The sequence below is a fragment of the Kribbella jiaozuonensis genome (genome assembly GCF_005233875.1).
GTDB lineage: Bacteria > Actinomycetota > Actinomycetes > Propionibacteriales > Kribbellaceae > Kribbella > Kribbella jiaozuonensis.
In genome coordinates, this window is record NZ_SZPZ01000002.1 from 1020285 (window position 1) to 1074288 (window position 54004).

Annotated in this window: 60 protein-coding genes (2 of these 60 only partly in view); 34 read left to right on the plus strand and 26 right to left on the minus strand. The window is 68.2% G+C overall.

All coding sequences use genetic code 11. The features are described from left to right. From FDA38_RS16410 to FDA38_RS16430, 5 genes are all read left to right on the plus strand, one after another. Positions 1-367, plus strand: partial view of an SDR family oxidoreductase gene (locus FDA38_RS16410; protein WP_137254880.1) — the 3' portion only. 356 nt of this gene lie to the left of the window's left edge; the window shows 367 of its 723 coding nt (coding positions 357-723); its start codon lies beyond the left edge, outside the window; its stop codon occupies positions 365-367. After that, positions 364-753 (plus strand): hypothetical protein, encoded by a 390-nt coding sequence (locus tag FDA38_RS16415; RefSeq protein WP_137254881.1) that lies wholly within the window; start codon positions 364-366, stop codon positions 751-753. The genes FDA38_RS16410 and FDA38_RS16415 overlap by 4 nt, the downstream gene beginning before the upstream one ends. 34 nt (positions 754-787) lie before the next feature. After that, positions 788-1897, plus strand: coding sequence for a CaiB/BaiF CoA transferase family protein (locus FDA38_RS16420; protein WP_137254882.1), 1110 nt, complete (start codon positions 788-790; stop codon positions 1895-1897). A gap of 13 nt (positions 1898-1910) precedes the next feature. Beyond that, complete coding sequence (locus FDA38_RS16425; protein ID WP_137254883.1) at positions 1911-3053, plus strand: acyl-CoA dehydrogenase family protein; 1143 nt, start codon at positions 1911-1913, stop codon at positions 3051-3053. Between the two features lie 248 nt (positions 3054-3301). Beyond that, positions 3302-3847 (plus strand): hypothetical protein, encoded by a 546-nt coding sequence (locus FDA38_RS16430; protein WP_137254884.1) that lies wholly within the window; start codon positions 3302-3304, stop codon positions 3845-3847. A 183-nt stretch (positions 3848-4030) separates the two neighbouring features. Here the strand turns inward: FDA38_RS16430 and FDA38_RS16435 are convergent, their stop codons facing one another. Together FDA38_RS16435 and FDA38_RS16440 are read right to left on the minus strand one after the other, a co-directional pair. Then, the gene (locus tag FDA38_RS16435; RefSeq protein WP_137254885.1) at positions 4031-4771 is read right to left on the minus strand and encodes a GAF and ANTAR domain-containing protein; all 741 of its coding nucleotides are present in this window, start codon (positions 4769-4771) and stop codon (positions 4031-4033) included. Beyond that, positions 4771-5655, minus strand: coding sequence for a GAF and ANTAR domain-containing protein (locus FDA38_RS16440; RefSeq protein WP_137254886.1), 885 nt, complete (start codon positions 5653-5655; stop codon positions 4771-4773). Before FDA38_RS16440 ends, FDA38_RS16435 begins: the two co-directional genes overlap by 1 nt. Before the next feature lie 169 nt (positions 5656-5824). On the opposite strand from FDA38_RS16440, the gene FDA38_RS16445 reads away from it, so the two are divergent. The 3 genes from FDA38_RS16445 to FDA38_RS16455 are packed head-to-tail and all read left to right on the plus strand — an operon-like array spanning position 5825 to position 7412. After that, complete coding sequence (locus FDA38_RS16445) at positions 5825-6421, plus strand: sulfite oxidase-like oxidoreductase (protein ID WP_137254887.1); 597 nt, start codon at positions 5825-5827, stop codon at positions 6419-6421. Then, on the plus strand, positions 6391-7152 hold the full coding sequence (locus FDA38_RS16450) for a ferredoxin reductase (RefSeq protein WP_137254888.1): 762 nt from the start codon (positions 6391-6393) through the stop codon (positions 7150-7152). Before FDA38_RS16445 ends, FDA38_RS16450 begins: the two co-directional genes overlap by 31 nt. After that, positions 7149-7412 carry a DUF6510 family protein gene (locus tag FDA38_RS16455; protein WP_137254889.1) on the plus strand — a complete coding sequence of 88 codons (264 nt, stop codon included), beginning with the start codon at positions 7149-7151 and terminating at the stop codon, positions 7410-7412. The genes FDA38_RS16450 and FDA38_RS16455 overlap by 4 nt, the downstream gene beginning before the upstream one ends. On the opposite strand, the gene FDA38_RS16460 is transcribed toward FDA38_RS16455, so the two are convergent. Further along, a complete protein-coding gene (locus FDA38_RS16460) occupies positions 7409-8143 on the minus strand; it encodes a MerR family transcriptional regulator (RefSeq protein WP_233714757.1) in 735 nt (244 codons plus the stop codon). The genes FDA38_RS16455 and FDA38_RS16460 overlap by 4 nt on opposite strands. 62 nt (positions 8144-8205) lie before the next feature. On the opposite strand from FDA38_RS16460, the gene FDA38_RS16465 reads away from it, so the two are divergent. The 6 genes from FDA38_RS16465 (at position 8206) to FDA38_RS16490 (ending at position 16666) form a co-directional block, all read left to right on the plus strand. Next, complete coding sequence (locus FDA38_RS16465; protein ID WP_137254890.1) at positions 8206-9426, plus strand: acetyl-CoA C-acetyltransferase; 1221 nt, start codon at positions 8206-8208, stop codon at positions 9424-9426. A gap of 5 nt (positions 9427-9431) precedes the next feature. Further along, the gene (locus FDA38_RS16470; RefSeq protein WP_137255502.1) at positions 9432-11567 is read left to right on the plus strand and encodes a 3-hydroxyacyl-CoA dehydrogenase NAD-binding domain-containing protein; all 2136 of its coding nucleotides are present in this window, start codon (positions 9432-9434) and stop codon (positions 11565-11567) included. 219 nt (positions 11568-11786) lie between these two features. Then, entirely contained in the window at positions 11787-13070 is a 1284-nt protein-coding gene (locus FDA38_RS16475; RefSeq protein ID WP_137254891.1) for an ABC transporter substrate-binding protein, read from the plus strand. Then, on the plus strand, positions 13067-14026 hold the full coding sequence (locus FDA38_RS16480; protein WP_137254892.1) for a carbohydrate ABC transporter permease: 960 nt from the start codon (positions 13067-13069) through the stop codon (positions 14024-14026). Before FDA38_RS16475 ends, FDA38_RS16480 begins: the two co-directional genes overlap by 4 nt. Next, complete coding sequence (locus tag FDA38_RS16485) at positions 14026-14910, plus strand: carbohydrate ABC transporter permease (protein ID WP_137254893.1); 885 nt, start codon at positions 14026-14028, stop codon at positions 14908-14910. The genes FDA38_RS16480 and FDA38_RS16485 overlap by 1 nt, the downstream gene beginning before the upstream one ends. Positions 14911-15358: 448 nt before the next feature. After that, positions 15359-16666 carry an MGH1-like glycoside hydrolase domain-containing protein gene (locus tag FDA38_RS16490; protein WP_137254894.1) on the plus strand — a complete coding sequence of 436 codons (1308 nt, stop codon included), beginning with the start codon at positions 15359-15361 and terminating at the stop codon, positions 16664-16666. Between the two features lie 15 nt (positions 16667-16681). Here FDA38_RS16490 and FDA38_RS16495 read toward each other — a convergent pair whose 3' ends face one another. Together FDA38_RS16495 and FDA38_RS16500 are read right to left on the minus strand one after the other, a co-directional pair. After that, the gene (locus FDA38_RS16495) at positions 16682-17032 is read right to left on the minus strand and encodes a DMT family transporter (protein ID WP_137254895.1); all 351 of its coding nucleotides are present in this window, start codon (positions 17030-17032) and stop codon (positions 16682-16684) included. Between the two features lie 11 nt (positions 17033-17043). After that, positions 17044-17358, minus strand: a complete 315-nt coding sequence (locus tag FDA38_RS16500) for a DMT family transporter (RefSeq protein WP_137254896.1) — start codon at positions 17356-17358, stop codon at positions 17044-17046. Between the two features lie 69 nt (positions 17359-17427). Between FDA38_RS16500 and FDA38_RS16505 the strand changes: the two genes are divergently transcribed. Next, the gene (locus tag FDA38_RS16505; RefSeq protein ID WP_137254897.1) at positions 17428-17787 is read left to right on the plus strand and encodes a MerR family transcriptional regulator; all 360 of its coding nucleotides are present in this window, start codon (positions 17428-17430) and stop codon (positions 17785-17787) included. Here FDA38_RS16505 and def (FDA38_RS16510) read toward each other — a convergent pair. Next, positions 17780-18409 carry a peptide deformylase gene (gene def / locus FDA38_RS16510; RefSeq protein WP_137254898.1) on the minus strand — a complete coding sequence of 210 codons (630 nt, stop codon included), beginning with the start codon at positions 18407-18409 and terminating at the stop codon, positions 17780-17782. The two genes, FDA38_RS16505 and def (FDA38_RS16510), sit on opposite strands and share 8 nt — an antisense overlap. A 57-nt stretch (positions 18410-18466) precedes the next feature. Between def (FDA38_RS16510) and FDA38_RS16515 the strand changes: the two genes are divergently transcribed. After that, entirely contained in the window at positions 18467-18952 is a 486-nt protein-coding gene (locus tag FDA38_RS16515) for a winged helix-turn-helix domain-containing protein (RefSeq protein WP_137254899.1), read from the plus strand. Positions 18953-19022: 70 nt separating this feature from the next. Then, positions 19023-19406: a hypothetical protein gene (locus FDA38_RS16520; protein ID WP_137254900.1), complete on the plus strand. Its 384-nt coding sequence runs from the start codon at positions 19023-19025 to the stop codon at positions 19404-19406. Here the strand turns inward: FDA38_RS16520 and FDA38_RS16525 are convergent. Further along, a complete protein-coding gene (locus FDA38_RS16525; protein WP_137254901.1) occupies positions 19393-20265 on the minus strand; it encodes a GNAT family N-acetyltransferase in 873 nt (290 codons plus the stop codon). The two genes, FDA38_RS16520 and FDA38_RS16525, sit on opposite strands and share 14 nt — an antisense overlap. Positions 20266-20329: 64 nt before the next feature. On the opposite strand from FDA38_RS16525, the gene FDA38_RS16530 reads away from it, so the two are divergent. Then, positions 20330-21463: a DNA glycosylase AlkZ-like family protein gene (locus tag FDA38_RS16530; protein ID WP_137255503.1), complete on the plus strand. Its 1134-nt coding sequence runs from the start codon at positions 20330-20332 to the stop codon at positions 21461-21463. Here FDA38_RS16530 and FDA38_RS16535 read toward each other — a convergent pair. Next, a complete protein-coding gene (locus FDA38_RS16535; protein WP_137254902.1) occupies positions 21452-22249 on the minus strand; it encodes a hypothetical protein in 798 nt (265 codons plus the stop codon). The genes FDA38_RS16530 and FDA38_RS16535 overlap by 12 nt on opposite strands. A gap of 163 nt (positions 22250-22412) precedes the next feature. Here FDA38_RS16535 and FDA38_RS16540 point away from each other — a divergent pair, with 163 nt between their 5' ends. Both FDA38_RS16540 and FDA38_RS16545 read left to right on the plus strand, forming a co-directional pair. After that, complete coding sequence (locus FDA38_RS16540) at positions 22413-22793, plus strand: YchJ family protein (protein ID WP_137254903.1); 381 nt, start codon at positions 22413-22415, stop codon at positions 22791-22793. A 617-nt stretch (positions 22794-23410) separates the two neighbouring features. Beyond that, a complete protein-coding gene (locus tag FDA38_RS16545; protein WP_137254904.1) occupies positions 23411-23821 on the plus strand; it encodes a hypothetical protein in 411 nt (136 codons plus the stop codon). Positions 23822-23832: 11 nt separating this feature from the next. On the opposite strand, the gene FDA38_RS16550 is transcribed toward FDA38_RS16545, so the two are convergent. Next, positions 23833-24282 (minus strand): DUF6069 family protein, encoded by a 450-nt coding sequence (locus FDA38_RS16550; RefSeq protein WP_137254905.1) that lies wholly within the window; start codon positions 24280-24282, stop codon positions 23833-23835. 227 nt (positions 24283-24509) lie between these two features. On the opposite strand from FDA38_RS16550, the gene FDA38_RS16555 reads away from it, so the two are divergent. Beyond that, a complete protein-coding gene (locus FDA38_RS16555; protein ID WP_137254906.1) occupies positions 24510-24965 on the plus strand; it encodes a DUF7144 family membrane protein in 456 nt (151 codons plus the stop codon). 38 nt (positions 24966-25003) lie between these two features. Here FDA38_RS16555 and FDA38_RS16560 read toward each other — a convergent pair whose 3' ends face one another. Then, positions 25004-25534, minus strand: coding sequence for a YbhB/YbcL family Raf kinase inhibitor-like protein (locus tag FDA38_RS16560; protein ID WP_137254907.1), 531 nt, complete (start codon positions 25532-25534; stop codon positions 25004-25006). Positions 25535-25621: 87 nt separating this feature from the next. On the opposite strand from FDA38_RS16560, the gene cobT reads away from it, so the two are divergent. The 5 genes from cobT to FDA38_RS16585 are packed head-to-tail and all read left to right on the plus strand — an operon-like array spanning position 25622 to position 29797. Then, the gene (gene cobT, locus FDA38_RS16565) at positions 25622-26725 is read left to right on the plus strand and encodes a nicotinate-nucleotide--dimethylbenzimidazole phosphoribosyltransferase (protein ID WP_233714758.1); all 1104 of its coding nucleotides are present in this window, start codon (positions 25622-25624) and stop codon (positions 26723-26725) included. Then, positions 26722-27930, plus strand: a complete 1209-nt coding sequence (cobA, locus tag FDA38_RS16570) for a uroporphyrinogen-III C-methyltransferase (RefSeq protein WP_137254908.1) — start codon at positions 26722-26724, stop codon at positions 27928-27930. The genes cobT and cobA overlap by 4 nt, the downstream gene beginning before the upstream one ends. Beyond that, positions 27927-28733 carry a TrmH family RNA methyltransferase gene (locus tag FDA38_RS16575; protein WP_137254909.1) on the plus strand — a complete coding sequence of 269 codons (807 nt, stop codon included), beginning with the start codon at positions 27927-27929 and terminating at the stop codon, positions 28731-28733. The genes cobA and FDA38_RS16575 overlap by 4 nt, the downstream gene beginning before the upstream one ends. A 9-nt stretch (positions 28734-28742) precedes the next feature. Further along, the gene (locus tag FDA38_RS16580; RefSeq protein ID WP_137254910.1) at positions 28743-29270 is read left to right on the plus strand and encodes a GNAT family N-acetyltransferase; all 528 of its coding nucleotides are present in this window, start codon (positions 28743-28745) and stop codon (positions 29268-29270) included. Next, entirely contained in the window at positions 29249-29797 is a 549-nt protein-coding gene (locus FDA38_RS16585) for an AAA family ATPase (RefSeq protein ID WP_137254911.1), read from the plus strand. The genes FDA38_RS16580 and FDA38_RS16585 overlap by 22 nt, the downstream gene beginning before the upstream one ends. Before the next feature lies 1 nt (position 29798). On the opposite strand, the gene def (FDA38_RS16590) is transcribed toward FDA38_RS16585, so the two are convergent. Next, complete coding sequence (gene def, locus FDA38_RS16590; protein ID WP_137254912.1) at positions 29799-30404, minus strand: peptide deformylase; 606 nt, start codon at positions 30402-30404, stop codon at positions 29799-29801. 74 nt (positions 30405-30478) lie between these two features. Beyond that, positions 30479-31294 carry an LLM class F420-dependent oxidoreductase gene (locus tag FDA38_RS16595; protein ID WP_137254913.1) on the minus strand — a complete coding sequence of 272 codons (816 nt, stop codon included), beginning with the start codon at positions 31292-31294 and terminating at the stop codon, positions 30479-30481. Positions 31295-31360: 66 nt separating this feature from the next. Here FDA38_RS16595 and FDA38_RS16600 point away from each other — a divergent pair, with 66 nt between their 5' ends. Beyond that, positions 31361-32956: an AAA family ATPase gene (locus FDA38_RS16600; RefSeq protein WP_137254914.1), complete on the plus strand. Its 1596-nt coding sequence runs from the start codon at positions 31361-31363 to the stop codon at positions 32954-32956. Here FDA38_RS16600 and FDA38_RS16605 read toward each other — a convergent pair. Beyond that, the gene (locus FDA38_RS16605; protein WP_137254915.1) at positions 32946-33353 is read right to left on the minus strand and encodes an SRPBCC family protein; all 408 of its coding nucleotides are present in this window, start codon (positions 33351-33353) and stop codon (positions 32946-32948) included. The two genes, FDA38_RS16600 and FDA38_RS16605, sit on opposite strands and share 11 nt — an antisense overlap. 49 nt (positions 33354-33402) lie before the next feature. Then, positions 33403-33741 (minus strand): winged helix-turn-helix transcriptional regulator, encoded by a 339-nt coding sequence (locus FDA38_RS16610; RefSeq protein WP_233714759.1) that lies wholly within the window; start codon positions 33739-33741, stop codon positions 33403-33405. 471 nt (positions 33742-34212) lie between these two features. Between FDA38_RS16610 and FDA38_RS16615 the strand changes: the two genes are divergently transcribed. After that, entirely contained in the window at positions 34213-35871 is a 1659-nt protein-coding gene (locus FDA38_RS16615) for an HNH endonuclease signature motif containing protein (protein ID WP_137254916.1), read from the plus strand. On the opposite strand, the gene FDA38_RS16620 is transcribed toward FDA38_RS16615, so the two are convergent. Then, a complete protein-coding gene (locus FDA38_RS16620) occupies positions 35868-36302 on the minus strand; it encodes a VOC family protein (protein ID WP_137254917.1) in 435 nt (144 codons plus the stop codon). The genes FDA38_RS16615 and FDA38_RS16620 overlap by 4 nt on opposite strands. A gap of 53 nt (positions 36303-36355) precedes the next feature. On the opposite strand from FDA38_RS16620, the gene FDA38_RS16625 reads away from it, so the two are divergent. Further along, a complete protein-coding gene (locus FDA38_RS16625; protein WP_137254918.1) occupies positions 36356-36991 on the plus strand; it encodes an NADPH-dependent F420 reductase in 636 nt (211 codons plus the stop codon). On the opposite strand, the gene FDA38_RS16630 is transcribed toward FDA38_RS16625, so the two are convergent. Genes FDA38_RS16630 through tkt form a run of 8 tightly spaced genes read right to left on the minus strand, consistent with a single transcriptional unit; the run spans position 36950 to position 46669 of the window. Further along, on the minus strand, positions 36950-37477 hold the full coding sequence (locus tag FDA38_RS16630) for a hypothetical protein (protein ID WP_137254919.1): 528 nt from the start codon (positions 37475-37477) through the stop codon (positions 36950-36952). The two genes, FDA38_RS16625 and FDA38_RS16630, sit on opposite strands and share 42 nt — an antisense overlap. Beyond that, a complete protein-coding gene (locus FDA38_RS16635) occupies positions 37467-38282 on the minus strand; it encodes an isocitrate lyase/PEP mutase family protein (RefSeq protein WP_137254920.1) in 816 nt (271 codons plus the stop codon). The genes FDA38_RS16630 and FDA38_RS16635 overlap by 11 nt, the downstream gene beginning before the upstream one ends. Before the next feature lie 40 nt (positions 38283-38322). Next, positions 38323-39042, minus strand: a complete 720-nt coding sequence (gene pgl, locus FDA38_RS16640; protein ID WP_137254921.1) for a 6-phosphogluconolactonase — start codon at positions 39040-39042, stop codon at positions 38323-38325. Continuing rightward, complete coding sequence (locus FDA38_RS16645) at positions 39039-40166, minus strand: glucose-6-phosphate dehydrogenase assembly protein OpcA (protein WP_137254922.1); 1128 nt, start codon at positions 40164-40166, stop codon at positions 39039-39041. The genes pgl and FDA38_RS16645 overlap by 4 nt, the downstream gene beginning before the upstream one ends. Further along, a complete protein-coding gene (gene zwf, locus FDA38_RS16650) occupies positions 40163-41722 on the minus strand; it encodes a glucose-6-phosphate dehydrogenase (RefSeq protein ID WP_137254923.1) in 1560 nt (519 codons plus the stop codon). The genes FDA38_RS16645 and zwf overlap by 4 nt, the downstream gene beginning before the upstream one ends. 19 nt (positions 41723-41741) lie before the next feature. Further along, the gene (locus tag FDA38_RS16655; protein ID WP_137254924.1) at positions 41742-43325 is read right to left on the minus strand and encodes a glucose-6-phosphate isomerase; all 1584 of its coding nucleotides are present in this window, start codon (positions 43323-43325) and stop codon (positions 41742-41744) included. Next, a complete protein-coding gene (tal, locus tag FDA38_RS16660) occupies positions 43322-44431 on the minus strand; it encodes a transaldolase (RefSeq protein WP_137254925.1) in 1110 nt (369 codons plus the stop codon). Before tal ends, FDA38_RS16655 begins: the two co-directional genes overlap by 4 nt. 42 nt (positions 44432-44473) lie before the next feature. Further along, positions 44474-46669 (minus strand): transketolase, encoded by a 2196-nt coding sequence (gene tkt, locus FDA38_RS16665; RefSeq protein WP_137254926.1) that lies wholly within the window; start codon positions 46667-46669, stop codon positions 44474-44476. A gap of 260 nt (positions 46670-46929) precedes the next feature. On the opposite strand from tkt, the gene FDA38_RS16670 reads away from it, so the two are divergent. Together FDA38_RS16670 and FDA38_RS16675 are read left to right on the plus strand one after the other, a co-directional pair. Beyond that, entirely contained in the window at positions 46930-47844 is a 915-nt protein-coding gene (locus FDA38_RS16670; RefSeq protein ID WP_233714806.1) for a heme o synthase, read from the plus strand. Positions 47845-47963: 119 nt separating this feature from the next. Next, positions 47964-49058 carry a ScyD/ScyE family protein gene (locus tag FDA38_RS16675; protein WP_170989754.1) on the plus strand — a complete coding sequence of 365 codons (1095 nt, stop codon included), beginning with the start codon at positions 47964-47966 and terminating at the stop codon, positions 49056-49058. 29 nt (positions 49059-49087) lie between these two features. On the opposite strand, the gene FDA38_RS16680 is transcribed toward FDA38_RS16675, so the two are convergent. The 3 genes from FDA38_RS16680 to FDA38_RS16690 are packed head-to-tail and all read right to left on the minus strand — an operon-like array spanning position 49088 to position 51526. Further along, on the minus strand, positions 49088-50014 hold the full coding sequence (locus FDA38_RS16680; RefSeq protein WP_137254928.1) for a COX15/CtaA family protein: 927 nt from the start codon (positions 50012-50014) through the stop codon (positions 49088-49090). 19 nt (positions 50015-50033) lie between these two features. Further along, positions 50034-50810, minus strand: a complete 777-nt coding sequence (locus FDA38_RS16685; RefSeq protein WP_137254929.1) for an ABC transporter permease — start codon at positions 50808-50810, stop codon at positions 50034-50036. After that, a complete protein-coding gene (locus FDA38_RS16690; RefSeq protein ID WP_233714760.1) occupies positions 50807-51526 on the minus strand; it encodes an ABC transporter ATP-binding protein in 720 nt (239 codons plus the stop codon). Before FDA38_RS16690 ends, FDA38_RS16685 begins: the two co-directional genes overlap by 4 nt. A 128-nt stretch (positions 51527-51654) precedes the next feature. Between FDA38_RS16690 and FDA38_RS16695 the strand changes: the two genes are divergently transcribed. The 3 genes in view from FDA38_RS16695 to sufD are tightly spaced (each overlapping or abutting the next) and all read left to right on the plus strand, a layout consistent with a single transcriptional unit that may run on beyond the window. Further along, positions 51655-52386, plus strand: coding sequence for a helix-turn-helix transcriptional regulator (locus FDA38_RS16695; protein WP_137254931.1), 732 nt, complete (start codon positions 51655-51657; stop codon positions 52384-52386). After that, positions 52383-53795, plus strand: a complete 1413-nt coding sequence (gene sufB, locus FDA38_RS16700; RefSeq protein ID WP_137254932.1) for a Fe-S cluster assembly protein SufB — start codon at positions 52383-52385, stop codon at positions 53793-53795. The genes FDA38_RS16695 and sufB overlap by 4 nt, the downstream gene beginning before the upstream one ends. Then, positions 53795-54004 carry the beginning of a Fe-S cluster assembly protein SufD gene (gene sufD, locus FDA38_RS16705; protein ID WP_137254933.1) on the plus strand. 993 nt of this gene lie beyond the right edge of the window, so the window shows 210 of its 1203 coding nt (coding positions 1-210); the start codon lies at positions 53795-53797; its stop codon lies off the right edge, out of view. The genes sufB and sufD overlap by 1 nt, the downstream gene beginning before the upstream one ends.

Here is a 54004-nt window from a genome sequence, read left to right on the forward strand (position 1 = left end):
GTACACGATCCTGCGCGCGACCCAGTTCCACAACCTGATCGACCGCGTCCTGAGCGCTCAACGATTCCTACCTGCGGTGCTTGCCCCGGCGATCTCGTTGCAGCCGATTGCCGTCGAGGACGTCGCCGTACGCCTCGCGGAATTGGTTGCCGGGCCGCCGGTCAACGCACGGGCTGCAGATATCGGCGGGCCCGAACGGCTGCCGGTGGTCGAGCTGGCCCGGCGGTGGAAGCAGGCTCGTGCGGTGCATCGTCCGGTTGTGCCGTTGCGGCTGGCGGGCAAGGCGTTCCGTGCCTTCGCGGCCGGCGCGGCGATGGTCGACGGCCCGGCGTACGGTCACATCACGTTTGCGGAGTACCTGCGATGAGAACCTATGTGCGCACGGTCCTGTGGATTCTTGCCGTCATGGAACTGGTCCTCGGGCTCTGGCTGACGATCGTGCCGAAGACGTTCTACGACCACGTGCCGACGGTGAACTGGACGCCGCCGTACAGCGATCACCTCTTCCACGACTTCGGTGGCGCGAGTCTCGGACTCGGCATCGTGCTGACCGCGGCCGCGGTCCGGCTCGATCGGTTCTGGACCGTGATCGCCTTGGTCGCCTACCTCGCGTACGCCGGGCCGCACCTGGTCTTCCACCTCGGCCACCTGGAGGGTGACGAGCACGCATTGTCGATCGGGCTGGCGGTGATCCTCACGCTCATGGTCGTCCTGCCGATCACCGCTTTGGCGGGGACGCGCAAGTTGACTTGACGACTGTGACAGTAGGACTGTCACAATGGCGGGCATGGGTCCACTCGAGGGCGTGAAGGTGGTCGAGCTGGCCGGGATCGGGCCGGCGCCGTTCGCGTGCATGATGCTGGCGGAGCTCGGCGCCGACGTACTGCGCATCGATCGCCCGGGTGGCAGCCTGTCGCTCGGGCCGCCGGAGCTCGACCTGCTGAACCGCGGTCGGCGGAGCGCGGCGCTCGATCTGAAGCAGCCGGCCGCGGTGGACGTCGTACGGCGGCTGGTCGCGCGGGCCGACGTACTCGTCGAAGGCTTTCGGCCCGGTGTTGCCGAGCGGCTCGGGCTCGGGCCGGAGGCCTGCCACGCGATCAACCCGCGGCTGGTGTACGGGCGGATGACCGGCTGGGGTCAGGACGGTCCGCTCGCACAGACGGCCGGGCACGACATCGACTACCTCGGGTTATCGGGCGCCCTGCATCTGATCGGCCGGGCCGGCGGACCGCCGCAGGTGCCTGCCAACCTGCTCGGCGACTTCGCGGGCGGATCGCTGTACCTCGTGATCGGCGTACTCGCGGCCCTGCACAGCGGCCAAGGACAGGTCGTCGACGCCGCGATTGTCGACGGGTCGGCGCATCTGACCACGATGCTGCTCGGTGCGCTCGCGGCCGGGTCGTGGCGGCAGGAGCGCGGGTCGAACCTGCTCGACACCGGTGCGCCGTTCTACGACGTGTACGAGACGGCTGACGGGAAGCACGTCTCCGTCGGCGCGATCGAGCCGCAGTTCTATGCGGAGCTGATCGAGAAGCTGGGGATCGACGCGCCCGACCGCAACGATCCGTCGAACTGGCCGGCCCTTCGCAAACTCTTCGCCGAGACCTTCCGGCAACGGACGCAGGCGGATTGGACTGCGGTGTTCGTCGGCTCCGATGCCTGCGTCGCACCTGTCCTGCCGCTCGGCGCGGACCATCCGCATCTCGTTGCCCGAGGCACCTTTGTCGACCACCACGGCGTCCGGCAGCCTGCTCCTGCGCCGCGGTTCGACCGTACGCCGACCAGCCTGGGCCGACCGCCGGCGCGGCCGGGGGAGCACACCGGTGAAGCCCTGGCCGACTGGGGCATTACCGACATCGACGAGCTGCTCGGCTCCGGTGCCGCCGTTCAGAACTGAGAGGAAACCGCCCGTGGAACGTCAGCTCTTCGACGCCGATCACGATGCCTTCCGGGAGAGCGTTCGCGCGTTCTGCGAGAAGGAGATCGTCCCGCACCACGACAGCTGGGAGGACGCCGGGATCGTGCCGCGCGAGCTGTGGACCGCGGCTGGTGGCGCGGGGCTGCTCGGCTTCATGATGCCGGAGGAGTACGGCGGGGGTGGGGCGCGGGACTTCCGGTTCAACGCCGTGCTGATCGAGGAGCTGACCCGGGTCCGCGCGAGTGGGGTCGGATTCACGATCCACACCGACATCAATTCGGCGTACCTGCTGGACTATGCGACGCCGGAGCAGAAGGCGCGGTGGCTGCCCGCGTTCTGTGCGGGGGAGACGATCAGCGCGATCGCGATGACCGAGCCCGGCGCGGGGAGTGATCTGCAAGGAATTCAGACGACTGCGCGCCGCGACGGCGATCATTATGTGCTCAACGGGCAGAAGACGTTCATTTCGAACGGGATTCTCGCCGATCTGGTGATTGTGGTCGCGAAAACCGATCCGGCGGCGGGTGCGCAGGGGATCTCGCTGATCGTGGTCGAGCGCGGTATGCCGGGGTTCGAGCGCGGGCGGAATCTGGACAAGATCGGGCTCAAGGCGCAGGACACCGCGGAACTGTTCTTCGACGACGTACGGGTGCCGGTGGAGAATTTGCTCGGCGAGGAGGGCAAGGGCTTCATCTACCTGATGGAGAAGCTGCCGCAGGAGCGCCTGACGATCGCCGTGGTCGCGGCCGCCGCCTGCGAGAACATGCTCGAGGACACCCTGCGCTACGTGAAGGACCGCAAGGCATTCGGCCGCCCGATCGGCTCCTTCCAGAACAGCCGCTTCGTCCTCGCCGAACTCGCCACCGAGACCCAGATCGCGCGTGTCTTCGTAGATCGCTGCATCCAGGAACTCACCGCCGGCACCCTCACCGTCGCCGAAGCCGCCATGGCCAAATGGTGGACCACCGAACTCCAGAAGAAGGTAGTAGACCGCTGCCTCCAACTCCACGGCGGCTACGGCTTCATGACCGAGTACCCCATCGCCAAGGCCTACCTAGACACCCGAATCCAAACCATCTACGGCGGCACCACCGAAATAATGAAAGAAATAATCGGCCGCACACTGGGCATTTAAAGAAAAAGAAAAGAAGAAGAAAGAAGACAAATATAAAAGAAAGGAAAGAAAAAGAAAGAAGAGAAGATATATTTAGTTGGGTGCGTGGTTGAGCTCGCCTTGTTGCCGCCGGTCAGATAGCGGACGCGCACAGGGTCGTAGTCACGGCCGGCACGAGCTCGACACGTGTCGAGCGGGCCACCTACGATCCGGCCTATGTGGAACCGGAACCATCGAGCCGAGTTCGAGCGGCTGAAGGCCGTCCGACTATGACAGTGGTCCAGGTCATCGAAGAAACGGGACCGTACGTCGTTGCACTCGCAGGTATGGCGGCCGGCTATTTCGGAGGACGTAACACTGGCCGTGAGTCCCGGCATCACGCACGGGTGGAGGCGTTGTACCAAGACATGCTTGAGGACCTCGCCTGCCAGTCACGAAAGGCGCTCGACGCAGCCGGCATCGAGGTATTTGGTGCCGGTCCCCCCGGACCGGAGGTGCCATCGGTCAGTAGGTCAAGAGTCCAGCTCTATGCCAGTCCAGCGGTTTCGGCCGCCTGGGACGATGCATGGTTCTATCTGAGCGTCCTGGACCTTGAGCGGAAGGCTGGCGATCAGGATCGAGTGATCCAGGCGACGTTCAAATGGCATGCTGCGGAGCGTGCTGTGCTTTCGGCCATGCGGGACGATCTTGGTGTCCCGAAAGGGTCGCTTCTGGAGGGTGTGCGGCATCGTGTGCGCGCCTCCCGTAAGGCGTTTGCTCGGTGGCGCGTGAAGCGAAGGCGATCGCGTGCTGCGAGCGAGGTGCGTTCGAAGTGACCTGGGGGCGTCTCGCACGCTGGGGTGTAGCTGCCGGCGGCCTGCCGGTGAGGTGCCGGCAGGGCGTCGGGTGCGAGCTGCCGTACCAACCCCTCCCGAGCGGCGCGGCACGCCTGGCGTCGGGGTCTGGAACGCCTTGACAGGCTGACTCAGAGTAGCGATCAAACGGGCGGAGATCCAGACCTACCCGAGCTCGTCCGGTCCTGGTGCGGGCACAGTGATCCGGCTCTGGACGATGTCGTCGGCTACCTCGGTCAGGCGGCGGTTGTTGGCGCGGGCGTAGCGTCGTAGGACCGCGAACGCCTCGTCGACGTCGACGGAGAGGCTGTGGGTGAGGAATCCCTTGGCCTGCTCGATCAGGACGCGGCTGTTGAGGGCCATTTGCAACTGCTCGGTCACGAGCTCCTGGCGGGCCAGGGCGCGTTGGTGCACGATGCCGATCGTGGCTGCGTCGGCCAGCGCCTGCCCGAGCGTGATGGTGTCCGTGCTCAGCGTCCCGGTGCTCGTGCTGAGCAGGTTGACCGCACCCAGCACGTTGTCCCGCAACCGCATCGGAAGCGCCTGGACCGACCGATAACCGGCGTCGATGGTCGCCGCCGTGAACCGCGGCCAGCGGGAGCGAGCGGTGTCGTCCCACAGATCGGCGTACTGGACCGGGCGTCCGCTGGTGAACGCGTCCAGGCAGGGACCTTCGAGCGTCTGCAACTGGGTCAGCTCGACCAGCCGCGCCTCTTCGCTCGAGGCCGCGACGAGATTCAGTACGCCGTGGTGGTCGGCGAGCACGATGCCACAGGCCGAAACTCCCAGTAGCTCGCTGCAGCGCATCGCGAGCCGGTCCAGGAACTCGATGATGTCGAAGTCGTCGACGAGAGTGTCCGACAGCTCGATGAACACTTCCCGCACTCTGCGGTCAATTGCGGTCATCAGTCCTCCTCCTGTTCCTTCTCGACATGGTCGGGGCCAATCTCCTTCGGATCGTGCGGTCCTGTCGGTGGAGAGGCGTCGTGGTCGTTCTCGAGGTGGAGACGACCGGCCATGACCTCTATGGCGACCTCGCGGAGCGACAGACCACTGCTGTAGCTGTGTGCCCGCAGGAGCGCCAGGGCGTCGACGACGTTGATGCGTTGCTGCGCCGCGAGTCGCCCCGCAGCCTGGTGTACTTCGGCGCGCCGGGCCACGAAGGCGGCCTCGATCACGCTGTCCAGGTCTGTGCTGAGGCCGCGCCGATGATCCAGCGCGAGCACGAACACCGTATCGGCGTACACCAGTGCGTCCTGCAGCTGCTCGGGTCGCAGCGGTCCGGCCTGCCGCCGGTACACGCTCAGGACGCCCATCCTGGCGGCGCCTGCAGCGACCGGGAAGGCGAACGCGCCGTGAACGCCCCGGCCCGCGACGGCTGCCGTGAAGGCCGGCCACCGGCGGCCGGCTTCCGGCCCGCCCAGATCGGCCTCCAGCACCGGCATGCCGGTGGCCATCGCCTCCGCGCTCGGCCCTTCGCCCAACGCGAACTGCAACTCGTCCAGCTCACCGATCTCGGGATCCGTGGCCAATAACGGCTCCAACACGCCGCCGTTCCGTGTCAACGCGAGCCCTGCTCCGGAGGCCGACAACGCCCGGGCGCAAGCCGTCACCGCGTGCAACAACGAAGGGGCGGTGCCATCGCCGTCGGCAACGGCTTTGATCGCCCCCCACACCCTGGCACCGCGGTCGTGATCCACCCATTCCGTCCAGATTTCAACCGCCTCCGGGCGGATGCTCCACCCTAGCGGCCGGATCCCCGAAATGCTGTTCATCGCGACGCGTGCCACCAACGGCCGTCACCGCGAACCTCGCGGCCGACGGAGTCCGTCTGTTACCCAGTCCCGCGATTCCTACACCTCGGCTGCCGGCTGCTCGTTCGGCGGCAGGCCCGGTACCGTCCCTCGCGCGGGTCGTGCGGGCGTGATTGACTGCCCTCAGGCATCGAGGGAGGTCGCCATGGGCATCGTTTCTCCGGGGTTCACCGGTCGGCGGCGGGGCGGGACGGAGCTCCCGCCCGGGCAGTACCTGACCCGGGATTTCCCGGTCCTGTCAGCCGGGCCGACACCGCACGTGCTGACGGAGCACTGGGAGTTCACCGTCACCAGCGAGACGGGCGAGAAGTACAAGTGGGACTGGGCCGCGCTGATGGCGTTACCGGCCGAGGAGATCACCAAGGACATCCACTGCGTGACCCGGTGGTCGAAGCTGCAGACGACCTGGAAGGGCGTCTCGCTCGACACACTGCTCGCGGACGTCGAGACCGGCGCGGACTACGCGATGGCGCACAGCTACGGCGGCTACACGACGAACCTGCCGATGGACGACCTGCTCGACGGGCAGTCCTGGATCGCCTACGAGTTCGACGGCGAGCCGCTGGACCCCGAGCACGGCGGACCGGCGCGGCTGCTCGTCCCACACCTGTACTTCTGGAAGAGCGCCAAGTGGGTCCGCGGCCTGGTGCTGTCCGACACCGAGGACCTCGGCTTCTGGGAGACGGCCGGCTACCACGAGTACGGAGACCCATGGAAAGAACAGCGATACGCCGGCGACTGACCTGGCAGGTCGGCACCGTCACCGACGTACGGCGTGAGACCGAGACGGCGCGGACGATCGTGCTCGAGGTACCGGACTGGCCGGGGCATGTGGCCGGCCAGCATCTCGACGTACGGCTGACAGCGGACGACGGGTACCGGGCGTCGCGCTCGTACTCGATCGCGTCGGCCTGGTCCGAGTCGCAGCCCTCGACGATCGAGCTGACCGTCGAGCAGGTACCGGACGGCGAGGTGTCGCCGTACCTGGTCGACGTACTGAAGGTCGGCGATCCGCTGGAGATCCGCGGACCGGTCGGCGGCTGGTTCGTCTGGAAGCCGGAGCAGGACGGGCCGGTCCAGCTGATCGGCGGCGGATCGGGTGTCGTGCCGTTGCGGGCGATGCTGCGCGCGCATGCCGAGGCAGGGAGTACGACGCCGGTCCGGTTGCTGTACTCCGTACGGCGTCCGGAGTCCGTGATCTATGTGAGCGATCTGAAGGACCTGGCCGCGTCGGACGATGTCGACGTGCACCTGGTGTACACGCGGGACGCGCCGGCGGGGGAGCCCCGCGTCGGGCGGATCGATGCCGACGTGATCTCGAAGTACGCGCTCAAGCCGGAGGACGGCGGGACGACGTACGTGTGCGGGCCGACGCCGTTCGTGGAGACGGTGGCGAATCTGCTGGTCGCGGCCGGACATGACCCGGCTCGCGTGAGAACTGAACGTTTCGGACCGACTGGAGGCCCGCGATGAGTGAGACCTATTTGGACGGCAACGCGGCGGCCGGATCCCTGAGCGAACTGTTCGCCGTCGACCTGACCGCGGCCATCGCACAGTGCAACGGCTGCGGCCACACCAGCGTCTTCGCGGAGGCCCGCTTGTACGTCGACGCGCCCGGGATGATCGCCCGCTGCCCCGGCTGCGAGTCCGTGCTGCTCCGCGTCGTCACAACCCCGAACGACACCTACCTCGACCTCCGGGGCCTGACCTACCTGCGGGTCCCGAACTCCTAACGGGGCTTGTTCTGGGTACGCCGGATCGTGTCGCGCTGGGTCTCACCGACGGCTCGTTCGTAGGCGAGCACCAGGCCCTGGATGGTGACCGGCTTGAACCGCTCGACCAGGTGCTGGATGTGCTCGGGCGGGCCGCCGGAGTCGCGGTAGTGCGGCCAGACCTTGGTGCGGAAGACCTCGGTGAGTTCCTCGGCGAGTGCGCGGCCGTGCTCGGTGAAGATCCGGCCGGCGTCCAGGACCGCCTCGACCGGGAGGTCCAGGTCGAGCAGTTCGACGCCGAGGCTGAGGTGTGCGGTCGCGACCTGGAACACGTCCTCGTCCGGCGTCGGCTCGACCACACCGAGCGCGACCAGCATCTCGATGTCGTCGTCGGTGAGCTCCCGGCCGGTACGCCGTACCAGCGCGGCGCGATCGAGCGTTTCCGGGAGGTCGCGCATCCACGGCGTCAGCAGCGTGCGGTGCAGCGCGATGTCCTGCGGGGTCGCGTCGACCGGGATGCGATCCAGGTACCCCTCGATCGCCTGCAGCGTGAACCCGTGGGCCTGGAGCTCGCGGACCAGGTCGAGGCGCGCGATGTGTTCGGGACCGTAGTACCCGACGCGACCCCGTCTGATCGGTGGCGGGATCAGGCCTCGACCCGCATAGAAACGCAAAGTGCGCACAGTCATTCCGACGCGCGCCGACAGTTCATCCACTGTCAGGGTGGCGTCGTCCCCCGAGACATCCGACATGGCGGAGATCATAACGACCCGCACTTGACCATCATGACAGTTCAACTGTCACAATCGGGACCATGACCAGCGAAGCGTTTCTGTACGACGCGATCCGGACGCCGCGCGGCAAAGGCAAACCGACCGGCGCGCTGCACGAGGTCAAGCCGATCCAGTTGATCACCGGCTTGCTGCAGGAGTTGCGGACACGGCATCCCGACCTGGACGCGGCCGCGATCGACGACGTCGTACTCGGGGTCGTCACGCCGATCGGCGACCAGGGCATGGACATCGCGCGGACCGCCGTACTGATGGCCGGCTATCCGGAGACGACCGGCGGCGTGCAGCTCAACCGCTTCTGCGCGTCCGGGCTCGAGGCCGTGAACCAGGCGGCGCAGCGGGTGCGGTCCGGCTGGGAGGACTTCATCCTCGCCGGCGGCGTCGAGTCGATGTCGCGGGTGAAGATGGGCTCCGACGGCGGTGCCTGGGCGATGGACCCGGAGACCGCGCTCGAGACCGGCTTCATCCCGCAGGGCATCAGCGCGGACCTGATCGCGACCATCGACGGCTTCTCGCGCACCGACGTCGACACGTACGCCGCCGAGTCGCACGCCCGTGCCGCGAAGGCCTGGGCCAACGGGTACTTCGCACGCTCGGTCGTACCGGTGACGGATCGCAACGGTCTGCAGATCCTCGACCACGACCAGCTGGTCCGGCCGGGTACGTCGGTCGAGACACTCGCCGGGTTGCCGCTGTCGTTTGCCGCGATCGGGGAACACGGCGGGTTCGATTCGGTCGCGCTGGAGAAGTATCTGGCGGTCGAGCGGATCAACCACGTGCATCACGCGGGCAACTCGTCCGGGATCGTCGACGGTGCCGCGCTGGTTGCCATCGGCAACGAGAAGGCGGGCGAGGCGCTCGGTCAGGCGCCGCGCGGGCGGGTGGTATCGGTCGGTGTCAGCGGTGCAGATCCGACCATCATGCTGACCGGGCCGGCACCGGCCGCCCGGAAGGCACTTGCTCGCGCCGGTCTGGAGGCGAGCGACATCGACCTGTTCGAGATGAACGAGGCGTTCGCGGCGGCGGTCATGCATTTCATGAAGGATCTCGGCGCACCGCACGAGAAGGTGAACGTGAACGGCGGGGCGATCGCACTCGGGCACCCGCTGGGCGCCACCGGCGCGATGCTGATCGGAACCCTGCTGGACGAGCTGGAGCGGCGCGAGCTCCGCTACGGACTGGCCACCCTGTGCGTCGGCGGCGGTATGGGCGTCGCGACGATCGTCGAAAGGCTCTCCGCATGACCAGCATGATCGAGTGGAAGAACGACGCCGGTGTCGTCACGCTGACGCTGAACGACCCGGATGCGTCCGCCAACACGATGAACGACGCGTACGTCGAGGCGATGGGCCGGACCGTCGAGCGACTGGTCGCCGAGAAGGCCCTGCTCAAGGGCGTGATCGTGACCTCGGCGAAATCCACGTTCTTTGCCGGCGGCAACCTGCAGATGCTGTCGCAGATCCAGCCGTCCGACGCCGCCCAGGTCTTCGACACGATCGAGGAGGTCAAGCGGCAGTTCAGGACCCTTGAAACATTGGGCGTCCCGGTCGTTGCTGCGATCAACGGATCGGCGCTCGGCGGCGGGCTGGAGATCGCGCTCGCCTGCCATCACCGGATCGTTGCGGACGACAACCGGATCGAACTCGGCGTACCCGAGGTGACGCTCGGTCTGCTGCCGGGCGGCGGGGGAGTGACGCGCACGGTCCGGATGCTCGGTCTGCAGGATGCGCTGATGAAGGTGCTGCTCCAGGGCCAGCGGATGAAGCCCGCGCACGCGTTGAGCGTCGGGATCGTCGACGAGGTCGTCCCCGCTGAAGACCTGCTCGATGCCGCGCGCCGGTGGATCACGGCGTACGACGGGGACGCCAAGCAGCCGTGGGACCAGGACGGCTACAAGATCCCGGGCGGTACGCCGTCGTCGCCGAAGCTGGCCGCGTTCCTGCCGGCCTTCCCGGCGAACCTGCGCAAGCAGCTCAAGGGCGCGCCGTACCCGGCGCCGCGGGCGATCATGAGCGCCGCGGTCGAGGGCAGCCAGGTCGACTTCGAGACCGCCTCGCGGATCGAGTCGCGTTACTTCGTCTCGCTCGCCACCGGGCAGATCGCGAAGAACATGATCCAGGCGTTCTTCTTCGATCTGCAGTCGATCAACGCCGGCGGGTCGCGGCCGGCCGACGTACCTCGCTACTCCGCGCGAAAGGTCGGCGTCCTGGGCGCCGGGATGATGGGTGCCGGGATCGCCTATGTGTGCGCCAAGGTGGGCATCGAGGTGGTGCTCAAGGACGTCTCGCTCGATGCGGCCGCGCGCGGCAAGGAGTACTCCGAGAAGCTGCTCGCCAAGCAGGTGTCGAAGGGGCGTCTGTCGGCCTCGGACGTCGAGGAGTTTCTCAGCCGGATCACGCCGACCGGCGACCCGAACGATCTCGCCGGGTGCGACCTGGTGATCGAGGCCGTCTTCGAGGACGCGGGTCTCAAGCAGAAGGTGTTCGCCGAGATCGCGGGCGTGGTCGAGCCGGATGCGTTGCTCTGCTCGAACACCTCGACGCTGCCGATCACCTCGCTCGCCGACGGGATCGACCGGCCCGACGACTTCATCGGCATGCACTTCTTCTCGCCGGTCGACCGGATGCCGCTGGTCGAGCTGATCGTCGGCGAGAAGACCTCGGACCGGGCGATCGCGGCGGCGTACGACGTCGTACGGCAGATCAAGAAGACGCCGATCGTGGTCAACGACAGCCGCGGGTTCTTCACGTCGCGGGTGTTCGGGACGCTGGTGATGGAAGGCGCCGCGATGGTTGCCGAGGGTATCGACCCGGTGATGATCGAGCGGGCCGCGACCCTGGCCGGCTTCCCGGCGCCGCCGCTGGCGATGCTGGACGAGGTCACGCTAACGCTGCCGCAGAAGATCCGCGATGCCGCCCGCGCGGCCGGCGACAGCGCCGGTGCGTTCGACGAGCATCCCGGGATGGCGGTTGCGGATCGACTCGTCAACGAGTTCGACCGGCGCGGCAAGGCTGCGGGTGCGGGCTTCTACGACTATCCGTCGGAGGGTCCGAAGCATTTGTGGCCAGGACTGTGGGAACACTTCGCGCATGACAACGCCGTACCGCTGATCGATCTGCAGGAGCGGATGCTGTTCGCGATGGCGCTCGAAACGGTGAAGTGTCTCGACGAGGGTGTGCTCCGATCGGTGCCCGATGCCAACATCGGATCGATCTTCGGGATCGGGTTCCCGCCGCTGCACGGTGGTGCGCTGCAGTACGTCAACGCCTACGGGCTAAGCGCTTTCGCAGCCCGGGCCCGCGAATTGGCCGCTGTATACGGTGCACGCTTCGAGCCGCCGGCACTGCTCGTCCGTAAGGCGGCGACCGGCGAGATCTTCGGCTGATCACGAGCCGATACCAACTCAAGCAAACTCCACACATTCGAACAAAGAAGAGCGCGTCCGGTCTTGCGCCGGGCGCGCTTTTGAGACATTGTGCTGGCACTTCTACAACGATTGACCTGTAGTAGGTTGTGCGAAAACTCGGAGATGCTTAACGACGTTAAGTAACTCGGAACCGTGCGTCGTACCCCTGCGACGTTCCCTCTCGGGAAGGTGGAATTCATGCCTGCTCATGTTCCGAACGCCGGTCTGACCCGGCGGGATCTACTCAAGCGGACCGGTGGACTGGCCGCACTCGCCGCGTTCACCGCGGCCTGCGGCGGCAATACCGGCCGACCGTCCTCAGGGGGCGGAGACGGCGGGTCGAAGGTCAACCTGTCGCAGTGGTACCACCAGTACGGCGAAACCGGCACGCAGCAGGCGGCGACGAAGTACGCCAAGGCCTACACCGACGCGAACGTCACCGTGCAATGGACTCCGGGTGACTACGGCAGCAAGCTCTCCTCGGGTCTGTTGTCCAACAAGGGCCCGGACGTCTTCGAGAGCCAGCTCAACATCGGCATGGTGAAGAGCAACCAGGTCGTGGCGCTCGACGACATCATGGCCGATGTCAAGGACGACTTCCAGCCGGGCGACCTGGCCACGAACACCGTGGACGGCAAGATCTACGGCATCCGGATGATCGTCGACCCGCAGGTCATCTACTACCGCAAGTCCCTGCTGGACAAGGCCGGGATCAAACCGCCGGAGACGATCGACGACCTGATCTCCGCGGCCAAGGAGCTCACCACCAACAAGATGAAGGGGATCTTCGTCGGCAACGACGGCGGCAACGCGCTCGGCGGGCCGGCGATCCACGCCGGCGGCGGCACGTTGCTGACCGACGACAACAAGATCGGCTTCACCGGTGCGGACCAGGCCAAGGCGCTGGGCAAGCTGCACGAGCTGTACGCGAGCAAGGCGGTGCTGCTGGGTTCGCCGACGGACTGGACCGACCCGAGCGCGATCAACCAGGGCCTGGTGGCGATGCAGTGGATCGGCATGTGGGCCGTGCCCGGGATGCAGAAGGCGCTCGGTGACGACCTCGGCGTGATCGCGTTCCCGGCGCTCGACGCGCAGCACAAGGCGGCCGTGTACTCCGGCGGGTGGACGCAGTTCGTCTCGGCAAAGAGCCCGAACGTCGACGCGGCGAAGAAGTTCGTGAAGTGGCTGTGGATCGACCAGGAGGCCGACCAGGAGGACTGGTCGCTGAACTACGGCTTCCACATCCCGCCGCGCAAGAGCCTCGCCGCCAAGGCCGCCAAGCTGCAGAGCGGTGTCGCCGCGGAGACGGTGAAGCTGACGCAGGACCACGGGTTCACCGACAACCCGGCCTGGACGCCGAAGATGAACACGGCGCTCACCGATGTCCTGACCAACGTCATCAAGAAGGGAGCCGACCCAGCCGCCGAGATCGCGAAGGCCGAGAAGACCGTCAACGCCGAGCTTTCCCGGTTGTTCGGATGAGCGCTACCGTCAAGGCGCGCACGGACCCCGCTGCTTCTGGTGAGCAGCGGGGTGGACGACGCCGGCGGAAGGGCATCGCCGGCAACACCCTGTGGTTCTGGGTGTTCGTCGGGCCGTTCGTCCTCGGCCTGCTGATCTTCTCCTACCTGCCGATCATCTGGAGTCTCGTCCTCAGCTTCTTCGAGGCGTACAACACCGCGACGCCCTCGAAGTTCGTCGGTCTGCGCAACTACATCGACATGCTCACCGACCACAACTTCCTGTCGAGCCTGGGTACGTTCACGATCTTCGCGGTGTTCATCGTGCCGCTGACGTTCGTGCTCTCGCTCGTGCTGGCGTTGCTGGTCAACCAGGTCAAGATCGCGCGGGCGTTCTTCCGGTCGGTGTTCTTCCTGCCGACCGCGTGCTCGTACGTCGTCGCGTCGCTGATCTGGCGGTTGTCGATCTTCAACGGCGTCCGGTTCGGTCTCGCGAACACCGTGCTCGGCTGGTTCGGGGTCGAGAACATCGCGTGGCTGTCGACGGTCTCGCCGCCGTGGTACTGGCTCCCGCTGGTCACGGTGCGGTTGTGGCTGCAGCTCGGGTTCTACATGATCCTGTTCATCGCCGGCTTGCAGCGGATCTCGCCGACGCTCTACGAGGCGGCGTACGTCGACGGGGCGAAGCCCGGGTGGCAGGTGTTCCGCTACATCACGCTGCCGCAGCTGCGGGCGACGTCGGTCGCCGTACTGATCCTGAACCTGATCGCGGCGTACCAGGCGTTCGACGAGTTCTACAACCTGATCGGCAACGTGAACTACGCGCGGCCGCCGCTGGTGTACCTGTACGGCATCTCGCTCGGCTCGATCCAGGACCTCGGGCACGGCTCGGCCGGCGCGCTGATCCTCGCGGTCATCATCATGATCGTGACGCTGCTGCAGAGCCGGATCTTCGGCTTCGGAAAGGCGGGCGACTGATGGCAGTCTCGGAGCGTACGACGGGAACGCCGCAACCGATCGGCTTCAGCCGCAGCGCGTGGGGCCGGGTCGGGATGGTGCTGCGGTGGATCGCGCTGTTCATCGCGGTCGTGCTGTTCCTGCTGCCGTTCTACCTGATCCTGCGCAACGCGCTGTCGACCGAGGCGGACATCACCGCGCCGACGTGGACGTTGTTCCCGACGCATCTGCAGTGGAGCAATATCAAGGAGCTGTTCGACGACACCCAGGTGCCGATGGCGCGGGCGCTGTACAACTCCGCGGTCGTGGGCATCCTGGGCACGGCCGGGCAGTTGCTGCTGGCATCGATGGCCGGGTACGGGTTGGCGCGGATCCCTTATCGGCACGCGGACAAGATCTTCTACGCGATCGTGGCGACGTTGATGATCCCGGGTGCGGTGACGTTCATCCCGTCGTTCATCGTGGTGTCGTCGCTCGGGTGGGTGTCGTCGCTGCGGGGTCTGATCATCCCGACGTTGTTCAGCGGGTTTGCGGCGTTCCTGTTCCGGCAGTACTTCCTCGGGTTCCCACGGGAGCTGGAGGAGGCGGCGCGGGTCGACGGCGCCGGGTATTTCGGGGTGTTCTGGCGGATCGTCGTACCGAACTCCTTGCCGTTCTTCGCGGCGCTGGCGGCCATCACCTTCATCGGCAACTGGAACTCGTTCCTGTGGCCACTGGTGATCGGCCAGGACTCGTCCTCCTGGACCATCCAGGTCGCGATGTCGACCTTCATCACCGCCCAAACCATCAACATCCACGAACTCTTCATGGCGGTCGCAGTCTCGATCCTCCCACTGGTCCTCATCTTCGCCTTCCTCCAGCGCTACCTGATCCAAGGCGTAACCCAATCCGGCATCAAAGACTGAAAGGGACACCCGCGAAAGGACACCGCTGCGCGGCGACAGTTCTTTTGCCGCCTTCGGCGGGTGGGCGCGTGTGATCGCGTGGTGGGAGTTGTCGGCGTGGCAACTGTGTCGGTGGGGTGAAGGAACTCGGCGGCAGCTGCGGTGGCTGGGCGAACAACCCGGCCACCGCTCGCGCTATCCACCGCCACGCGCAGATCGGTCACCGCTGCGCGGCGGCTGTTTGTTGCCGCCCACGCCGCCTACGCCGGGCACGCTGGCCTGTGCTGCATGGGCTGGTCTGTGTGACTGATGGAATGGGGGTATGACGACGACAGACTGTCGGCCGGTGTTGCGGTTTGAGGATGCGGCCAGCGAGGGACTGTACAGGGCGACCTATGGGGCGGCGCTCGAGAACTTGCTGGGGATCAATACCGTTCCGTTCGGCGAGGTGCATGCCAGGAGTGGGCTGATGGATCCGGGGGTCGGGATGGTCCGGGCCGGAGGTGGCTACGCGCAGCCGTGGACGCGGGATGCGACGATCAACAGCTGGAACGCGACGAGCTTGCTGGCGCCTGCGCTCGCGGCGAACACGCTGTGGGCGGTGGTCGAGAAGGATGCCGCGGGCAAGCTCATGGTGCAGCAGGACAGCCAGCAGTGGGATCAGGTGATCTGGACTGTGGGTGCCTGGCACCACTATCTGGTGACCGGCGACCGGGACTTCCTGCAGCGTGCGTACGACGTTGTCACGCACACGCTCGCCCTCCGCGAGCAGGCCGCCGTCTTCGGCCGCGACGCCCGGTACGGCCTCTTCACCGGTCCGTCGTTCTTCAACGACGGCGTCTCCGGATTCCCGGCGCCGACGGCGGGCGGGGACGAGTCGCGGGGCAGCGAGAGTACGTCGTACCCGGATGTCGTCTCCGCCATGTACCTGAGCACCAACGCCCTGTACTACGCGGCCTACGTGCGTGCGGCCGAGATGGCGGAGGCGCTCGGCCGGCCGGCTGATGGCCATCGAGCCAAGGCGGCAGCGATCAGGCAGGCGATCAACCAACACTTCTGGAACCCGCGAACCGGAAGCTACAACTATGAGCTCACCGCTGACGGGAGGCCAGGCCCGTACCAGGAAGGCACAGGACTGGCGTTCAGCCTGCTCTTCGGGATCGCCGACGCCGCGCAGGCCAGTTCCCTGATCTCAAGTGCGCAGCGGATGACCTGGGGCATGCCCGACACCTATCCGCACTGGGCCAGGTACTCCAGCGTCGAACCCGGACGGCACAACGCGATCGTCTGGCCGCTCGTGCAAGGACTCTGGGCAAAGGGCCTGGCTGGGCACGGCGATGTGGAGGGGTTCGCAACCGAGACCAGGCTGCTCGCGGAGTTGGTCAGGGACAGTGGCGGTTTCTGGGAGATCTACGACGGGAACACAGGTGCCGTCGAGGGCGGCTACCAGGGCGCGACCGGCGTCCTGAAACGCCGCTGGGAGTCGCAGCCCGACCAGACCTGGTCGGCGACGGCATTCATCGACATGATGCACACCGGCCTGTTCGGAATGACGTTCGACGGCCGCGGCCTCACCTTCGCACCGTCACTTCCGTCCGGCTGGGGCAATGTCACGCTCAGCGGCGTACGCTACCGCGACGCAGTCCTGACAGTGACCCTTCGCGGTACGGGCAATGTCATCCGCTCTTTCCACCTCGATGGCATCGCGTCCACGAAGTACGGCGTACCGGCCTCCCTGCACGGACACCACACGATCGAGATCACCCTGGACTCGTAGCAGTGCAGAATCCGCTCAGCTTGCAGTACCTGGGGTTGGGCGGTCGGCGAGTTTCAGCCAGATGACGCCGGTGATGATGACGGCCAGCCACAGGGCTTTCGTTGCGGACAGGGTCTCGTCGAAGAAGACCGGGCCGAGGGCGGCGGCGCCGACGGCGCCGATGCCGGCCCAGACGGCGTACCCGATGCTGACTTCGATCGTGCGGAGGGCTCGGCTGAGCGCCCAGAGCGTGAGCAGGAAGAACACGACGGCGACGGCGGACCAGGTCCGGACCGTGAAGCCGTGGCTGCCGGCGACGGAGAGGGCGTATCCGATCTCGAAGACGCCGGCCATGAGCAAGGTGAGCCAGGCGGTGCGCGGAGACATGGGGAGGCTCCTCAGACGGTGAGTTGGAGGCCGACGACGCCGCCGATGACGAGGGTGATGCCGATTGCCTTGCGCCAGGTGAGTTGCTGGCCGAAGAGCAGGGCGCCGAGCAGTGTGATGCCGACGCCGGCTAGTGAGGTCCACAGGGCGTAGCCGACGCCTACGTCGAAGGTGAGGAGGGCTCGGCTGAGGAAGTAGGTGCCTAGGGCGCCGGTGATGAGAGTTGACGCGGTCCAGGCGCGGTGGGTGAAGCCTTGGGCCTTGCCGGCGGAGATCGCTACGGCGATCTCGAAGACCACGGCGATGGACAGGTAGAGCCAGTGCATGAGGTTCCTTTCAAGGGGTGCCTCATCAGGGTCAGACTTCACACCGGTGTGAAGTGCAAGACTGGGTCCATGCGCATCGGAGAACTCGCGGACGCCACCGGCGTCAGCACGCGCTCCCTGCGGTACTACGAGGAGCAGGGCCTGATCCGCTCGGACCGCACCGCCGGCGGCTGGCGCGAGTTCGACGAGCCGATGGTCGAGCGGGTCGTGATGATCCAGCACCTACTCGCAGCCGGTCTGGGCAGCGCGACCATCGGCGAGTTGCTCCCATGCCTGGAGGCACCCCCGGCCGAGCGCACCGGCGTACTCGAGGTCCTCCTCGCCGAAGGAGTCGAGCGCCTCGAAGCCAAACGCCGCGAAATAGACCGAGAACTAGAGGTCCTCCAAGCCCTCCGCCAGGACGTCAGCATCCCGACCGCGGCTAGCTGAGCAGGCTGAGCGCGCGCTCCCGGTTGGCGCGATGGGTGAGGATCTCGGCGCGGTTGTGCGCGGACTCGTTCACGGCTGTCGTGTGGGCGCGCGGGGTCAGGTGGTCGACGTACAGCGTGCCGGCTAGGTGTTGGGTTTCGTGGAGCAGGCAGCGGGCCAGGTAGCCGGTGGAGTCGAGGGTGAAGGGGTGGCCTTCCAGGTCTTGGGCGTGGAGGGTGGCTCGGGTGGGGCGGGGGAGGTGGGCGTTGGCGCCGGGGAGGGAGAGGCAGCCTTCGGTGCCGGGTTGGGTGCCGAAGAGGGCGGTCATGGTTTCGATGCGAGGGTTGAACGCGTGGCCGACGTGGCGGTCGCCGTGTTCGTCGGTGAGGTCGTAGACGAACAGCTGTGCGTCGACGTCGACCTGGTTCGCGGCGAGGCCGCAGCCCTCGGCGATCCACATCGTGGTGAACATGTCGTCGATCAGCGCACCCCAGCGCGCCGCGCCGAACTCGGTCACCGGCCGGCACGGTCGGTGCAGGATCTCCTCGCCGTACTCCGTGATCCGCCGGGGCGTGCCGCGCCGTACCTCGTCGGTCAGCTCGGGCAGGCGGCGGCTCAGGCGCCCCTGGATGTACGTCGGCATACAAAGATCGTAGTCTGCAAAGTCTGAGCTTTGCAAAGCTCCGAGTTAGGATGCGGCATGGCCGAGCAACGCAGTACGCCGAACCGCCGCGACGTCGTCCGCGCGCATCCGCTGCGGGAAGCGCTGCTGGACCTGATCGACCGGGACGGTACGACGACCTCCACGATCGCGGCGCGGGAACTGGGGGAGAGCACGGGGTCGTGCTCGTTCCACCTGCGACGGCTGGAGGCGCTCGGGGTGATCGAGGCGGTGCCGGGCGCGGCGGGGCGGGTGAAGCCGTGGCGGCGGATGCGGGTCGAGCAGGCGACGCTCAACCGCGAGCTCGAGGACACGGCGTACGCGAGCTGGCTGACCGCGAAGACGTCCGACGACGAGGACTTCGCGTTCAGCGAGGTGGTGACGCTGGCCGACGGGGAGCTCGCCGAACTGCGCGCCCGCCTGCATCGGGTACTCCGCGACTTCGTCGGCTCCGAGCCGAGATCGGACGCTGCGACACCGACCGCGGTGATCATCCGCGCCTTCCCGCTTCGTGAAGAGCAGTAGATCGAGGGAACCGCCCGGGAACTCACCGCGTCAGCGCAGGAGACGGCACCCAGTCGACTACGGAGTTCCCATGACCTACGGCCAGCCGGACCGCAACGCCAACCAGCAGCAAGGAGGCGCCGGGTATCCGCAGCACCTCTGGCCCGACTACTCGCAGGATCCGACCGACCCTGCTTGGCAGCCTCGGCCGATCCCGGCACAGCGGAAGAGTACGGCGTTGCTGGGCGTCCTCGCCTTCGTCCTCGGGCTCGCCGCCCTGGTGGCGCCGTTCCTGCCCATCGACATGACGGGATTCCGCCAGTACGCCGCTTTCCCGTTCGCGCTGCCGGGTGTCGGGCTCGCGATCGCGGGACTGATCGGCCCCCGGCGCGGGAAGCCGCTGGCCGTGGTCGGCGCGGTCCTGTGTGGGCTGGCGCTCGGCGTCGGCGCGATCATGCTGGTCAGCTACCTCTGACCGGGCCTGAGATCGTCAGCCGGTGTCCTTCCGGCAGCGCCAACGTGAACGTACGCCGGTACCACGACGTGTCCTCCGGCGCCGTCGACTCGACCAGGCCGGCGGCTAGCGCGGCGTCGTACAGAGGATCGACGAGTACGCCGACGTCGAACGTGATCGTCGCGGGCGAGATGGCACCGGCTGCGCGCCGTACCTCCAAGCCGCTCTGACCGTTCCACTCGGTGAAGCCGAGATGCACGAGGCCGTCGAGCTCGAACCGGATCTGGAGCCCGAGCAGCTCACACAGCAACCGCGCGGTGGCGGCGAGGTCGCGGACCTCGAGCACCGGCATGATCCCGAACGTGGTCGGATCGGTCGGCTTCGCGGCGCGGCCCATCACGACGGACTGTGCGATCTCGCCGGGCAAGGTCCGCGGCAGTCGGCCGACGAGGTCGAGGCCGGCGTACCGGGCGACGGCGAGCGACCGTACGTTGCGTGAGTCGATCCACGCCTCGACGCCGGTGATCGACGGTTGCTCGAGCAAGTGGTCGACGACGGTGCGAGCCGCCTCGCTCATCAGCCCGGCGCCCCATCGATCGCGCTGCAGGTACCAGCTCAGCCCGCGGATAGAGCTGCCTTGATCCGAGAACACCGCGATCACGCCGACTGCGGTCGTCTCGGGCCGAACCCGCAGTACCCACGTCCAGCCGCCGTTGTCGCCGAACTCGCGCTCCAACCGCTCCCGCGACTCGCTCTCGGTCGTCGTCGGAGTCATGTATCCACCCCGGGCCCACTCCGGATCCGAGAACATCGCGTGCAACGCCGGCAGATCGCGCTCCAGCTCGAACTTCACGAGATCGAGCCGAGATGTCTCGAGCATCTGGGTGGACCCTTCGCTTGGGGTAAGGATGGGAGGACACCTCCAGGCAACGAAGGGTACGACGATGTCCGACCGCACGCGGCAACCGACCAGCCACGAGCGGATGTCGGGCCGGCCGTGGGATGCGTCGTACCAGGACGGCCCGGCGCCGTGGGACGCTGGTCAGCGTCGAGCCGCGCAGGATCGGGACGCGGATGCACGAGAACGGGGCTCCGGGCTGGCCCGCGACAGTCAGGCGAAACTGAGCATGATCAGGCGGGAGCAGGCCGTCGCCTATCGGTTGCACGTCAACCACCTGGTCGATCGGTTGCCGACGGGATCGCACGAGCAGGCGGCGTACGTCGGTCTACAGGACACCGCGCCCCGGGACGCGCTGCTCGGGCTGCATGCGCGGATGGCGGGGTGCGTGCCGTCGGACTGGGAGCATCCGACGTTGATCCAGACGTACAGTCCGCGGGCGGCGGTGTATGTGCTGCCGGTGCGTGATTTCGGGGTGTTCACGCTGGGGCGGTTGCCGCTCGACGCGGACGCAGTACGGCGGATCGACCTACTCGCGGACCGGCTGTGCGCGAGGCTGGACGGGGGTGAGCGGCGCGGCGGAATGGGGCATGAGCTACGTGAGGCGTGTGCGAGCGGGCGGATCGCGGTGCGGTGGGACACGAGCTCGTTGTGGGCGCGAGAGGTGCCGCGGCCGGCGATCGACGTCGCCGCGGCTCGGGTGGAGCTGTGTCGGCGGCATGTTCGTTGCTTCGGGCCCACAACGCCGAAGGCGTTCTCGTGGTGGTCCGGGTTGTCGCCGGCCGACGCCCGCACCGTCTGGGACTTGCTGGCTGACGAGTTGGTCGAGGTCGACTTCGACGGCGTTGCCGGGTGGATTCTTCGGGCGGACGAGGAGTCGTTGCGATCGGCAACGTCGCCGCGTGGGGTTCGGTTGCTGGTGGCATCGGATCTACGGTTGTTCGGGCGGGATCACGGCGGCCGGTTCGTGGGCCCCGGTCTGCGGGAGCTGACGCCGGTCGCGGATTCCTTTCATCCGAACGGATTGCTGGTCGACGGACGGATCGTCGGCGCGTGGGGGCGGAAGGGCGGGCGGGTCAGCGTGGTGCTGGCCGAGAAGCTGGGGGCGGCGCAGTACGAGGCTGTGGAGGCGGAGGTCGCGAGTATGCCGGTGCGTGATCCGCAGCTGTCAATCAGCTGAGGGGAGCGCGTCGAGGGGCTTGCGGTTGCTGCGGAAGTTGGCGCGGAGGAGGCCGACGTTCACCTCGGGAAGGTGGAGTTCGATCAGGTCGTAGGTTTCTTCGACGAGGTCTTGCAGTAGTTGGGCGCCTTCGGGCGCGGGGCGGTTGAAGACGGCTCGGATACGGGCGGCCAATGATGGTGGCGCCAACGACAGGTCGAGGTTGTCGAGGCGTTTGAACGCGGACGGATGGCCGCAGTACATGCCGTTGAGGGCGTGCAGGACGGTCAGCAGCTGGCTCGCGATACGCATGAACTCGCGGGCGAGCAGAAGCGGGTTGTCGCGGTCGACGAGCATCTGCCAGCGCCAGAACTGCTCGATGTTCCCGTCCCGCCGTACGACGGCGATCGCGAGCTCCCGGGGATAGGTCCGCGCGCGCTCCTGCCAGCGGGCGACAACGTCGGCACGCCGGCCGCGGACGTCGCGACCGTCCACGACGCCCTTGATCGCGTCCAGGCTGGGTCCGTCGGGGCGGTGGTCGGTGAGTACGTCGTCCAGCATGTCTTCGGCGGCAGAGGTCAACGTGTGCACGACCTCGACCATCAGACCGTCGGGTCGCGCGGCGCCGAGGTAGATGTGGTCGTACCAAGGCGGCGAGCCCTCATTCACCGTCCGGATATCCGCTGCTCGCGCAGCATCAGCCACCGCCACCCGCTCAGCCAGCGTGGGTCGCCGCTCCCAGAACACCCCGACCTCGACGTCCGACCACCGATCCGCATCGCCGCGTGCGGTCGACCCACTCACCATCACTGCGTCAACTCCATCGGCTGCCGCAAACGCCTCCACCACGGGGCCCACAGCTTCACGCCGCCACCGAGCCGCCTCCGTCGCCCCAGAGCCACCGCCGCTTGGTCGGTTCATCACGGCAGTAGATCACGCAGTCGGCCGACCGATCGGCGACAATCACTCCATGCCAGCCCTCTCGACCTGCCCCTGCGGTCAAGACGCGCCGTACGCCGCCTGCTGCGGCCCGCTCCACCGCGGCGAGACAACCGCGTCCACCGCAGAGCAGCTGATGCGCTCCCGCTACACCGCCTTCGTGATGCACAACGCGCCGTACCTGCAGCAGACGTGGTCGCTGACCACCCGCCCGGCCCACATCGACTTCGACACCACCCGGGAGTGGACCGGCCTGCAGATCATCGGAACCACCGGCGGCAGCCCCTTCCACTCCGACGGCACCGTCGAGTTCCGCGCCCACTACACCGCCGCCGGCACCCCCGGCATACAACAAGAAAACAGCACCTTCACCCGCGAAGCCGGCCACTGGGTCTACGTCGCAGCTCTCTGAACTGACCGAGCCGCCAGACCCGCAGATGGGGTACCCATCGCCCGACGCTGACCGTCCTCCGCCTGACCGACGACGAACTGATCTACCTACATCTGATCGGAAGCACCCGAATACCTCGAGCGGACATCGCCTTCGCAAAGTTCGACTACAAACCACCGAAATGACCGCAACTGAGCTCTCTGGCGGCCCCCCAACCCCCGACAGCGCCGCATACCAAATCACCCACTGGGCCAAAGCCTCCCAGCCACCTACAGCCCCGCGGAGCTGACCCTCAAGGCAGGGTGACGGGTGTACGTCGGGGCATGACGGGTCGATAATTGCCCGGGTCGGCGCTGGGGGCGGTGCCGCGAGGGGGGAACATCATGGGGATCAGTCATCGCTGGTTGGGATCGAAGCTGTTGGTCGCAGCCGGATTGCTCGTTGGTTGCGCGGGGTGTGTCATCAACGCGCCATCGGCGTCACCGAGCAAGGTTGAGGCGCCACAGAGCACTTCTCAGGCGCCGACACCCAGAGTGCTGGTGACATCGCCGCCGCCGAGAGACAGTCCAACCAGCCCGGCACCGGCACGTCGTGCTCTGACGGGCCCTGGGACGTACACGTTCTCGTACCACGGTGCGGTGGGCACGATCCAGGTACCCGCGAACATCAAGGACCCCCGGCTGGAGCCGTACGGCGACTACCGGCGGGCCGCCAACGCGCGACCCATCACGTACCTGATCGCGCAGGTGGACAATCAGTCGGACGACACGATCAACATGTACGAGGTCGTGGTCGTCACCAACGACGGGAAACAGATCGAGGCAACGTCGATCAGCAACTACGTTGACACCTGGCGAGATTCGTTCGCAGGCGATGCCATGAAGTACAACCAAGGGATCGAGTTGTCGAACTCGAGCAACTTCTATTTGCTTCCAGGTGCGAAGGGAACTGCGTTTCTCGGTGCCGAGCAGCCGATCACGACTGTCAAACGAGTCTTCGTCTACCCGGCCGGTGCCTTTGATCGCGTCGAGGCCGAGAGGATCCGGTAGACCGGACTGAGCTACCGGATGGCTCGGGTTGCGGTGCGGCCGGCGCTGGTCAGTAGGGTGCCTATTGCTACTCCTACGGCGAGGTTGATGACGGCGGTGGCGATCTTTGAGGAGGTTTCGCCGCCGGCGACGAAGGGGGCGGCTGCGGCTGCGACGGTGGCCAGGGCGATGATCCAGCCGAAGAACTCGAACGGGCGTGGGGTGGACGCCAGGAGCAGGTGGAGCAGGCCTGTGGCGACGAGGGCTGCCAAGGCGCAGAACAGGGCGTACGTCATCGTGTCGGCGTCGCCCCAGGTGCCCTCGCCCTCGGGGGCGAGGACCGGGATGTCGAACACGCCGCGGGCGAGCAGGATGCCGACGACCGCTATCAGGGCCGTCACCACGGCGGTTGCGGCGCCGGCCGACCAGAGTCGGGCGGCCGCGATCGGTGGCGCACCGCCTTGCGGGGGTTGAGGCGTCATTCCCCGAGCCTGACCGGAGATCGCGGCGAATTCATCACCCCATCCGGTTGAGTCGGCGCTCGGGCGTCCTAGGTGCGGGGCGCGCTGGGCGGGGGCACTCATCCGGATGGGGTGAGGTGCCCGAGCGGCCGCCGGGACACCATCCAGGGGTGATCTGTCGCCGGCTCGGTGGCGGCCCACCGCACGAGAGGAGACGGCAGGATGGCTGCGAAAAGGGCTGGGCGGCGATGACCGGCGTCGTCGTGTTCGCCGGCGCGCTGCTCATGATGACCGGTCTGGTGAACGTCTTCGAGGGGTTCATCGCGCTGTTCTCGGACGAGCGCCTGGTGATCACCCGGGAGAACCTGATCATCGTCGACGTGACCGCCTGGGGATGGCTGATCCTGATCTTCGGCCTTCTCCTGATCGGGGTCGGCGCCTGTCTGCTGATGGCACAGACGTGGGCAAGGATCGCCGCGATCGTGCTCGTCTGTCTGCACGCTGTCACGCAGGTCGCCTGGCTCGGCGCCTATCCGGTCTGGGGGTTGTTGATGATCGCGCTGGACGTGCTCGTGCTGTTCGCGCTCACCGCCCGGTGGAGCGGAGTACGCGACGCGCTTGGCGATTCGGGCGGAACCCAATGGAGCGGCCAGGAGGCGGCCGATCTCACCGCCGCCGAGCGACGCAGGCCGCCGCTCAGTTGACCGTGGGAGCCGTCCCGAACGAGACGGCTCCCGTCAGTTCACTCCGCGACCTGGTACGTCGGGGTGACGATGGCCCGCGCCAGCGTGTGGAAGGCCAGGTTGAACCCGACTACGGCCGGGGACGCGTCGGAGTCCACGTCGAGTGCCTCCACGTCGATGGCGTGTACGACGAAGTAGTAGCGGTGGATCTGGTCGCCCGCGGGCGGGGCCGCGCCGCCGAAGTTCTTCGCGCCGAAGTCGTTGCGGACGTGGAAGGCGCCGTTGTCGAGGCGCTCCGGGGCGCCCGCGCCGGCCGGGAGCTCGGTGACGGTCGCGGGGAGGTTGACCAGGACCCAGTGCCAGAAACCGGAGACGACCGGCGCGTCCGGGTCGTAGCAGGTGACGACGAAGGCCTTGGTCTCCGCCGGGAACCCGGACCAGCTGAGCTGCGGCGACTTGTTCCCACCCGCGAACGCGTGGTCGTCGGACAGCGGCTGACCGTCGGCGACATCGGTGCTGGTGACGGTGAACGAGCCCGTCTTGGGGAGCAGTTCGTACGGGTCCGGGGCGACGGGACGATCGAGCGACATCTGTGATCCTCCGAGAGGTGCGACGTGTGGTGATTCCGACATTACTGTCCACATCCCGCCGACCCACCCCAGGGCACCCGATCGGAGATGCGAAGATCGAGCCGGTACGGCGTGGCCCAGGAACTGATGGAGGATTCAGTGGACGGCGTGGTGGACGAGTATCTGGAGCGGATCGCTCCCGCGGACGCGGCGGCGATGCGGGCGGCCGAGGAGCGGCACGCGCAGCTGACGAAGCCGGCCGGGTCGCTCGGCGTACTCGAGGAGCTGTCCGTGCGGGTGGCCGGGATGACCGGGACCTGCCCGCCGCAGGTGCCGCAGCCCGCCGTGGTGACGGTGTTTGCGGCGGATCACGGCGTACACGCTCAGAATGTCTCGCCGTGGCCGCAGGAGGTGACCGCCGCGATGCTGGCGAACTTCGCCGCCGGCGGTGCCGCCGTGAACGCGTTCGCGGCGAACAACCGGGTCGACGTACGGGTCGTGGACGTCGGCGTGGCGACGCCGGTGGAGCAGTTGGACATCGTCCACGCGAAGGTCCGCCCGGGCACCCGCGACCTGTCCCAGACCGACGCGCTCACCGAGGACGAGGCCCGCGCGGCGATCGCCGTCGGGTTCGAGCTCGCGGACAAGCTGATCCAGGACGGGTACCGCTGCCTGCTGACCGGCGACATGGGCATCGCCAACACGACCGCCTCCGCCGCCCTGATCGCGACCTTCACCGGCGCGACCGCGGACGCCGTCACCGGCCGCGGGACCGGCATCGACGACGCGGCGCTCGCCCACAAGACCTCCGTCGTACGGGCGGCCCTCGCGCTCCACGACGTAGCGGCGTCCGACCCGCTCAAGGCGCTCCAGGCGTACGGCGGTCTCGAGCACGCCGCGCTGACCGGATACATCCTCGGGGCCGCGGCCAACCGCACGCCCGTGATCCTCGACGGCGTGATCGCCGGTGCGGCCGCGCTCGTGGCGCAGGCGTTCCACCCGGCCGTCATCGACTACTGCGTCGCCGGCCATCGGTCCGCCGAGCCCGGTCACGCGGTCGCGCTGAAGAAGCTCGGCCTGCAGCCGCTCGTGGACCTCGATCTCCGGCTCGGTGAGGGGACCGGCGCGGTGCTCGCGTACCCGATCCTGACCTGCGCCGTGCGCGCGCTCGCCGAGATGGCAACCTTCGAGGACGCGGGGATCGGTCAGTGACGCATCAGTACCTGTCCGGTCTCGTCCTCGACGGGCGGCGCGTGGTCGTCGTCGGCGGAGGCGGGGTCGCGCAGCGCCGGCTCCCGCGGTTGCTCGAGTCCGGTGCTCGGATCGACCTGATCTCGCCGTCGATCACACCGACCATCGAGGGCCTGCTCGGTAACCCGTCGCTGACGTGGATCGAGCGCGGGTTCGAGGACGGTGATCTCGACGGCGCCTGGTACGTCGTGGTGGCTACGGATGATGCCTCGGTCAACGATCGGGTGTCGGCCGAGGCTGAGGAGCGGCGGATCTTCTGTGTGCGTTCCGACGACCGTTCCCGGGCGACCGCGTGGACGCCGGCGTCGGGGCAGCACGACAACGTGACGATCGGCGTACTGGGCGGGGGCGATCACCGGAAGTCGGCCGCCGTACGGGACGCGATTCTCGAGGGGCTGCGGACAGGTGAGTTGGCTGCGCGGGACGTGGATCGGCGACCAGGGGTGTACCTGGTCGGTGGCGGACCGGGGGATCCGGATCTGATCACGGTGCGCGGGCGGCGGTTGCTGGCCGAGGCTGATGTGGTGGTGGCGGATCGCTTGGCGCCGCAGCCGTTGCTGGACGAGTTGCATCCCGATGTCGAGCTGTTCGACGCGGCGAAGTTGCCGCGCGGGCGGGCGGCGCAGCAGGAGGAGATCAACCGGATCCTGGTTGAGCGCGGGCGCGCCGGGAAGGTCGTCGTACGGCTCAAGGGTGGGGATCCGTACGTGTTCGGCCGGGGTTTTGAGGAAGCGCTGGCGTGTGCTGAGGCCGGGGTGCCGTGGACGGTAGTGCCGGGGATCACCAGCTCGATCTCGGTGCCGGCGGTGTCGGGGATCCCGGTGACGCATCGCGGGGTGACGCACGAGTTCACGGTGGTTTCGGGGCATATTCCGCCGTCACACCCCGACTCGTTGGTCAACTGGGATGCGCTGGCGCAGCTGCACGGGACGCTGGTGTTGCTGATGGCGGTGGAGAACCTGCCGGCGATCGCCGAGCGGTTGGTTGCCGGGGGCAAGCCTGCGGAGACGCCGGCGGCGGCGATCGCGGACGGGACGCTCCCGGGTCAGCGGATGGTGACATCCGATCTGGCGGGGATCGCTCAGGCGATGAAGGACGAGGGCGTCGGCGCTCCGGCGATTGTTGTCATCGGCAACGTGGTTGATGTGGCTGCGCAAGCACGATGAGTCAATTGGTCGAGATCCAGGACGCGGCGGATCCGCGGCTGGCTGACTATGTGCAGTTGCGTGAGGTCAATCTGCGGCGGTTGCTCGAAGAAGAGCATGGCTTGTTCATTGCCGAGGGCGCCAAAGTCATCCGGCGGGCCGCGGAGACCGGGTACGAACCACGGTCCTTCCTGCTCGCCCCACGTTGGCTGGACTCATTGCAGGACGTGCTCGACAAATGGCCGGACACACCTGTGTACGTCGTGTCGGAGGAGCTGGCCGAGCAGGTCACCGGGTTCCACGTCCACCGCGGCGCGCTCGCGTCGTACAAGCGTCGCGCGGCTGTCCAGCTAACAGATCTGCTGACCGACGACGTACGCCGGATCGCAATCTTCGACGATATCGTTGACCACACCAACGTAGGCGCCGGCTTCCGGGCCGCGGCCGCGCTCGGCGTCGGTCTCGTCCTGGTGACGCCGACCTGCGCCGACCCGCTCTACCGCCGCTCGATCAAGGTCTCGATGGGAACCGTCTTCCAGGTCCCCTGGACGCGCCTGCAGAACTGGCCCGGCGACCTGCGACTCCTCCAGCAGAACGGGTACGTCGCCGCCGCGATGGCGCTCGCCGACGACTCGATCACGCTCGACGAGCTGGCCGACCGCAAGGACGACAAGCTCGCGCTGATCTTCGGCACCGAGGGCCACGGCCTCAAGCCGCACGTGCTCGAACAGGCAGACCTGACCGTACGCATCCCGATGGCAGGCGGCGTCGACTCCCTCAACGTGGCATCCTCAGCTGCAGTAGCGTTCTACGCCACTCGTTGAGGGGGAGCCATGCGTACGACGGAACGCCTGGTACTGCGCCCGTTCCGCGACACGGACCTGGACCCGTGGGCCGCCCTCAACGCGGACCCGCAGGTCACGCAGTACCTCGGAGGCCCGCTGAGCCGGGCCGAGTGCGACCGGGACGCGGCCGGGATCAACGAGCTGTACGCGGCCCAGGGGTACGGGTTCCTCGCCGTCGAGCGTCGTACGGACGGTGTCTTTCTCGGCGCCTGCGGTCTGTCGAAGGAGCAGTGGTACCCGGACGATCTCGAGATCGGCTGGCGGCTGGCCCGCGAGTACTGGGGCCACGGCTACGCGAGTGAGGCCGCGGCCTCCTGGATCGAGCACGGGTTCACGGTGCTCGACCTGCCGCGCATTATTGCCGTGACCGACACCCCGAACGTCCGTAGCATCGCGGTCATGCGCCGGCTCGGGATGAGCTTCGACCACGAGGCGGTGCTGACGGAGGACGGCGTACCGTTCGACGCCACCATCTACGCGCTGACGGCGGAGGCATGGCGAACAAGCAGAAGGTAGTGCTCGTCGCCGGGATGCAGGCGGCCGGGAAGTCCACGATCGCACCGTTGCTCGCGGCAAGGATGGGTCCGCCCGCGGCGACCCTCGACGGCGACGTGTTCTACCGCGGCGTCGTCGCCGGCGCGGAGATCATGACCCCGGAGCCGTCAGCTGAGGCGGTCCGTCAGTTGGAGCTGCGGTACGACGCGAGCGCTCTCGTAGCGCAGCACTACGCCGATGCCGGATTCGACTTCGTCTGCAGCGACATCGTCCTGGGGGAGCACGTCGAGCGATGGTTCTCGCGGCTGCGGGGTGTCGACCCGTACCTGGTCGTACTCGTGCCGTCGGTCGAGTCGATCGTCGAGCGGGAGATCGGGCGTGGCGGCAACAATTCGTACCGGGACTGGGGGTCCTCGTTGGAGGACGGCGTACGCGCGCTGATGGCGAGCCTCGACGAGACTCCGCGCCGGGGTCTGTGGCTCGACACCACCGGGCAGACCCCGGCCCAGACCGTCGACGAGATCGATCTGGAGAAGGCCCGCTGGTAGATCAGGTGGCGGGGGTGTCCTCGTGGTCGTCCTCGTGCTCGATCATCGGGGAGACCGGCCAGTCGGACGGGTAGTCCGGGGCGAACTCCTCGGCCTCCGCGAACAGACGCTTCTTGTACTTGCGCGACAGCCGGTCGCCGAACACCATGCCCTGGGTGTGGTCGGTCTCGTGCTGCAGGCAGCGGGCCAGCAGACCATTGCCCTCGAAGCTGACCGGCTCGCCGTGCTCGTCGACGCCGGTGACCTTCGCGAAGTCCGGGCGGGCGCACTTGGTGAACGCTCCGGGCAGCGACAGGCAGCCTTCGTCGCCCTCGTCCAGATTGCGGTCCTTGCCCTCCGGAACCTCGACCGTCGGGTTGCACACGACGCCCTGCACCCGGTTGCCGTCCTTGTCGGGGCAGTCGAACACGAAGACCTGCAGGTCGACACCGACCTGGTTCGCGGCCAGGCCGACACCCTCGGCCGCGTTCATCGTCGCGACCATGTCGGCGATCAGCGTCTGCAGCTCGTCCCCGAAGTCGGTGACGGGCTTGTTGACCCGGTGCATGACATCCTCACCCCAGCGGGTGATAGGCCGCACCGAACCGTTCCCAGGCAACGTAGACATGCCGGAAATCTTAGGCCATCGCTGCCGCGCGGACTGCCGGGTGGCCGCGCTCGGCGACCACCCGGCAACAGGCGTTACTTGGCGTTGACCTCGTCGCGCCAGGTGACCCACTCGCGGAGCAGGCCGAGGTCGTAGTCGGGACCGCCGGCGTGCACGGTGAACAGCCGGGTGCCGACGTCGAGCAGCTGCTTGCCGGTCTCCTCCGGACGCTTGTCGCCGACGGCGACCGAACGCTCGATCTCGCCCGGGTCGCGCCCGATCGTCTTGCAGTGCTCGTCGAGGACGGCGTGCTTGTGCGCGATCGTCTCGGCGTCGCCGAAGCCGTGCCAGATGTTCGCGTGCTGCGCCACCAGCTTGAGCGTCTTCTTCTCGCCGCCGCCACCGATCAGCACCGGGATGTCGCGGGTCGGCTTCGGGTTGAGCTTGGTCCAGCGCTGCTCGATCCGCGGCAGCGCCTCGCCGAGGGCGTCCAGCCGGCCGCCCGCCGTACCGAATTCGTAGCCGTACTCGTCGTAGTCCTTCTCGAACCAGCCGGAGCCGATGCCGAAGATCAGCCGGCCGTCGCTGATGTGATCGACCGTGCGCGCCATGTCGGCGAGCAGGTCGGGGTTGCGGTAGGAGTTGCAGGTGACCAGGGCGCCGATCTCGACCCGCTCGGTCGCCTCGGCCCAGGCAGCCAGCATGGTCCAGCACTCGAAGTGCAGACCCTCGGGCTCACCGCTGAGCGGGTAGAAGTGGTCCCAGTTGAACACCACGTCGACGCCGATCTCCTCGGCCGCGGCGACGGTACGCCGGATGTCGGCGTACTGGGCGTGCTGGGGCTGGACCTGCAGACCGATCCGTACCGGGAAGGCGCCGTACGGACGGTCGGTGGACTCGGAAGCTGTCATGGTGAAGATCCTATCCGCCGTTACGGAGGACCCTCCGGATAGGTCCAGAACGAGGAGGTACGACGGATGCCGGACGAGAGTGACGTCGACGAGTTCGCGCGGCTGTTCACGCGGTTCCTGGAGCGGATGCAGGCCGGCGGGCAGCGGACCACTCGCGAGAGCCTGCGGGACCGGCTCCGGGAGCATCTCGGCGTGGACCCCGAGCAGGTGCCGGTGGTGTCGTCGAGCTTCCCGCCGTACGACCTGCCGAACGTGCAGCGGGCGATCGAGGCGTGGTTCGACTCGTTCGAGGTGCTCGGGCTGGCGGGGTCGAACCGGGGCCATCACTCGCTGGGGGAGCTGCTGGAGCTGTCGGAGTACGACCGGTTCGGGATCGGGGCGGTGGACTACCAGCGGCTGCAGATCGACGTCGACGAGGAGATGGACTGCGTCGCGTTCGGGTTCTACCTCGGGGTGCAGGGCGAGGACCGGTTCGTGGCGCTGTTGCGGGCGGCGAATCCGCAGTACGGGCGTTCGAGCGTGGATCTCGAGATCCTTGCGGTGGAGAAGGCTGCCGGCGATCGGTTTCTGGGGGCGTTGCCGGGGTTGATCCGGGAGCACAACGTGTTCCGGGGCAAGGTGGTGTCGTTCGAGGGGCACGAGTTCGGGCAGGGCGTCGGGCCGTTCCGGTTGCATCCGCGGCCGGGGATCACGCGGGCGGACGTCGTACTGCCGGAGGGCGTGCTCGAGCGGATCGAGCGGGAGGTCGTCGGGATCGCGGCGCATCGGGAGACGCTGCTGGCGGCGGATCAGCACCTGCGGCGGGGTGTGCTGCTGTACGGGCCGCCCGGGACCGGGAAGACCCATACCATACGGTATGTCCTGTCGCAGTTGCCGGAGTTCACGGTCGTGCTGCTGGCGGGGACGAGCATTCATTTCATCTCGCAGGCGTGTGCGCTGGCTCGGATGCTGCAGCCGGCGCTCGTCGTACTCGAGGACTGCGATCTGGTGGCGGAGGCGCGGGACTACTCGCACGGCTCCGAGAATCCGCTGCTGTTCCAGGTGCTGAACGAGATGGACGGGTTGGCGCAAGACGCGGATGTGGCGTTCCTGCTGACCACGAACCGGGCGGATCTGCTGGAGCCGGCACTGATGCAGCGGCCTGGGCGGGTGGATATGGCTGTCGAGGTGCCGCTGCCGGATGCCGACGGGCGCGGGCGGTTGCTGAGGCTCTACGGGCCTGGGCTCAATCTCTCGCCCGAGGTGGTCGACGAGGTGGTGCAGCAGACGGAGGGCACGACCGCGTCCTTCATGAAGGAGCTGGTACGACGGACGGTGCTGCTTGCGGCGGAGGCGGGGGAGACGCCGTCGGCGGATCACCTCCGGGCCGCGGTCGCGGAGCTGCTGTCGTCCCGCGACACCCTCACCCGCCGCCTACTCGGCGCAACGGGCGGCAAGCCGCACGACAACCACACCGGGCCCGGCGCGGCGCCCGGCACGGCGCCCGGCACGGCGCCCGGCACGGGGGCAGGATCGGGGGCGGCAGCGGGATCCGCAGCGGGACCGGTGCCTGGGCTCGCCGGCTCGGGCGCCGAGCCGGGGGTGGCTCCGCCCGGAGCAGGCGCTGGGTTCGTGGCTCAGCCGGGGCCGATGCCTGGGGTGTACAAGGGGCTTATCGGGTGAAGTAGGTCGCGAGGTGGTTGAGCATGGTGGCGACGCCGGGCTTGATCGGACCTTCCTGCTCGTCCGTGAGGCCGACGCTGCGGTAGTCGAGCTGGGTCTTCCCGTCAGGCAGCCCTGACAGGTCGACGGTGATCTCCTCGGCGGGCTCGTCGAAGTACAGGACCAGGTGGTTCGGCAGGTCCAGCTCGCCGTACCGGAGCGTGAACGGGACCTCGACATCACCCTCGCCGACGAAGACGGCCGAGATCAGTCCGCCCGGACGGACGTCGAGCGTGACCCGGTCGGACGGCGTGGTGAAGCCTTCGGCGAGGAACCAGGCTGCGAACGGCTCAGCCTCGGTGAACGCGCGGACGACCTCGGCGGGCGGGGCGTCGACGACCTGCTGCAACGTGAACATGATCAGAACCTCCAGGTTTGGATGACTCGATCACTGTGCCTGGAGGCGTTTACGGTTTGCTTTCGGTCGGCAGCCGGTCGGCGTAAACCTCGGCCCAGTCGCCCAGCGCGCGGATCGGCACCAGCAGGTCCTTGCCCGCGGTCGTCAGCGAGTACTCGACCCGCGGCGGCGCCTCGGCGTACCGCTGGCGTTCGACCAGGCCGTTGTGTTCGAGGCGGCGGAGGGTCCCGGTGAGGACCTTCTGGCTGATGCCGCCGATCTGCCGACGCAGATCACCGGGACGGGCGGCGCCGTACGAGAGCGAATACAGCACGACCATCGGCCACCGCCCGCTGATCAGCTCGGCGGCGACCCGCGCCTGACAGTCGGAGAAGAATCTCGGCTCCACCCGACCATTGTGCGTCGGTCGATGCACACCGGATGGTGCGTATCGGCTGGGCTGTGTCTGAGGGCATCACCGCAGCCAGAACAAGACGATGCTGGCCATGACGACGCCTGCGCCATAGTGAGGGCGTGTGGAGGTGGGGTTGTCCGCTGGTGTTGGGGTTCTGGGTTGGTACGGGAGCGAATAACCCCCAACGCGCGAGGGCATCCGCTGGTGGTGGCGGGGATGTGCCAGTTGTGGCCACAACGTTCTTGATGAGGCACTGGAACACGTCAGCGCTCACACAACCCGCCGGCGAGGAGGTTGCGGAACCCCGAGCCACGACCACCGGTATTGCCTTCGTCGGCACCCACTCGGCTAGAAGTTGCCTCAAGCAACATCTACAGGCCAAGCGGCTGTGGATAACTGGAATCCCTTGAATACAAGGGCTTGTGGGTTTGAGAACTGTCGGTGGGGGTGTATATCGTCAGTGGCATGGACCTTCTGGACGAGCGGCCGGCGTGGTCGATGAGTGGCGGCGAACTGCTGGCCGCTCTCGACGCCGTGGATGCCGATATCGCCCGGAAGGAGATCTATCGGCTGCAACTTGTCGCACGCATCGACGAGACCGGCTATGCCGAGGAGCTCGGAGCCCGGGACGCCGTCGAGCTGCTGACCCTCCGGCACCGCCAGAACCGTCGCGGCGCCTACCGTGACGTCAAGCTCGCGCGGGCCCTGCCGAAGTACCGTGATGTCTCCGCCGCGCTGGTTGAGGGCACTCCAGCTCCGGGCCTTGCCGACGCGGGACCTGCCGACCGCGGGTGGTTGTTGCGTCCGGCGCAGGCCGCGGCGATCGTGTCCGCCCTGGAGCGGGTGCGCTCGAGGGTGCCGGTCGAAGACCTCGATGTCGCGGAGAAGCAGTTGGTGGGCCTGGCCGCGCACCTTTCGCCAGACGAGCTCCGCGCGACCGCCAAGCAGATCTGTGACCTACTGGACTCTGACGGCCCCGAGCCGGATGAACACAAGGCCTACGCCCGAGAGTCCTTGACACTGGCTCCTGCGGAGAACAGAGTGAAGTTTCGCGGCTACCTCGCCAACGAGAACGCCGAACTCCTCCGAAGCCTGATCCACGCCGGCGCCCGCCCCCACAAGACAATCGACGGCGAGCTCGACCCCCGTCCACGCGACAAGCGCCAGGCCGACGCCCTCAGCAGCGCTTTGACCATCGCCGCAGCTGCCACCGACGCGGGCTGCCAAACCCGCCCGGCAAACGACCCTCCGTCAACGCGGGATGCCGGTGCCCCGGCCGCCGACGCCGGCAAGGATGGATGGACACCTGGTTTCGGGGCGAAGGCGAACATCACCGTCACCATCGACTTCCACGACCTCAGGGCCGCGACCGCCAACGCCACCGGCCAACTCGTGTACGGCGATGGACTGTCCGCGGCGACCATCCGTCGGCTGGCCTGTGACGCAAGGATCCTCCCGCTCGTGCTCGGCTCGAACTCCGAGCCGCTCGACGTCGGCCGGTCGGAGCGACTGGTCACCCGGGCGATGCGCCGCGCCTTGAACGCCCGCGACAAGGGCTGTGTGGTCTGCGGCGCTCCGCCGATCATGTGCGACGCCCACCATGTGAAGTCCTGGATCGAGGGCGGCGAGACCAACATCGAGAACCTCGCTCTGCTCTGTCGCCGACACCACACCGACCTCCACAACGGCCACTGGACCATCACCATCACAGCAGGTGTAGTCGACGTGAGCCGCCCCGCCTGGGCCGACGCACCGCCCAACGCCGCACGACCTGGTTTCCCATCGGATGCAATACGGCCTGGTTCCCGGTCCGGTCCAGCGCACGCGCCATCCGACCCACTCGCGCCTGCACTGCCCCACTCGACAAGCAGTTGGCCGGAGCGGCCGGAGCGCAATGCAACGACGACACCGCCTGAGCCGACGACGACTGCGTCGGTCCGGGAGGCGACGTACCGCGCCATCTGGGGTGAGGACCCCACGCCCCAGACCGAGCCGCCGACCTCGGGTCGGATCACGTCCTCCTGCGACCAGCGGTTTGATCCATGGGCCGAGACCCCGACCGCGCCCACCGGCAGCCCACGATCAAGCATTCCAGTCCGCAACGAACGAGCAGACACGCCCTAGTCGAGACAGAACTCGTTGCCCTCGATGTCTTGCATGTTCTGGCACGACTCGTTGACGCCGTCGTAGCGCAGCAGCTGCCCGCGTACCGCGCCGAGGGCTTCCAGCCGGACGCATTCGGCCTCGAGGACTGCCAGCCGTTCCTCACGCACGAGGCCGGTGCCGACCCGTACGTCGAGATGCACCCGGTTCTTCACGACCTTGCCCTCGGGGACGCGCTGGAAGAACAACCGCGGGCCGACACCGGTCGGATCGACACAGGCGAATGCCGCACCCTGATTCTCAGCCGGGAGCGATTGGTCGAACTCGGTCCAGCTCTCGAAACCCTTCGGCGGCGGCGGTACGACGTACCCGAGCACCTCGCACCAGAAGCGAGCGACGCGCTCCGGATCGGCGCAATCGAAGGTGACCTGGAACTGCTTCACGGACGACATCCGCCCAGCATAGACACCGGAAGGTGCGCATCGGACTGTCTACGTTCGTACCCATGCGAATAGGAACACTGGGCAACGGACTCATGGCCGAGGCGCTCGCCGGCCAGTGGGTCAAGGCCGGCCACGAGGTCATGATCGGCGGCCGCGATCGCGACCGCGCCGTGGAGGCGGCCAAGCGGATCGCCGCCGCGGGTGGGTCGCGGGTGGAGGCGGGGTCGTTGGTGGAGGCGGCGGAGTACGGGGAGGTGGTGTTGCTTGCGGTGCCGGCTGAGGTTGCGGTGGAGGTGGCGGGCTTGGTGGCGGCGGGACGGACGGTGATTGATTGCACGAATGCCTTGGATCACAGGGATTTCACGCTCGCGCAGCCGGCGACGGCCGAGGCGATCGCGCGGGCTGTTCCGGGGGTGAATGTCGTGAAGGCGTTCAACCTCGCGGCGGACGCGGTCTGGCGCAATCCGCCGAGCGGGCTCGGGGTGCCGATCTGTGGTGACGAAGCGGTGGACGTGGTCGCCGGGTTGGTGCGGGACATCGGGGGCGTGCCGGTCGCGGCGGGCGGGCTGGTGCGCGCAAAGTTGCTGGAGGCAACGGCTGCGCTGGCGATCGGGATCTGGGTCGGCGGGGGAGATGTGCGCGGGATGTTCCCGTCGCTAGGCGACGCTTTCGGCGCGGTCCTGCCGGGCGAGTCGTAGGCTCCAGGCCGGGAACAGCAGGTACGTCCCGGCCCAGCTGGCGCCGGCCACGAAGGTCCACACCGGCGCGGTGTCCAGGTCGTCGATCCCCAGGAAGATGCCCGGTACGCCGATGAGCCCGAGCAACATCACCACCCCCGCAACCAGCCCCGTCCGACCCACCTGACGGGCGCTTCCAACCAGCCAGACCCCGATGAGCGCGAACCCCGCGCTCGACCACAAACCGGCGAGGTAGTACCCGGTGATGCCGCTCATTACCAGCACCGTGCCCACGATCGTCAGCACGGTCCCGACCGCGGCAACCCCCACCAACACCCTGGATGGATGGACAAGCCAGGCCAAGACGAGGCTGAGGATGCCGAGCGCCGCGTTGCCGACGTCGTTGATGCTGCCGAAGGGCTCGCCAGTGGCGTAGAAGATGAGCAGGCAGGCGCAGGTGGTGAAGCCCACGATGCTGTGGGCCGTCGCCACCGCTCTAGTGCTCACCCTTGGATGATCGCGCGAAAAGCAGGTTCAGGTCAGCCTGTGGGATCTGGTCGGCGGCGAACGTGATCGTGCCCTTCGTCGCCAGCTCCTCCGCGCTCCGGCGGACGAACCCGAGCGCGGCCCGGGCGATGCTGCCGCCCAGGCTGATCCGCGTCACCCCGACGCCCTGCAGATCGGCGACGGTCAGCGTCGACGTACCGAGGCCGATCACCACGTTCAGCGGCCCGTCGATCTCCTGCACCAGCAGGCGGATCGCGTCCAGATCGTTCACGCCCGGAACGTACAGACAGTCGGCGCCCGCCGCACGGAAACGGTTGGCGCGATCGATCGAGTCCGCCAGCGACGTCGGCGTACGCAGCAACTGCCCGTCCGTCCGCGCCGTCAGCACGAACTCGGACCCCGCGGCCTCCCGCGCCGCGACGATCCGCTCGACTGCGAGCTCGACGTCGTACAGCTCCCGCCCGTCGTAGTCCTCGATGTTCCCGCCCGCCAGCCCGGCCTCGCGGGCCAGCGTGATCGTGTCCGCGACCCGCGCCGGCTCAGCGCCGTACCCGTCCTCGAGATCCCCGTTCACCGGTACGGCGCTCGCCGCCGCGATCTCCCGGACCCGCTCGAACATCGCCTCCCGCGACACCGCCGGCGCGCCGTCGGGCAACGTGTGATCGCCCTTCGCCATCGAGAACGCGATCCCCGCACTGGTCGTCGCGATCGCCGGAAAGCCAGCAGCCGCAAGGATCACCGCACTCCCGGCATCCCAGGCATTCGGCATCACGAAACGATCGGCATGCAACTCGCGGAAAGTCATGCCCCGAGTCTGTCACCCCGACGCTTCGGCACCCGCCGAACTACGACAGCTTGGAGGCAGCCGCCTCGTCCAGCAACCACAGCGTGCGGTTCTGGCCCTTCGGGTGGGCGGCGGGTACGTCGCCCTCGGCGAGAGCCGTCGCGACCGCATCGGCCTTGTCCTCACCGGAGACCACGAACCAGACCTCACGGGTCCGGTCGAGGAGCGGGAAGGTCAGCGACACCCGGGTCGGCGGCGGCTTCGGCGAGTCGTGCACGGCGACCGCTGCGACGTCGATGACCTCGAGCTGCGGAAACCCCGGGAACAGCGACGCCACATGCCCGTCGGGACCGACGCCGAGCATCAGTACGTCGAACGTCGGCGAGCCCGCGGCCTCCAGCTCGGACGCGTACGCCGCTGCCGCCGCTTCGGCGCCTTGCCCGGTGTCCGTGGGCATCGGATGCACGCGCGCCGGGTCGACGTCCAGGGCGGACAGCAACGCGTCCCGAGCCTGCGTCTCGTTGCGCTCGGGGTCGCCTTCGGGCAGGAACCGTTCGTCACCCCACCAGAACTCGACCCGCTGCCAGTCGACCTCCACGCGTGCTGGCGACTCTGCGACCGCCTGGTACACAACCGACGCCACCCTGCCGCCGGTGAGGACGACGTGCGCGATCCCGCCGGTGCTCTGGGCGTCGGCGAGCGCCGTGATGAACCTGCCGGCCACCGAGAACGCCAGGTCCTCGGCATCGGAATGAATCAGCAGTTCCGGATCCACAGTCATCGCTTAGCCGCCGTCCTCTTCGCCGCCGCCTTCTTCCCCGGCGCAGTCTTCTTGGCCGCGGTCTTCTTGGCCGTAACCTTCTGAGCAGCCGCCTTCTTCGCCGCTGCCGGCTTCTCGGCGGCCTTCTTCTGCGCAGCCACGACCTTCTTGCCGGCCGCGGTCACACTCGCCGCCGTCGACTTCCGGGCCGTCGCGTCGACCTTCTTCTCGGCCGCCGGCAGCTGGTCCCGCTCGACCTTGCAGGCCAGCGTCTTCGCGTACACGTCATCCGGATCGAGCCGCCGCAGTTCCTCGCTCAGCAACTCCGACGTCGTACGCCGCTTCAACGCCACCGGCCGATCCGGCTGCCCCGGCACGCTGAACGTCGCCACCGCACCATCCGGCCGCGTCAACGCGATCGCCCCCGACGGCGTGAACAGCCGTACGGCGGTCACGCCCGGCCCGCGCGAATTCCGCTGCTCCACCGGCACCTTGAGCCGCGACTGCAACCACGCAGCCATCAGGTCGGCGCTCGGGTTCCCCTTGGCGGCCGCGACCTCGGCCCCGGTCACCTTCGTCGGGTACTGATCCAGCGCAGCCGCCATCAGCGCACGCCACGGCGTCAACCGCGTCCACGCGAAGTCGGTGTCACCCGGCTTGTACCCCTCGGCCCGCGCACTGAAGTCCACCGAGGCCCTCCGCGTCGCAGCAGCATCCGTCACGCGACGCCGACCGAGCCGCCCGAGCGGATCGTCGGCCGGGACCTTCGGGCCGCCACCCGGCCACCACACGATGACGGGGGAGTCGGGCAGCAGCAGCGGCGTGATCACGGACTCCGGCACCTTCGCCAGCTCACCGTGCAGCCGCAGCAGCACGGCCTCACCGGGGATGCCCTCGCCGACGCGTACTTCGGCGTCCAGCCCGCTCGCGCCCCGGCCGGGCCGCAGGATCGCGACCAGGACCCGGGACGGGTGTTCGCGGCCGGCCTCGTTCGCGGCCTTCATCGCGTCGTGGTGCGACGCCTCGTCGACGACGACCACGATCGTGCCGACCATGCCCATGGCCGGCGATCCCGCGTGCCGACGGGCCTTCAGCAGCGCCGAGGCGATCTCGCTCGACGTGGTGTCGGTCAGGTCGATGATCATGGCCGCCTCCAGGCACGTCCGTCGCGGGCGAGCATCTCGTGCGCCGAGTCCGGACCCCAGTCACCGGACGGGTACTGCTCCGGCTTGCCGTGGCGGGCCCAGTAGTCGAGCACCGGGTCGAGGATCTTCCAGCCCAGCTCGACCTCGGTGTGCTGTGGGAACAGCGGCGGATCGCCGAGCAGTACGTCGAGGATCAGCCGCTCGTACGCCTCCGGGGACGACTCGGTGAACGAACCGCCGTACTGGAAGTCCATGTTCACGTCGCGGATCTCCATCGTCGTCCCGGGCACCTTGGCGCCGAAGCGGATGGTGATGCCTTCGTCCGGCTGGATCCGCAGGACCAGCGCGTTCTGGCCGAGCTCTTCGGTCTCGGTCTTGGTGAACGGCAGGTGCGGCGCGCGCTTGAACATCACCGCGACCTCGGTCACCCGCCGACCGAGCCGCTTACCGGTGCGCAGGTAGAACGGGACGCCCGCCCACCGGCGCGTGTCGACATCCACCCGCAACGCCGCGAACGTCTCCGTCGCCGACGTCGAAGGAATGCCGTCCTCCTGCAGGTATCCCTTGACCTTCACGCCACCGGCCCAGCCGGCCGCGTACTGACCGCGGGCACTGTGTAGGTCAAGCCGCTCCGGCAGCTGTACGGCGTTCAGCACCTTCTTCTTCTCCTGGCGCAGCGACCAGGCGTCGAAGCTGACCGGCTCCTCCATCGCGACCAGCGCGAGCAGCTGGAGCAGGTGGTTCTGGATCACGTCGCGGGCGGCGCCGATGCCGTCGTAGTACCCGGCGCGGCCGCCGATGCCGATGTCCTCGGCCATGGTGATCTGCACGTGGTCGACGTAGTTGCTGTTCCAGATCGGCTCGAACATCTCGTTCGCGAACCGCAGCGCCAGGATGTTCTGGACCGTCTCCTTGCCCAGGTAGTGGTCGATCCGGAACACCGCCTCGGGCGGGAACACCGACTCGACCACGCGGTTCAGCTCGCGGGCGCTCTTCAGGTCGTGGCCGAACGGCTTCTCGATCACGACCCGCCGCCACGAGCCGGGCTTCTCGTCGGTCAGCCCGTGCTCGGACAGCTGCCGCACGACCTCCGGGAACAGCCCCGGCGGGATCGACAGGTAGAACGCGTGGTTGCCGCCCGTACCGCGGGTGACGTCCAGCTCGTCGACCGTCTCGCGCAGCCGCTCGAACGCCACGTCGTCGGTCAGGTCACCCGGCACGAACCGGAAGCCCTCGGAGAGCTGCTGCCAGACCTCCTCGCGGAACGGCGTCCGGGCGTGCTCCTTCACCGAGTCGTGCACGATCTGGGCGAAGTCCTGGTTGGTGTAGTCACGCCGGGCGAACCCGACCAGGGCGAAACCGGGGGGCAGCAGCCCCCGGTTCGCCAGGTCGTAGACCGCCGGCATCAGCTTCTTGCGGGCCAGGTCGCCGGTGACGCCGAAGATCACCAGGCTGCACGGCCCCGCGATCCGCGGCAGCCGCCGGTCCTGCGGATCCCGCAGCGGGTTCCGGTACGGCGTGACGTCGCCCGGCCCTTCGTCGAGCTCAGCGGTCATGGCCCGCTTCCTCCCCGTACTAGTTCGCGAACAGAGCCAGGAGCTGCTGTACGCCGTTCGACACGTCGGTCAGGTGCAGACGCAGTACCGGGCGCCCGCGCTCCGCGAGTACTCCGGCGTCGCCGGCGGCCTGCGCCGTGATCAACGTACCGAAACTGAACGGCCGATCCGGGATCTCCACGTCGGTCGCGTGTGCGCCGGTGATCTGCAGGTACACGCCCTCCGGGTGGCCGCCCTTGTGGTACTGACCGGTCGAGTGCAGGAACCGCGGTCCCCAGCCGAAGGTCACCGGACGACCGGTCTTGGTCGCCAGCGCCGGCCGTACGCCGAACAGGTCCGCGTCCCGCTCGGAGTCCAGGTACGCCATGACTGCGACGTAGCCCTTCGCGTCGAGCTTGCCCAGCAGCGCGTCGACCGCACCCTGCAGCGAGACCACACCGTCCAGCAGTCCTTCGGAGCCACGAACCTCGACAGCGCCCTCGGTGAAGGCGGCCGCCTCCGGCTTCGGCTGCGCGTCGAGCAGACCACGCGCGGCGGCCTTGGCGCTCTCCACGTCCGGCTGGTCGAACGGGTTGATGCCGAGCAGGTAGCCGGCCACCGCCGTCGCCGTCTCCCAGAGCAGCATCTGACCGCCGAGCGAGCCCGAGGTCAGCGCAGTCGGCACACCGCTGGTCGCCTTCTCGGCGAGCAAGGCGTTGGTCAGGTCAGCAGCCTCGCTGTGCAGTTCCGGCGCACCGACCTCGACGGCGACCGGCAGTACGCCGGTGCCGAGCTTGCCGGTGCTCTCCGCGATCAGCTGCTCGGCCCAGTCCGGGAAGCCGACGATGTCGGACCCGTCGGCCGTGATGATCGCCTTGTCCCGGCCCGCGCTCGCCGCGAGCACAGCGCCCAGCCACAGAGCCGGGTTGTCGGTCGAGTCCGCCTGCAACTCAGGCGCCGCCTCGGCCGCCTGGTCGAGCAACTCGGCGATGTCCGCGCCGGCCAGACCGGACGGCACCAGGCCGAACGCCGTCAACGCGCTGTACCGGCCGCCCACGTTCGGGTCGGCGAGGAACGTCTTCCGGTAGCCCTCGTCCGCCGACAGCTTCTCGAACGGCGAACCCGGGTCGGTCACCACCACGACCCGCGACGCGGCGTCGATCCCCGCGTCCTCGAACGCCTTGACGAACGTACGCCGGTGGCTGTCGGTCTCGACCGTCCCGCCGGACTTGCTGGACACGACGATCACGGTCTTCGAGAGGTCACCGGCCAGCGCCCGCGCGACCACGCTCGGGTCGGTCGAGTCCAGTACGACGAGCTCGACGCCCGCCGTCCGCGTGATGACCTCGGGCGCGAGCGACGAGCCGCCCATGCCGGACAGGACGATCCGGTCCAGGCCCTCGGACCGCAGGTCCGCCTGCAGGGCCTCGATCTCGGCCAGCAGCGGCCGGGAGGTGTCGTGCAGGTCGACCCAGCCGAGCCGGATCGACGCCTCGTGCTCGGCGTCCGGGCCCCAGATCGTCGCGTCCTTCGCGGCGATCCGGGACGCGATCTTCTCGGCGACCAGCTTGTCGACGACCTCGGCCCAGTCGCCGTTCTGTGTGCTGACCTTCGGAGCGCTCACTTGGCCGCGCCCTTCAGGGCCGCGGTGACGGTGTCCTGCAGCTCGGACCAGGAGGCGTCGAACTTCGCCACGCCCTCGTCCTCGAGCACCTGTACGACCTCGTCGTACGAGATGCCGAGCTTCTCCAGGTCGGCGATCACCTTGCGGTCGGCGTCGTAGTCGCCGCGGACGGTGTCGCCGGAGAATTCGCTGTGCTCCTCGACCGCCTTGATGGTTGCCTCAGGCATCGTGTTGACGACACCCTTGGTGACCAGGTTGTCGACGTACAGGGTGGGGGAGTACGACGGGTCCTTGGTGCCGGTGGAGGCCCACAGCGGCCGCTGCGGCTTGGCGCCGGCGGTCTCGAGCTCGCGCCAGCGGTCGGTGTCGAAGATCTCCTCGTACGCCTCGAAGGCGAGCCGGGCGTTGGCGATCGCGGCCTTGCCCTTCAGCGCCTTCGCCTCGTCGGTGCCGATCGCGTCCAGCCGCTTGTCCACCTCGGTGTCCACCCGGCTGACGAAGAACGACGCGACGCTGGCCATCTTGGTCACGTCGTGGCCGTTCTCGACGGCCTGCTCGAGGCCGGACAGGAACGCGGCCACGACCGCCTTGTAGCGCTCGAGGGAGAAGATCAGCGTCACGTTCACGCTGATCCCGGCGGCCAGCGTCTCGGTGATCGCCGGCAGGCCTTCCTTGGTGGCGGGGATCTTCACGAAGACGTTGTCCCGGCCGACGATGTCCCACAGCAGCTTGGCCTGCTCGACGGTCTTCGCGGTGTCGTGCGCGAGCGTCGGCTCGACCTCGATCGACACCCGGCCGTCCTGGCCCTCGGAGTCGTCGTACGCCGGCTTGAACACGTCGGCGGCGTCGCGGACGTCGTCGGTGGTGATGACCCGGATCGCCTCGTCGGTGGAGACGCCCTGGGAGGCCAGGTGGGCGACCTTCTCGGCGTACGCGTCGGCGTCCGAGATGGCCTTGGCGAAGATGGTCGGGTTCGTGGTCACACCGACCACGTGCTTGTCCTCGATCAGGGCCTGCAGGCTGCCGCTGGTCAGCCGCTCGCGGGACAGGTCGTCGAGCCAGATGGAGACACCCGCGTCGGCGAGTGCTTTCAAGCGATCGTTCATGTGTCCGATGCCTTCTTCCGAAGTGTTCTGTTGTGGGTTTCTTCAGCTGGCGTCGGCCGGTCCGACCGGTCCGGCGGCGGCGCGGCCGGGCGGCACGCCCGGTCCGCTGATCTGTGCGGCGGCAGCGATGCTGTCCTTGGCCGCCTGCACGACCGCGTCGGCGGTGATGCCGAACTCGTCGTACAGCGTCTGGTACGCCGCGGAGGCGCCGTAGTGCTCCAGGCTCACGCTGCGGCCGGCGTCGCCGACGATGTCGTGCCAGCTCAGCGCGATCCCGGCCTCGACCGAGACCCGGGCCCGGACGTCGGCCGGGATGACCGACTCGCGGTACGCGTCGTCCTGCTCGTCGAACCACTCGCGCGAGACCATCGAGACCACGCGGGCGTTGACGCCCTCCTCGGCCAGCTTGGCCCGCGCCTCGACGGCGAGCTGGACCTCCGAGCCGGTGCCGATCAGCACGACGTCCGGCGTACCGTCCGTGTCGAGCAGCACGTAGGCGCCCTTGTGCACGTTCTCCGTGGTGGCGTATCCGTCCGTGCCACGCGGGAACGTCGGCACGTTCTGCCGGGTCAGCACGAGGCCGGCCGGTCGGTCGGTGTGCTCGAGGATCGTGGCCCACGCGGCCGCCGTCTCGTTCGCGTCACCGGGGCGGACGACGTCCAGGCCCGGGATCGCCCGCAGCGCCGACAGGTGCTCGATCGGCTGGTGCGTCGGGCCGTCCTCGCCGAGGCCGATCGAGTCGTGCGTCCAGACGTACGTCACCGGCAGCTTCATCAGCGCGGCCAGCCGGACCGCCGGGCGCATGTAGTCGGAGAAGACCAGGAACGTTCCGCCGTACGGGCGGGTCAGGCCGTGCAGGGCGATGCCGTTCAGCACCGAGCCCATGGCGTGCTCGCGGATGCCGAAGTGCAGCACCCGGCCGTACTCGTTGCCCTGGAACTCCTTGGTGGCGTGCTCCGCCGGGATGAACGACGGCTGGCCCTTCGGGGTGGTGTTGTTCGAACCGGCCAGGTCGGCCGAGCCGCCCCACAGCTCGGGCAGCTCCGGCGACAGCTTGGTCAGCACGTCACCGGAGGCGGCGCGGGTGGCGACACCCTTGGCGTCGGCGTCCCAGCTCGGCAGCGCGTCCTTCCAGCCGGGCGGCAGCTCGCGCTTGGAGAGCCGGTCCAGCAGCGCGGCGCGCTCCGGGTTCGCGGCCTTCCACTCGTCGAACCTGCCGCTCCACTCGGCCTCGAGGGCCTTGCCGCGGTCCTGCGCCTCGCGGGTGTGCGCGAGGACGTCGTGGGCGACCTGGAACGACTGCTCCGGGTCCCAGCCGAGGACCTTCTTGGTCGCGGCCACCTCGTCGGCGCCGAGCGCCGAGCCGTGGATCTTGCCGGTGTTCTGCTTGTTCGGGGCCGGCCAGCCGATGATCGTGTGCAGCCGGATGAAGCTCGGCTTGTCGGTGACCGCCCTCGCCGCCTCGATGGCGTCGTACAGCGCCTGGACGTCCTCTTCGTAGCCCTTGCCGCCGTTGGTCCAGTCGACGTCCTGGACGTGCCAGCCGTACGCCGCGTAGCGGGCCGCGACGTCCTCGGAGAAGGCGATGTTGGTGTCGTCCTCGATCGAGATCTTGTTCGCGTCGTAGATGACCGTGAGGTTGCCGAGCTGCTGGTGCCCGGCCAGCGACGAGGCCTCGGCCGAGACGCCTTCCTCCAGGTCGCCGTCCGATGCGATCACGTAGATCTGGTGGTCGAACAGACCCTCGCCCTTCGGCGCGTCCGGGTCGAGCAGGCCGCGCTCGCGGCGGGCCGCCATCGCCATCCCGACCGCGTTGCCGACGCCCTGGCCGAGCGGACCGGTGGTGGTCTCGACACCGGGGGTGTGCGAGTACTCCGGGTGGCCCGGCGTCTTGCTGCCCCACGTCCGCAGCGCCTTCAGGTCGTCCAGCTCGAGGCCGAAGCCGGCCAGGTAGAGCTGGATGTACAGCGTCAGGCTGGAGTGCCCCGCGGACAGCACGAACCGGTCGCGGCCGGCCCAGTGCGGGTCGGCCGGGTTGTGCCGCATCACCTTCTGGAACAGCAGGTACGCCGCCGGCGCGAGGCTCATCGCCGTACCGGGGTGGCCGTTGCCGACCTTCTCCACCGCGTCCATCGCGAGCACCCTGACGGTGTCGACCGCGCGCTGGTCGAGCTCGGTCCATTCAAGCTTGGGGCTGGTCTTCTCCGTCACGCCGACGGCGCTCCTCTCGATGGTCATCTTCTAGGTATCTCACGCAGAGCCTACTGTGATGAAGGCTGTCCGCTGCACATTGCTCAACTGCTTGTCAACCATCTGGTGACTCCCCCTGTTCCCGGGCGGACTCCCCGGATCGGAGGGGGGTGCGAGAACCCTCCTACGGGGCGTCGTAGACTGCTGAATCGTCAGCGCCGGAGGCTCGGCGTCAACCCACTGTTTTCGAGGTGTTCGTGACGGCCGTCGACCCGCGTCCAGCCGCGACGACGTCGTACCCGACGCCGCTGGTGGACGCTACCGCTGTGGTGAGTCCGTCGGTGCGCGACGTGGTGAAGGCGTACGTCGGTCTGACCAAGCCGCGCATCATCGAGCTGCTGCTGATCACCACCGTGCCGGTGATGTTCCTGGCCGCCGGGGGAGTGCCCGGGCTCGAGGTCGTCGTGGCCACCCTGATCGGCGGCATCCTCGCCTCCGGCAGCGCGAACACGATCAACTGCGTGCTCGACCGCGACATCGACGAGCAGATGCGCCGGACCCGGCGCCGCCCGCTGCCGCGGCACGCGGTCAGCCCGCGCTCGGCGACGATCTTCGGTGTCGTGCTCGGTGGGCTGGCCACGCTGGAGCTCGGGTTCTTCGTGAACTGGCTGTCGTCCGGCCTCGCGCTCGCGGCGAACCTGTTCTACGTCTTCGGCTACACGATGGTGCTGAAGCGCCGGACCGTGCAGAACATCGTCTGGGGCGGTATCGCGGGCTGCTTCCCGACCCTGATCGGCTGGACCGCGGTCACCGGCAAGCTGGCCTGGACCCCGGTCGTGCTGTTCCTGGTGGTGTTCTTCTGGACGCCGCCGCACACCTGGTCGCTGGCGATGCGCTACCGCGAGGACTACGCGTCGGTGGACGTGCCGATGCTGCCGGTGGTCGCCACCCCGGTCGCGACCGCGCGGCAGATCATGGCGTACTCCGTTGTCATGGTGATCACCTCACTCGCGCTCTGGCCGATCGCCGACACCGGGTACGTGTATCCGCTGGCCTCGATCGTGCTCGGATTCGTGTTCCTGCGTGAGGCCCGCCGGTTGTTGCTCCGGGCCCACACCGGTGCGGAAGGCGCGGCCCTGCGGCCGATGCGGCTCTTCCACTTCTCGAATATCTACCTCGCGCTGCTGTTCATCGCCGCGGCCATCGATCCGCTCCTGCACTGAGCGTCGCCCGCCGGGCGCTCGGAGTTCTCCCGTTGACCATTTCGTGACCTCATGTTGCGATGGGGTGGTCTGTGGAGGGGGTTCCACACCTGGGGAGGCGCTGCAGCAGGGGGAATCGCATGGGGGTACGAACACGTGTTGCCGCACTCGCGGCAGTTGCGTTGGCCGGATCCGTCCTGGTCGCCGGCCAGGCCGACGCCGGCGGCAACCATTCCAGTCTGAAGCCGATCGCGACCGGGTTGAACGGTCCGCGCGGCGTATCGACGTACAAGAACCTGGTCATCTACAGCGTGACCGACGGGTCGGTGTACGTGACGAACGGCCGCAAGTCCGTGAAGCTCGGCAAGGTGCCGGGCACGGGCGGGTTCCCGCCCGCGATCGACACGAACAAGTGGGGTACGACGTACGCACTGACCGGTGCGGGCGGCGAACCGGGCCAGCCACCGGTGCCGGGCAGTTCGACGCTGTACCGGATGCGGTACGGGAAGACGCCGGTCAAGGTCGCGGACATCGCGGCGTACCAGGCGCACGACCCGGACCCGTACAACCAGGCCGACTCACCGACGGAGTCCAACCCGTTCGGCGTCGCGGCCCTGAGCGACGGCACGGTCCTGGTGTCCGATGCCGCCAACAACGATCTGCTGAGGGTGTGGCCGAACGGTCACGTCAAGACGGTCGCGCGGCTGAAGCCACGCACGGTCAAGGTCCCGGCCGGTCTCGGTAACGAGGCTCCGCCGGCAGGTACGCCGTTCGTCGCCGAAGCAGTGGCCACGTCGGTCACCGTGGGTTCTGACGGTTACTACTACGTCGGCGAGCTCCGCGGCTTCCCGGCAACACCCGGTACGTCGGAGATCTGGCGGATCAGGCCGGGCTCGGTGGGCGCGGTGTGTGACCCGGTCAAGCCGAACAAGGGCAACTGCCAGCGGTACGCCGACGGTTACACGTCGATCGTCGACCTGGCCGGCGGTCCGCACGGCACGCTCGCGGTCGTCCAGTTGGCGCGGGACAGTTGGCTCGCGTTCGAGTCCGGTGGCTCGACCATCGGCTCGCTCTACCTGCAGTACCCCGGCAAGAACCACAAGGCCGGCTACAAGAGGGAACTGGTCCGCGGCCAGCTGAACCTCCCCGGCGGCACAGCCTTCGACCGATGGGGCGGCTTGTACGTCTCCGCACCGGTCTTCGGCCCAGGCGCCGTCTACAAGGTGCGCTACTGAAGTAGGACGAGTACGGCGGGACGCCCGTTTCAGGTTGCGGGCGTCCCGCGCTCGCCGTACACGGCCGTGACCAGCGCGATCAGCAGTCCGGCCAGGAACATGTGCACGAGCACGACACCCCACGGCAGCCCGGTGAAGTACTGCGTGAAGCCGACAACGCCCTGCAGCAGCTCGATGGCCAGCAGCCAGGCCGCCAGCTTGCGCAACGTGCGTGAGGTCGCGGTGACCCGGGTCGCGATCACCAGCGCGATCGTGATGCCGAGCAGCCCGAACACGACGTCCGCATGGAGCTGACTGACCAGTTCGGGGTCGAAGCCGTTGCGCCCGGTCTCCGGATCACCCGAGTGCGGACCGGCGCCGGTGACAACGGTGCCTAGGGCAACAGTTAGCCAGACCGCCACCACACAAGCGGTCGCGAGCGCGCGGACCACCGGGGGAGTGTGCGGGTACGGGCTGGTCCGCGACCGGCGCATCATCGACACCGTCAGCGTGATGATGATCGGCGAGACGAGGAAGTGCGCCGAGACGATCCACGGGTTCAGCCCGGTCAGCACGCTGATACCGCCGATGACTGCCTGCAGCGGTACGCCGAGGGCCGCGGCCGTCGCCAGCCGGCGGAGGTCGTGGCGGACCGGGCGGTAGCGCATCACGACCAGCCAGGTGCAGATCGCGACCACACCGACCACGAACCCGAGCATCCGGTTCGTGAACTCGATCGCGCCGTGATAGCCGAGCGCGGCATGGGGCACGTACGAATCGTCCGTACACGACGGCCACGTCGGGCAGCCGAGGCCGGAGCCGGTCAGACGGACCAGACCGCCGGTCACCACGATGCCGATGTTCACCGCAACCGAAGCCCAGCCCCAGCGGCGAACCACGTCCAGGCTCGGTTCGGGCACGAGGCGCCAGAAACGGCTGACTGGTTCGGCTTCTCGAGGCGGGGGCTCCGTCGTCATCACCGGGACACTCTAAAGCTCAGTCCCAGCGGAAGGTCCGGGAGACCAGGTATCCGAGCACGCCGGCCCACAGCGCCAGCGACAAAGCGGCCGCCCAAGGGATCACCCCTTCGACGGTCGAGTTCGCCAGCCCGTTGGCCAGGGCGGCACTGGGCAGCAGGCGTACGACGCTCTGCATGCCGGACGGGTACTCGTTGACGGGTGTCATGATCGCCCCGCCGACGAGCAGCAAGAGGTACAGCAGGTTCGCGGCGGCCAGCGTCGCCTCTGCCCGCAGTACTCCGGCCATCAGCAGACCGAGTGATGCGAAGGCTGCGGTGCCGCACAGGACGGTGAGGATGACGCCGATGACCGCTTCGGCTCCGCCTACTGGTTTCCAGCCGAGCGCGAAGCCGGTGCCGATCAGGACAGCGAGCTGGATCAGCTGGACGATCAGGACGGCACCGATCTTGCCGGCGAGCAGTCCGGTACGGGAGAGCGGGGAGGCGCCGAGGCGCTTGATCACGCCGTACCTGCGTTCGAAGCCGGTTGCGATGGCGAGCGAGGTGAACGACGACGAGAGGATGGCCAGGGCGAGGACGCGAGGGACGGCCTGGTCGATCGGCCGGCCGTCGCCGAGCGGCAGGCGGTCGCCCAGGCCGGTCGCGCCGAGCAGCAGCAGGATGCCGAGCGGGATCACGAGCGCCAGCAGCAGTTGCTCGCCGTTGCGGACGAGCAGCTTGAACTCCATCCGCGAGTGCGCGAGCACCTTCCGCGGCCACGGCGCACTTCCCGGCTGCGGTGCGTAGGTGCTCATGAGCGCTCCGGCTTGGCGGTCAGCTCGAGGAAGACGTCCTCGAGGGACTTCTTGTGGTGCTCGGTCAGGTCGTCGGGGGTGCCGGAGGCGATCACCTTGCCGGCCGACACCACGTGGACCTGGTCGGACAGCTGCTCGGCCTCGTCCATCGCGTGCGTGGTGAGTACGACGGTGACGCCGTCTTTGCGCAGGTCGCGGATCACCTGCCAGATCTCGCGCCGGCCGTGCGGGTCCAGCCCGGTCGTCGGCTCGTCGAGGAACGCGATCTCCGGCCGCCCCACGATCGCCAGCGCGAACGACAGCCGCTGCTTCTGACCACCCGACAGGCGGCGGTACGGCGTACGCCCGCAGCTGCCCAGGTCGAGACGCTCCACCAGGGCCGGGATGTCGAGCGGGTGGGTGTGCAGCGTCGCGACGTACTTGAGCATCTCGACCGCCCGTACGCCGGACCAGGCGCCGCCCTCCTGGAGCATCACGCCGATCCGCGGCATCAGCTCGTCGTGGTCCGCGATCGGGTCCAGCCCGAGCACGCGGACCTGGCCGGAGTCAGGCCGGCGGAATCCCTCACAGCTCTCCACGGTCGTGGTCTTGCCGGCGCCGTTCGGGCCGAGCACGGCCGTCACCGTGCCGGCGGCTACGGTGAGACTGAGACCGTCGACCGCGGTCTTCTCGCCGTACCGCACGACGAGGTTGTCGATCTCTACCGCGACTGGCACAAACGGCAGCATAGAGAACGTCCCGGAGTGACCTCGCTCACGGTCCCGGTCGAAGCCCCGCGTGACGGCGTGAACCGGTTAGGGGAGCCTTATTTGAAGGGCCCCGGGAATTACGCGACACTGATGTTGTGAAAACTCCTGCGACGAACGGATCGGCGCCCACCGGCGCTGCCGCGCGGGACGAGTCCACCCGGGACCGGGTAGCCCGCTCGATCCTGACCAACGGTCCGTCCAGCGCCGCGGTGCTGGCGGAGCGGCTCGAGCTGACCCCGGCGGCGGTCCGGCGGCATCTCGACCACCTGCTCGAGGAGGGCCTGGTCGAGTCCCGCGAGGAGCGCGTCTACGGCCCGCGCGGCCGCGGCCGCCCCGCGAAGGTCTTCGTGCTGACCGACACCGGCCGGCACGCCTTCCACCAGGCGTACGACGACCTGGCGGCGACGGCGATGCGGTTCATCGCCGAGGCCGGCGGTGACGACGCCGTGGCGGAGTTCGCCCGGCGCCGTGTCGCCGAGGTGGAGGAGCGGTACCGGGAGCAGCTCGCGCTGGCTCCCGAGAGCAAGAAGGCGCAAGCGCTCGCCCAGGCCCTGACGGCGGACGGGTACGCAGCCTCGACGGCGGAGGCGGGCCACGGCGCCCAGCTCTGCCAGCACCACTGCCCGGTCGCGCACGTGGCCGAGCAGTTCCCCCAGCTGTGCGAGGCCGAGACCGAGGTGTTCTCGAGACTCCTCGGCAAGCACGTGCAGCGCCTGGCCACCATCGCCCACGGCGACGGTGTCTGTACGACGCACATCCCGGGTCCGGTCGTGACCGAGCCCGTTGCCCCTGTATCCGACGGCGAATCTGCGAGGACTGCACGATGACGCAAACCGCTCACCCCGAACTGGAAGGCCTCGGCAACTACCAGTACGGCTGGGCCGACTCCGACGCCGCCGGTGCGGTCGCCCAGCGTGGCCTCAGCACCGACGTGGTGCGGGGCATCTCCGCCCTCAAGAACGAGCCGGAGTGGATGCTCGACCTGCGGCTGAAGGGCCTGAAGCTCTTCGACCGCAAGCCGATGCCGTCGTGGGGTGCGGACCTGTCCGGGATCGACTTCGACAACATCAAGTACTTCGTCCGCTCGACCGAGAAGCAGGCGACCAGCTGGGAAGAGCTGCCCGAGGACATCAAGAACACCTACGACAAGCTCGGCATCCCGGAGGCGGAGAAGCAGCGCCTGGTCGCCGGTGTCGCCGCGCAGTACGAGTCCGAGGTCGTCTACCACCAGATCCGTGAGGACCTGGAGGCCCAGGGCGTCATCTTCCTGGACACCGACACCGGTCTCAAGGAGCACCCGGAGATCTTCAAGGAGTACTTCGGCTCGGTCATCCCGGTCGGCGACAACAAGTTCGCCTCGCTGAACACCGCGGTCTGGTCCGGCGGCTCGTTCATCTACGTGCCCAAGGGCGTCAAGGTGGACATCCCGCTGCAGGCCTACTTCCGGATCAACACCGAGAACATGGGCCAGTTCGAGCGGACCCTGATCATCGTCGACGAGGACGCCTACGTGCACTACGTCGAGGGCTGCACGGCGCCGATCTACAAGTCGGACTCGCTGCACTCCGCGGTGGTCGAGATCATCGTGAAGAAGGGCGCCCGCTGCCGCTACACGACGATCCAGAACTGGTCGAACAACGTCTACAACCTGGTCACCAAGCGCGCCACCTGCGAAGAGGGCGCGACGATGGAGTGGATCGACGGCAACATCGGCTCCAAGGTGACGATGAAGTACCCGGCCGTCTACCTGATGGGTGAGCACGCCAAGGGCGAGACGCTGTCGGTCGCGTTCGCGGGCGAGGGCCAGCACCAGGACGCCGGCTCGAAGATGGTGCACAACGCGCCGTACACGTCGAGCTCGATCGTGTCGAAGTCGGTGGCCCGCGGCGGCGGCCGGACGTCGTACCGCGGTCTGGTCGAGGTGGCGCCGGGCTCGCACCACAGCAAGTCCACGGTGCGCTGTGACGCGCTGCTGGTCGACACCATCAGCCGCTCGGACACCTACCCGTACGTCGACGTCCGCGAGGACGACGTGGCGATGGGGCACGAGGCGACCGTGTCCAAGGTCAGCGACGACCAACTCTTCTACCTGATGAGCCGGGGCATGGCGGAGGACGAGGCGATGGCGATGATCGTCCGCGGCTTCATCGAGCCGATCGCCCGCGAGCTCCCGATGGAGTACGCGCTGGAACTCAACCGGCTCATCGAGCTGCAGATGGAAGGGGCCGTCGGCTGATGTCGTCGTCTGACACCCTTGTTGCTACCGGCAACAAGGCGCACTCCCACGGGCCGGGTTCCCCGGTCCCGCTCCAGGCGCGCAGCGAGCGGCCCACGTCGTACGACGTGGCCGACTTCGCGGTGCCGACCGGGCGCGAGGAGGAGTGGCGCTTCACGCCGGTCAAGCAGCTGAAGGCACTGTTCGAGGACGCGGCCGGCACCGAGACC

Bases quoted from the DNA above. Each gene is read 5' to 3' on its own strand.
- FDA38_RS16415 (WP_137254881.1), top strand. From the start codon at position 364: ATGAGAACCTATGTGCGCACGGTCCTGTGGATTCTTGCCGTCATGGAA.
- FDA38_RS16420 (WP_137254882.1), top strand. From the start codon at position 788: ATGGGTCCACTCGAGGGCGTGAAGGTGGTCGAGCTGGCCGGGATCGGG.
- FDA38_RS16430 (WP_137254884.1), top strand. From the start codon at position 3,302: ATGACAGTGGTCCAGGTCATCGAAGAAACGGGACCGTACGTCGTTGCA.
- FDA38_RS16435 (WP_137254885.1), bottom strand. From the start codon at position 4,771: ATGACCGCAATTGACCGCAGAGTGCGGGAAGTGTTCATCGAGCTGTCG.
- FDA38_RS16445 (WP_137254887.1), top strand. From the start codon at position 5,825: ATGGGCATCGTTTCTCCGGGGTTCACCGGTCGGCGGCGGGGCGGGACG.
- FDA38_RS16450 (WP_137254888.1), top strand. From the start codon at position 6,391: ATGGAAAGAACAGCGATACGCCGGCGACTGACCTGGCAGGTCGGCACC.
- FDA38_RS16455 (WP_137254889.1), top strand. From the start codon at position 7,149: ATGAGTGAGACCTATTTGGACGGCAACGCGGCGGCCGGATCCCTGAGC.
- FDA38_RS16460 (WP_233714757.1), bottom strand. From the start codon at position 8,143: ATGTCGGATGTCTCGGGGGACGACGCCACCCTGACAGTGGATGAACTG.
- FDA38_RS16465 (WP_137254890.1), top strand. From the start codon at position 8,206: ATGACCAGCGAAGCGTTTCTGTACGACGCGATCCGGACGCCGCGCGGC.
- FDA38_RS16470 (WP_137255502.1), top strand. From the start codon at position 9,432: ATGATCGAGTGGAAGAACGACGCCGGTGTCGTCACGCTGACGCTGAAC.
- FDA38_RS16475 (WP_137254891.1), top strand. From the start codon at position 11,787: ATGCCTGCTCATGTTCCGAACGCCGGTCTGACCCGGCGGGATCTACTC.
- FDA38_RS16480 (WP_137254892.1), top strand. From the start codon at position 13,067: ATGAGCGCTACCGTCAAGGCGCGCACGGACCCCGCTGCTTCTGGTGAG.
- FDA38_RS16485 (WP_137254893.1), top strand. From the start codon at position 14,026: ATGGCAGTCTCGGAGCGTACGACGGGAACGCCGCAACCGATCGGCTTC.
- FDA38_RS16490 (WP_137254894.1), top strand. From the start codon at position 15,359: ATGGATCCGGGGGTCGGGATGGTCCGGGCCGGAGGTGGCTACGCGCAG.
- FDA38_RS16495 (WP_137254895.1), bottom strand. From the start codon at position 17,032: ATGTCTCCGCGCACCGCCTGGCTCACCTTGCTCATGGCCGGCGTCTTC.
- FDA38_RS16500 (WP_137254896.1), bottom strand. From the start codon at position 17,358: ATGCACTGGCTCTACCTGTCCATCGCCGTGGTCTTCGAGATCGCCGTA.
- FDA38_RS16505 (WP_137254897.1), top strand. From the start codon at position 17,428: ATGCGCATCGGAGAACTCGCGGACGCCACCGGCGTCAGCACGCGCTCC.
- def (WP_137254898.1), bottom strand. From the start codon at position 18,409: ATGCCGACGTACATCCAGGGGCGCCTGAGCCGCCGCCTGCCCGAGCTG.
- FDA38_RS16515 (WP_137254899.1), top strand. From the start codon at position 18,467: ATGGCCGAGCAACGCAGTACGCCGAACCGCCGCGACGTCGTCCGCGCG.
- FDA38_RS16520 (WP_137254900.1), top strand. From the start codon at position 19,023: ATGACCTACGGCCAGCCGGACCGCAACGCCAACCAGCAGCAAGGAGGC.
- FDA38_RS16525 (WP_137254901.1), bottom strand. From the start codon at position 20,265: ATGCTCGAGACATCTCGGCTCGATCTCGTGAAGTTCGAGCTGGAGCGC.
- FDA38_RS16530 (WP_137255503.1), top strand. From the start codon at position 20,330: ATGTCCGACCGCACGCGGCAACCGACCAGCCACGAGCGGATGTCGGGC.
- FDA38_RS16535 (WP_137254902.1), bottom strand. From the start codon at position 22,249: ATGGTGAGTGGGTCGACCGCACGCGGCGATGCGGATCGGTGGTCGGAC.
- FDA38_RS16540 (WP_137254903.1), top strand. From the start codon at position 22,413: ATGCCAGCCCTCTCGACCTGCCCCTGCGGTCAAGACGCGCCGTACGCC.
- FDA38_RS16550 (WP_137254905.1), bottom strand. From the start codon at position 24,282: ATGACGCCTCAACCCCCGCAAGGCGGTGCGCCACCGATCGCGGCCGCC.
- FDA38_RS16555 (WP_137254906.1), top strand. From the start codon at position 24,510: ATGACCGGCGTCGTCGTGTTCGCCGGCGCGCTGCTCATGATGACCGGT.
- FDA38_RS16560 (WP_137254907.1), bottom strand. From the start codon at position 25,534: ATGTCGCTCGATCGTCCCGTCGCCCCGGACCCGTACGAACTGCTCCCC.
- cobT (WP_233714758.1), top strand. From the start codon at position 25,622: ATGCGAAGATCGAGCCGGTACGGCGTGGCCCAGGAACTGATGGAGGAT.
- FDA38_RS16575 (WP_137254909.1), top strand. From the start codon at position 27,927: ATGAGTCAATTGGTCGAGATCCAGGACGCGGCGGATCCGCGGCTGGCT.
- FDA38_RS16580 (WP_137254910.1), top strand. From the start codon at position 28,743: ATGCGTACGACGGAACGCCTGGTACTGCGCCCGTTCCGCGACACGGAC.
- FDA38_RS16585 (WP_137254911.1), top strand. From the start codon at position 29,249: ATGGCGAACAAGCAGAAGGTAGTGCTCGTCGCCGGGATGCAGGCGGCC.
- def (WP_137254912.1), bottom strand. From the start codon at position 30,404: ATGTCTACGTTGCCTGGGAACGGTTCGGTGCGGCCTATCACCCGCTGG.
- FDA38_RS16595 (WP_137254913.1), bottom strand. From the start codon at position 31,294: ATGACAGCTTCCGAGTCCACCGACCGTCCGTACGGCGCCTTCCCGGTA.
- FDA38_RS16600 (WP_137254914.1), top strand. From the start codon at position 31,361: ATGCCGGACGAGAGTGACGTCGACGAGTTCGCGCGGCTGTTCACGCGG.
- FDA38_RS16605 (WP_137254915.1), bottom strand. From the start codon at position 33,353: ATGTTCACGTTGCAGCAGGTCGTCGACGCCCCGCCCGCCGAGGTCGTC.
- FDA38_RS16615 (WP_137254916.1), top strand. From the start codon at position 34,213: ATGGACCTTCTGGACGAGCGGCCGGCGTGGTCGATGAGTGGCGGCGAA.
- FDA38_RS16620 (WP_137254917.1), bottom strand. From the start codon at position 36,302: ATGTCGTCCGTGAAGCAGTTCCAGGTCACCTTCGATTGCGCCGATCCG.
- FDA38_RS16625 (WP_137254918.1), top strand. From the start codon at position 36,356: ATGCGAATAGGAACACTGGGCAACGGACTCATGGCCGAGGCGCTCGCC.
- FDA38_RS16635 (WP_137254920.1), bottom strand. From the start codon at position 38,282: ATGACTTTCCGCGAGTTGCATGCCGATCGTTTCGTGATGCCGAATGCC.
- pgl (WP_137254921.1), bottom strand. From the start codon at position 39,042: ATGACTGTGGATCCGGAACTGCTGATTCATTCCGATGCCGAGGACCTG.
- FDA38_RS16645 (WP_137254922.1), bottom strand. From the start codon at position 40,166: ATGATCATCGACCTGACCGACACCACGTCGAGCGAGATCGCCTCGGCG.
- zwf (WP_137254923.1), bottom strand. From the start codon at position 41,722: ATGACCGCTGAGCTCGACGAAGGGCCGGGCGACGTCACGCCGTACCGG.
- tal (WP_137254925.1), bottom strand. From the start codon at position 44,431: ATGAACGATCGCTTGAAAGCACTCGCCGACGCGGGTGTCTCCATCTGG.
- tkt (WP_137254926.1), bottom strand. From the start codon at position 46,669: ATGACCATCGAGAGGAGCGCCGTCGGCGTGACGGAGAAGACCAGCCCC.
- FDA38_RS16675 (WP_170989754.1), top strand. From the start codon at position 47,964: ATGGGGGTACGAACACGTGTTGCCGCACTCGCGGCAGTTGCGTTGGCC.
- FDA38_RS16680 (WP_137254928.1), bottom strand. From the start codon at position 50,014: ATGACGACGGAGCCCCCGCCTCGAGAAGCCGAACCAGTCAGCCGTTTC.
- FDA38_RS16685 (WP_137254929.1), bottom strand. From the start codon at position 50,810: ATGAGCACCTACGCACCGCAGCCGGGAAGTGCGCCGTGGCCGCGGAAG.
- sufB (WP_137254932.1), top strand. From the start codon at position 52,383: ATGACGCAAACCGCTCACCCCGAACTGGAAGGCCTCGGCAACTACCAG.